Below are 57,671 nucleotides of genomic sequence, written 5' to 3'. Positions count from 1 at the left end.
GGCCGGGTCTTCGCGGTACACCCGGTTCAGGTCGCGCACCAGAGTCTGCAGGCCCTGGTGCAGGGGGTACTGCAGCACGTACCAGTCCAGCTCGCGATCCTCGGACCATTCGGGGCCCTGGCCGAACTCCTGGCCCATGAACAGCAGCTTCTTGCCGGGGTAGAGCCACTGCCAGCTGTAGAGCAGGCGCAGGTTGGCGTGCTGCTCCCACTCGTTGCCGGGCATGCGCCCGCGCAGGCTGCGTTTTCCGTGCACCACCTCGTCGTGCGAGAACGGCAGGACGAAGTTCTCGCTGTAGGCGTAGAGCTGGCCGAAGGTGAGCTGGCCATGGTGGTGGGTGCGGTAGATCGGGTCCATGCCGAAATAGGTCAGGGTGTCGTGCATCCAGCCCATGTTCCACTTCATGGTGAAGCCCAGCCCGCCCATGGACGGTGGGCGGCTGACACCCGGCCAGGCGGTCGATTCCTCGGCGATCATGGCGACGCCGGGGTGGCTGGTCTGGACGGTCTCGTTCAGGTGCCGCAGGAAGTCGATCGCCTCGAGGTTCTCGTTGCCGCCGTGGATGTTGGGCAGCCAGTCCTCGCCTTCGCGGTCGTAGTCGCGGTAGAGCATGGAGGCCACGGCGTCCACGCGCAGGCCGTCGAGGTGGAAGTCCTCGACCCAGCACAGGGCGCTGGAGAGCAGGAAGTTGCGGACCTCGGGGCGCGAGTAGTTGAAGATTAGCGTGCCCCAACCCCGGTGTTCGCCAATTCGCGGATCGGCGTGTTCGTACAGCGCGGTGCCGTCGAAGCGCGCCAGCGCGAACTCGTCGCGCGGGAAGTGGCCGGGGACCCAGTCGAGGATCACGCCCAGTCCGGCCTGGTGGGCCTGGTCGACGAAGTAGCGAAAGTCGTCCGCGTTGCCGAAGCGCGAGGTGGGGGCGAAAAACCCCGTGCTCTGGTAGCCCCAGGAGCCGTCGAACGGGTGCTCGGTGATCGGCAGCAGCTCGAGGTGGGTGAAGCCCAGGTCGCGCGCGTAGGGCACCAGCCGCTCGGCCAGGTCGCGGTAGTTGGGCCATTCGCCCTCGGGGCTGCGCTGCCAGGATCCCAGGTGCACCTCGTAGATGCTCATGGGCCGGTGCTTCCAGGCCTCGGGGTCGCGATTGCGCATCCAGTGGTCGTCGTCCCAGGCGTAGCGGCTGGGGGGCTGGATCCGCGAGGCGGTCTCGGGGCGGAGCTGGTAGGCGCGGGCGTAGGGATCGGCCTTCAGGTGCAGACTGCCCTGGTCGCGGTTGCGGATCTCGAACTTGTACAGCGTCTCCGTGGCCAGGTCCGGGATAAAGAGCTCCCATATGCCGCTGCCGGGGTGGACGGTCATTGGGTGGCAGCGGCCGTCCCAGCGGTTGAAGTCACCGACCACCGAGACGCGCTCGGCGTTCGGCGCCCAGACGGCAAAGCGCACGCCTTCGATGCCGTTGCGGGTGAGCGGATGGGCACCCAGCATGCGGTGGGCATGCCAGTGGCGGCCTTCGGCGAACAGGTGGCGGTCGAATTCGGGGATATCCGGGGCGAAGGCCCAGGGATCGACCTGCTGCAATGTTGTCGTGCCACCCTCGGGCTGCCAGTCCAGTTGCGGGTGCGCGGGGAGGTCGTCCGCCGATCCCTGCCAGAGGAACAGCCCCGGGAACCCGGCAGCCGGTTCCAGCGTCGCGAGACGACCGTCACAAAGTGTGATGGACGCCGCGCTCGCATGTGGCAGCCAGGCCCGGTAGCAGATGGTTTTTTGATCCAGCGCATGGCGCCCGAGGAGGCTGTGGGGATCATGTAGCCGTGCCTCGGTCAGACGTCGTAACGAATCGGCGACGGAACGGGTGCATTTGTCGGGGGCTGTTGCCATACTCGGATCAAACTCGCGTTTCGGATGTGGAACAGCAGGGTTCGGGCTGGATCAGCCGAACACGTGGGTAACACTTTACTAGGCAAGGATGGATGCATGACTCCGCAACCGCAACGTTACGTTAGCCGCCTGACCCGGGAGACCCTCGCCCTGATCCTGGCCGGCGGACGTGGTTCGCGACTGAAACAATTGACACTGTGGCGGGCCAAGCCGGCCGTGCCCTTTGGCGGCAAGTTCCGCATCATCGACTTCCCCCTGTCCAACTGCATCAACTCCGGGATTCGCCAGGTGGCGGTGGTCACCCAGTACAAGGCACATTCGCTGATCCAGCACATGCAGCGGGGCTGGAGCTTCCTGCGCGGGGAGTTTGGCGAGTTCATCGAGCTGCTGCCGGCACAACAGCGCATCGAGACCTCCTGGTATGCGGGAACCGCCGATGCGGTCTACCAGAACATCGATATCATCCGGCAGCACAACCCGCGCTATGTGCTGATCCTGGCCGGCGACCATATCTACAAGATGGACTACGGCCAGATGATCGCCTTCCACGTGGAGAGCGGGGCCGACATGACGGTGGGCTGCCTGGAGGTGGAGCAGGAGCGCGCGAAGGCCTTCGGGGTGATGGGCGTGGATGCCGCCAGCCGCATTACCTCGTTTGCCGAGAAGCCGGAGGACCCGGCGCTGATCCCCGGTAGCAAGACCCACTCGCTGGCCTCCATGGGGATCTACGTGATCAATACCGACTTCCTGTTCGAGCAGCTGATCAAGGATGCCGACGACACCTTTTCCAGCCATGACTTCGGCAAGGACATCATCCCCGGCATCATCGAGCGAAACCAGGTGATGGCCTACCCGTTCCGCGACGAGCAGGGCGTGCGCCAGGGCTACTGGCGTGATGTGGGGACCATCGACTCGTACTGGCAGGCCAACCTGGAGCTGATCGGCGTGACCCCGGAACTGAACCTGTACGATTCGGAATGGCCGATCTGGACCTACCAGGAACAGCTGCCGCCGGCCAAGTTCGTGTTTGACGACGAGGACCGGCGCGGCATGGCGATCGACTCCATGGTCTCCGGCGGCTGCATCATTTCCGGCAGTACCGTGCGCCACTCGCTGCTGTTCTCCAACGTGCAGGTGAACGCCTGCGCCACGGTCGAGGACTCGGTGATTCTGCCGAGCGTGACCATTGGCGAAAACTGCGTGATCCGCAATGCGGTGATCGACAAGGGGTGCAAGGTCCCGGACGGGACCGAGATCGGGGTGGACGACGAGGCCGATGCCCGCGACTACTTCGTCTCTCCGGGCGGAGTGCGCGTGGTCACGCCCGAAATGCTGGGCCAGGCCACTCATCATGTCCGCTGAATCCGGCAGTACCACCGCGCTCGCCACCCAGCCACCGCAGCTCGATGTGGTGTTGTGCTGGCACATGCATCAGCCGCAATACTACGACTCGGGCGCGGGTGAGTACGTGCTGCCGTGGACCTACCTGCACGCATTGAAGGACTACACCGACATGGCCGCGCACCTGGAGGCCTGCCCCCAGGCGCGCGCGGTGGTGAACTTCGCCCCGATCCTGCTGGAGCAGATCGCCGATTACGGCGAGCGGCTGGAGGCCGGTATTGGCGACCGCTCGAGCTTTGGCGATCCGGTGCTGGATCTGCTGCAGATGGATATCGTGCCGGCGGACCCGGTGCAGCGGCGCGAGATCCTGCGCGTCTGCCTGCGAGCGCACGCGCCGCGGATGATCGAGCCGTTCCCGCTGTTCGAGCGTCTGGCGGCGCTGGCGCGTCAGGCGCTGGAGGACCCGGTGCTGCTGGCGCACCTGGACACCCGCTACTTCCAGGACCTGGCGACCTGTTACCACCTGGCCTGGCTGGGGGAGACGGTGCGTCGGGCGTATCCGGAGGTGCAGGGCTGGCTGAAGGCGGACACGGGGTTCAATCGCGATGTCCGCGGACGGTTGCTGAAACTGATCCGGGACGAGGTCAAGGCGATCCTTCCGCGCTACCGTGCGCTGGCGGAGCAGGATCGGGTGGAGCTGTCGTTCACGCCGTATGCCCACCCGATCATGCCGCTGCTACTGGACCTGCAGTCAGCGCGCGAGGCCATGCCCGACGTCGAGCTTCCGCAGGCCCCCGTCTATCCGGACGGCGAGGCACGCGTGCGCTGGCATATCGAGCGCGGGCTGGAGGTGTTCGAGCAGTATTTCGGGTTTCGTCCACGCGGCTGCTGGCCGTCGGAGGGCAGCCTCAGCGAGGCGACCGTGCGCCTGCTGGATGACTACGGGATCTGCTGGACGGCCAGTGGCCAGACGGTGCTGGGCAACAGCCTGGCCGCGGCCGGACAGACGGCCGAGTCGCATACCGGGTCGGCGGAACAGGAGGGCTGGCTGCATCGGCCCTATTGCCTGGAGGGCGCCAGGACCGAGCTGTTCTTCCGCGATGACGGCTTGTCCGATGCCATCGGATTTCGCTACGCCGACTGGCATGCGGACGATGCGGTCGGCGATTTCGTCCATCACCTGGAGAACATTGCCGCGGTCTCGCCCGAGGGTGGCGTGGTGGCGGTGATCCTGGATGGCGAGAACGCCTGGGAATACTACCCGGACAACGGCTTCCATTTCCTGCGGGCGTTGTATGAGCGCCTGGCGGAAAACCCGCGACTGAACCTGTGCACCTTCTCCGACGTGTGCCAGCGCAGCGGGCCGCGCGCGGATCGCGGCGAGCTGCCGGGCATGGTGGCCGGGTCCTGGGTCTACGGGACCTTCTCCACCTGGATCGGTGATCCCGACAAGAACCTCGGCTGGGACCGCCTGATCGAGGCCTGGACGGCCGTGGATCAGGCGATCGCGCAGCGCCCTGCGTTGGATACGCCGCAACTGCGCAAGCAGTTGGCGGTGTGCGAGGGCTCCGACTGGTGCTGGTGGTTCGGGGAGTACAACCCGGCCGGGTCGGTCAGCGACTTCGAACAGCTCTACCGGCGCCATCTGGCGCGGCTGTACCAGCTGGCGGACCTTGAAGTGCCCGAGTCACTGGGCGAGGTGCTTTCGGTCGGTGGTGGTGATCCCGCCGCCGGCGGCACCATGCGCAAGGGACAATAGTCCATGGAGGCGGGTGAAGAGCACTGTAATCCGCTGATGCAGCGCCGCCGGGCCGGCATTTTGCTGCATCCGGTCTCACTGCCGGGCCCGGGCCCGGTGGGGACGCTCGGGCAGGAGGCCTTCCGGTTTCTGGACTGGGCGCGGGATGCCGGATTCAGCCTGTGGCAGATCCTGCCGTTGCATCCGCCGCAGGAGGACGGTTCGCCCTACGCCAGTATCTCGGCCTTCGCCGGAGATGTGCGCCTGATCGACCCGCAACGGTTGGCTGAACGGGCGGGCCTGGATGCGGACGACGAGCCGGTCGGAACGCTGCTGGAACAGGCGCGGGAGCGGCTGGACCAGGCGGGCGAGGGCTGGGCGCAGGCCTACCAGGCCTTCGTTGATGCCCAGGGTCCGGTCTGGCTGGATGATTTTGCCCGTTTCGTGGTCATCTGCGGCCGCGAGGACGGCCGCCCCTGGTGGGAATGGCCGGCCGCATTGCGCGATCGCGATCGGGCCGCCCTGGCGGCCGTGGAGGCCGAAGCGGCCCAGGCCCTGGAGGCCGTGCGCTTCGCCCAGTTCGTCCTGTTCGACCAGTGGCAGGATGTACGCGAGCATGCACGCAAGCAGGACATCCTGATCCTCGGCGACATGCCGATCTTCGTGGCCCACGACTCGGCCGAGGTCTGGGCCCACCGCGACCTGTTCGACCTGGACGCCACGGGGCATCCGCAGACCGTGGCCGGCGTGCCGCCGGATTACTTCTCCGCGACCGGGCAGCGCTGGGGCAATCCGCATTACCGCTGGGATCGTCTTGCCGAGCGCGGATACGACTGGTGGGTGGAGCGCATGCGCTGGACGCTGGAGACAGTGGATGCCGTGCGCATCGACCACTTCCGCGGCTTCGAGGCGAGCTGGGCGGTCCCGGCAAGCGAGCCGGATGCGACTCAGGGCCACTGGGTGCCGGGGCCGGGCGCCGACTTCTTCGAGCAATTGCAGGCTCGTTTGGGTGTGTTGCCGCTGCTTGCGGAGGACCTGGGCGTGATCACGCCGGAGGTCACCGAACTGCGCCTGCGTTTCGATCTGCCGGGCATGCGCATCCTGCAGTTCGCCTTCGAAGGAGGGGAGGACAACCCCTATCTGCCGGCGAACCACGATGAACTGAGTGCGGTGTATACCGGGACCCATGACAACGACACCACGCTGGGCTGGTTTCACGCCCTGGAGCCGGCCATGCAGGAGCATGTGATCGGGACACTGGATGAGGGCCCGGCCGAGGAGATGCCCTGGCCGCTGATTCGTGCGGCCTGTCGTTCACCGGCCCAGCTTGCGATCCTGCCGATGCAGGACGCCCTGCACCTGGGATCGGAGGCGCGCATGAACACCCCCGGCACAGTCGGTAACGGCAACTGGAGCTGGCGCTTTGGCTGGAACCAGCTGCCCGATGGACAGACCGAGGCGCTGCGTGCGCTGGCGCAGGAGACGGGTCGCCTCGACTGACGGTCCGGCCCGGACATGAAAAAAGCCCGGTCCCTTTGCAGGGGCCGGGCTTTCTTTGTTAGCGGGCTAGTTGCGCGATTAGCGCATCATGCCGCCCTGACCACCTTGTTGCTGCTGCATCTGTTGCTGCATTTGCTGCATGCGCTCGATCACGTCGTCGATATCGGCGTTTTCCTGGCGCATGGCGGCCATCAGGTCTTCACGCAGGGATTCCTGCGCCTGACGAATTTCCTGGTCTTCCGCGACGGCCTGCTGTGCTTCCTGCAAGTTCATCTGCGCCTGCTGCACGTCTTCGGACTGAATGACTTCCTGACGTTGCTCCGCGCTCAGATCGGGGTCGCGCAGCTGCTCTTCGGCGGATTCGAGGGTCTCCAGATCCCGGCGCGGCTGGTAGCCGGCGGCCTCCATCTTGTCCAGCACCAGGTTCTCCAGTTCTTCACCCTTCTGTTCCAACTGGGGGTTGTTCTCGATGGCCTGCTGCTGGGTCTCGGCGAGGGTCTGCTGGAGCTGCTGCATCTCCATCTGCGGGTTGCCGCCCTGGCCACCCTGCATGCCCATGCCGCCCTGACCTTGCCCCTGACCCATGCCCTGGGCGATGGCGAGTGGGCTGGCCAGCGCGAGCGCGGCGGCGGCAATCAGTCCGGCGAGGGACTGGGAACGAATCTTCATAAAGTTTCTCCTTGTGAATACACGTATATCGTAGTCAATGGCACTTAACCCCAGCTTAACAAGCGTGGCCGAATCATGCGGGCCCGCCCGGGTGCCAGCTCACCCGGTCGCCGACGCGCAGGATCCCGGAATGCGCGACTTCAAGGCAAATCCCGCTGTCGAGGCCGAGGGCTCGTGCGAGGTTGTCGCCCACTAACTGGTTGAGATACCCACAGGGCGGGCGTGGCCGTCCGATCTTCAGGATCGCCTCTCCGATCCGAAGAAAGCCACTCTGGCGGGGTATGCGGTACCAGTCGGAGACCACGAGGTTGCGGCGATGTTCCCCGGGGGCGATCGGGCGGCCGCGGCGCTGTGATGCCCGTTGCAGTTCCGGGGCCGTGATCAGTGTGACCGGGCAGCTCTCGACCGCATGCCAGTGCCCGCGATGGGTGGCGTAGCGATCGCCCCGGAGTCCACTGCCGGCGATGGCTTCGATGGACTCGATCGAATCCATCGGGTCGCCAGCCGCGGCACAGACGTGGATTGCCTGCAGGTGCGCGACGGGCAGACCGAACCACTCCGGGCGCCAGGCACGCAGTCGGTGGATCATTGCGGGAGGTCTCCTGTGCGGCTGAACAGGGCGATATCGGGGGCAGGCAGGTCCAGTGTGCATCCCAGGCGGGTGGCAATCCACTGGAGTGTGGCCGGGCCGTAGAAGGCGACATGGGTGGGGTCGCGGCGATAGTGCCAGCGACGAAAGCCGGCCGCCGCAGGGGGCCATTCGGTCATCATGGCCAGGACTCCGCCGGGGCGCAGTCCCGCGACCATGGTTCCCAGCGTGTTCAGGGGCGTGTGCAGGTGTTCCAGGACCTCGGTGCAGGTAAGGATGTCCCAGCCGTCGCCGGGCGGATCGGGTTGTGCGGGGGCAAAGGCCGGGTCCCAGAACGCCATCGTGTAGCCCCGGTCTTGGAGCAACCCGGCGAGCACGGGTTGCGGACCACAACCCCAGTCGAGTCCGTAGGCCGGGGGTGGCCGCGCCTTGACCAATGGTTCGATCAGTCGCTGCAGATGGGCGCGGTAGCCGGGATCATCCGGCCGGTTCTCGTGGGTCTGGTAGTACGCCCGCTCCACCTCGCGGCGGGGCCAGGCGTTGCATTCCAGCGCGATCACGCCGCAGTGCTGACAGCGTCGATAGTCTCCGGGCGAGGCGTCGCCGATGCCGCGGTGGTGAAACGGCCGGGTGGGCTGCCCGCACAACGGGCAGGCGTCCGGGGCGGGAACGGTCATCGGCGCAGGTACCGGAACCACGAGGCGATGTTCAGCAGGCTCATCAGCGACTGTGACAGGTAGGTATAGGCTGCGGCCCTCAGGATGCGTTCGGCATGCGGGTAGTCAGGCGGGTGCAGGTAGTTGCCGTCGCGCAGCATCGGCATGGCACGGCGGAAGCTGGCGTCGAACTCGGTGGGCAGGGTGATGAAGTGGACCAGGGCGGCCAGGCCCATGGACAGCACCCCGGCCAGGAAGAACAGGATCCCCGGCGCCGGGTGCCGCGCCAGCAGCGTTATGAACGGAATGGCGATCAGCAGCCAGGCGCCGATTTGCTGGCCGTAGCGCGTCATTCCGACCAGCGTGCTGCGCATGCGCAGTGGAGCATACCCCTGGGCGTGCTGTACGGCGTGGCCGACCTCGTGGGCGGCCACGGTAATCGCCGTCAGCGAGTGGCCGTCGTGGTTCTCCGGTGACAGGCGCACGGTGCGCGAGGCCGGGTCGTAGTGATCGCCGTCCTTTGTGGTTTCCACCTGGACCTTGTGCAGTCCGTGGCGGTCCAGCAGCTCGCGCGCCAGCTCTGCACCGGTGCCATCGTAGCGGTCCGCCGGGCGGTGGTATTTCTTCATGGTGTGGCGGACCCACCAGCCCGGTGCCCAGGCAACGAGCAGGAGCAGAGGCACAAGCAGGATCAGTAGGCGCATACGCTCATGATCTCCCGAAGCCCGAGCCGTCGGAAAGAGCCAGCGTCTCCCTGGGGCCTTGGGAGCGGGGTCGCCCGCGAAGCCCCTGCCCGGGAGCTGCCGCGGCAGGGGGGATTCGAGTGCGAGCCCCGCTCACGGGCAAGGGCTTCAGTCGTCGGCCTCGTCGTAGTCGCCCTTGTGCTTCGGATTCGGGCGCGCCCGCCGGTCATCCGAGTAGTCGTCGCCATCCTGCTCGTTGGCCGGTTTGTCCTGCAGAAGCCGCAGATTGGCTGCCGGGGCGCCGCCGTCCTTCTCCTGACCGAAGTAGATGGTCTGGTGCGGGAACGGGATCTCGATGCCGGCGGCGTCGAAGTGACGCTTGACCAGGCGGTTGAACGCGCGGCCCAGGCCGAACTGGGTGCCGGGCAGGGCCTTGATGCGGATGCGCACGTTGACCGAGCTGTCCGCCAGCGCGGTGACACCGTGCACCTCCATCTCGTCGAGGATGTTCGGCCCCTGAACCGGATCGGCCTTGAGTTCCTCGAAGGCCTCGCGCAGGCGCACGATGACCTCGTCGATGTCCTCGCGATAGGCGACGCCGTATTCGCCGACGTGATAGCCGTATTCGCGCATGTAATTAGCCACCGCATCCACCGACGAGAATGGGATCAGGTGATAGGTTCCGGAGAGGTCGCGGACGCCCAGCGAGCGGATGGTCAGGCGCTCGACCGTACCGGTGGTGCCGGCCACGGTGACCACATCGCCGACGTTGATTGCGTTCTCCAGCTGAATGAATACGCCGGTGATTACATCCTGCACCAGTTTCTGTGCGCCGAAGCCGACCGCCAGGCCGAGGACACCGGCACCGGCCAGTAGCGGGCCGATGTTCACGCCGATTTCGGCGAGCACGATCATGGTGGTCATCACGATCAGCACGATGGCCATCGCATTGCGGAAGATCGTCAGCAGCGTGGCCTCGCGGGCGGTCGGCTGCCCCCCCCCGGTATTCGGATTCATGCGGTGCTCGATCCAGCTGGCGAAGACCAGCCAGATGGCCAGAACGCCGAGCAGGATCAATGCTACAGAGATCGCGGTACCCAGCACCGCCATGCCCATGTCCGAGGCCAGCCATGTGGTCAGGCTGAATGCACCCCAGGCATCCGCGACCACGGCCAGCACGATCAGCAGGATCACCAGGCGCATCACCTTGAGCGCGTTGGGGATGTAGGAGTTCAGGCGCAGCTCCAGCGACGGAAACTTCTCCCGCGTCTCTTCGGGGACCCGAATCCGGCGGCCGATCAACTGGGTCAGGAGGTTCGCGACGAAGATGCCCACGAAGATGGCGAGCAGCGTCTGTCCGGTCGCCTTGGCCATGAAGGGGAGCGCATCTTCCGGCCGGGTGATGCTGACCACGGCCAGGGCCAGGAAGTAGATCAGGGCGATCCAGTGCCAGAAGTTCGCCAGCATCGAGACTAGGATGCGGGTGAAGGTGAACTGGGTCCTGTTCGCCAACGCCATCAGGCGGTCATGCACCCGCGTCCGGTTTTGCAGGATGATCACGGCGGCGTAGAGGAAAGCCGTCAGCATCACGATCAGGCCCAGGGAGCGCCCGGCCTCGGACGAGATCTGGTTGTTGGCGATCGGCACCAGTAGCAACAGGCCGTAGCCGATATACCCCACGATGCGGGCCAGCCAGGCGTTCCAGTAGGCCGCTTCGTCCCCGGCCATCGGCAGCAGGCGCAGGCCGTGGTAGCGCGTGGCGAAGATCAGGCGCAGGGCCGCCTTGGTCACTTCGATCAGCAGGAATGCGTTCAGGAACAGCGAATGACGCGTGTTCATCTCGCCGGTATCGCCCAGCACGAACAGCGCCAGGGCATAGCCGGCCAGCCAGGCGAGGATGACGACAAGGAAGTCGATGGCGGCCGCCAGGAACACGGCGGGCAGCGCCCGCATCAGGCGCATGTGCTCCGCGGCATTCAGCGCCCAGCGGTCGAGCGCCGTGAACAGCGGCGCACCCATCCGGCGTAGCACCAGGAACACGGCCACGGTGAACACGATGATGATGGCGAGATCGAGCACGGCCACCCCGAACACGGTTGGCTCGATCGCGCGGACGCGCTCGGCGATGTCCGTGGCGATATCGCTCAGGGCGCGGACCTCGGCCACGGTGCCCTCGGCTAGCGACTGGGTGAGCTGGGCAATCTGGCGCGCCACGGATTCGCTGTCGCCGGTTTCGACCGGGAGGTCATCTGTGGCGGCGTCCTTCGCGCTGGAGCCGTCGCCGGAGCGCAGGGCCTCGAGCAAGTCTTCGCGGGCCTCCTCGTTCTCCAGCGCGTCGATGAGCATCTGGCGCAGATCGCTGCCGGAATCCTGCTGACCGGTGTCCTGTGCGGACGCGGCCCCGAGGGGCAGGATCAGTAGGAGGGCGACAAGCACCAGCAGGCGGGAGAAGTCGATACGCGGCGCGCGCAGATGGGTCACGGAAAACCTCCATGTCTGGGAGGGACATCCTTGCGAGCCCCCGGTACGGTCAGTCAGTCCGAGGCAGTCTAAAGGCTGGAAGTTCCGTGCCACAATTTCGGTGGCCTGCGCACAGGCTTTATTCCAGCAGCATCGGATCCAGCCATGCGATGCCCAATTGGGCCATCTGCTGCTCGACCCAGACGATCCGTCGGTCAAGGTTGGGCCCCGGGCGGACCGGGTTCATGCGCCCGGGGCTGGGCAGGATGGCGGCCAGGCGCGCGGACTGGTGGCGATCGAGCTCGGTGGCGGAGATCCCGAAGTAGTGTTGGGCGGCGTTCTCGATGCCGTAAATGCCGGGACCCCATTCGGCCAGATTGAGGTAGATCTCGAGGATGCGCCGCTTCGGCCAGAGGGTCTCCATGCCGAAGGTGAACCCGGCCTCCAGCGTCTTGCGTGCCCAGGAGCGGCCGTGCCACAGGAAGAGGTTTTTCGCGGTTTGCTGGCTGATGGTGCTGGCGCCGCGCAGGCGCCCGCCGCGTGCGTGATCGCTGAGCGCCTGGCGCACCGAGCCCCAGTCGAAGCCGCGGTGGTTGGGGAAGTGCTGGTCCTCGGCCGCGATTACCGCCAGCATCAGATGGCGGGGCAGATCGTCCAGGCGTTGCCAGTCCGGGCGCCGGTTGGAGGCGGTTTGCCAGTCGGTTGCCACCACCATGGCCATGCCGTAGGGCGGGTCGACCCGGGCGAAGAGCACCACCAGGGCGAGCATTGCCCCGATTCCCAGCGCCAGGACGAATGCGGCCAGTCCGCCCGTCCAGTAGAGCAACCGGCGGAGCGGACGGCGCTTGCGGCGCGTGGCCACTACGGTCTCGCCTCTGGGTGGTGGGCGTGCGGATGGATGACTGTCCGGAGACGGGGGTTCATGGGCTGAAAGGATAACCCCTGCGCTCGCCGGGCGGGATGGGGCGTGCCCTTTCTTCTCTTCTGGAAGCACGCGCGGCGAACTGTTTTGCCGTTTCGTGGCCCAATGGCGAAGGGGTGAGGAGGACGACCCCGGAATTTGCCTTAGCAAGCCAACCGTTCGCGAAGGAGAGAGCCATGGACGTATTGCCCTATCGCTATGTCACCCCGAGCGGCGAGGCCGTGTCCTTCGACTTCCGTCTGCACCCCGAGACCGGCTCGGCGGTGCGGGTACAACAGTTGCTGGATCGCTTGACTGACACGCTGGACAGCGAGATCGGCGTGCTGGGCGATACCTGCAATGGCGACGTACTGCAAGCGCTGGCAATGGCCCTGGCCGTGCGCACGGAGATGATCCCGGCCAACCCCGAGATGACCCAGGATCTGGCGCGTGATGTGGTCGAGCGGGCGCTCAGATCCCTCGATGGCGCCCGGCACCAGCAGACCGGGCCGGTGGGGCATGCCTGAAAACCACCAGCACCAATACCCCGAGGCCCCGGGACGACCGGTGGTGTTCTTCGACGGTGGCTGTCCGCTTTGCCGGCGCGAGATCGGCCACTACCAGCGGCTCGACACCGCGGGCGCGATCGATTGGCGTGATATCCATGCCGATGCCACACCGCTCGACGCCTGGGGAATCACCTGGGATCGTGCGATGCAGCGCATGCATGCCGTAAGCGCCGACGGGCGCATTCGCAGCGGTGCCTGGGCCTTCGTGCTGGTCTGGCGGCACCTGCCGTATTACCGCTGGCTTGGCGGAGTGCTGCATCGCCTGCCGCCAATCGTCTGGCTGATGGATCGCGTCTACAACGTGATTGCGCGTTATCGCTGGCGCTCGCGCTGCGACGATGGGGTCTGTCACCCGGACCGTTAAGGAGACGCTGATTTAATCGCACGTCCGCGTTGGTACCCCCTGTTTTCCGAGACAAGGCGCGTCGTGCAGCGGGTAGTGGTTCTACCCGCAAGCGGCGCAACGCAGGATCGGGGAACAGGGGGCACCAACCCCACAAGCCATTGAAAGCAGGGGCTCGGCCGCTTTTGCGTGGGAACTGCGTTGCGGTTCCCTTGTGCAGAATGACTGCACGGCAGTCACCGCGCCTTGTTCGCACGCAAAAGCGACTCGAGCGCGGACGCGCGATTAAATCAGCGTCTCCTTAAGGTGGCCCACGCCAAGCCGCATTTGCCGGAGAAGACCTGTGCGGTATGCGGCCGCCCATTCGCCTGGCGGCGCAAATGGGCCCGGTGCTGGGATGAGGTTCGCTACTGTTCGGGCGCCTGCCGGCGTCGCCGTTCGGGGAAGATCGCGTGACAAAGCGCTTTGTCGTTCTGGTGTTCTGGATCGCCGCGCTGGCGGTGCCTCTGCCCCTGGTGGCGGGCGATCTGGCGGATGAACGCGCGATCGTCGCGCAATTACAGGAGCCCCACCGCATCCTGCTGCTGCGCCATGCCCTGGCGCCCGGCATCGGTGACCCGTCGGGCTTCGATGTCGATGACTGCGCCACGCAGCGCAACCTGTCGGCTGAAGGACGCGCGCAGGCGCGCGTCAGTGGGGAGCGGCTGCGCGCGGCGGGCCTGGAGTCGATCCGGGTATTCGCGGGCCCGTGGTGCCGCAATGTCGATACCGCGGCGCTCCTGGGCTTTGGTGAGCCCGTGGTGCTGGAGGCAATGGGCTCGGTGTTTCGCACCAATGCCCCGCATCGCGAGCGGCGCATGCGCGCGTGGCGCGAACACCTGGCGGACGAATACCGGCAGGCGGCGGGGCCGGCGGTCTACGTGACCCACCGGGCCAATATCATGGAGCTGAGCGGCCGCAGCCTTGGCGCCGGGGCAATGCTGGTCGTCGAGATCGACGCGCAGGGCAATGCCCGGCCGGTGGATCAATAGCCGCGCGAACCGAAGGCGCCGGGTCGTGTGCAAGCCGGCTTACAGACGGATATCCACGCGTTCGGCGCCGGGGGCGTCGATGCCGCGATGGAGCAGCAGGGTGCCGCTGGCGTTCAGCAGTTCGGTGGTGAGTTGACGGAAGCGCACGACCGTCTCGGTCAGGTTCAGGCGGCTCTCCAGCAGGTCGCGCTGGGCCTGGGAAACGGCCAGCGCGGTCCCGGCACCGACGCGAAACCGCGTCTGTTCCACCCGCAGCAGCTCTTCCTGCAACTCGACGGTTTCCTTCTGTGCCTGAATTTGTTCGCGGATGCGGGCCGCATCGAACCAGGTGCCGCGCACGTCCTCGATGGCGAGTTGTTCCAGGTTGGCCAGGGTTTCCTGGATCTGCTGGCGGGTCAGCCGGGCCCGGGTGTGTTCGGCCTCGGCGGCGCGGTTGCCGATCGGCATCTCGAAGCGCAGGCCGGCCGCCAGGTCGTAGCCGTCGCCCTGGCGGTCGCGCCAGGTGCGGCTGAAGCTGTCCGCGTAGCCCGACTGGCCCAGGGTCACGAAGAAATCCAGGCGCGGCAGCAGGCCGTTGCGGGTGCGCACGACCTCCAGCTGGTCGCGCTGGACCCGCAGTCGCGTTTCGTTGAGATCGGCGCGATGGTCGCGGGCCAGCGCCACGTAGACATTCAGGGGTTCCAGCGTGTAGCGTTCCAGGCCCGGCTCGGAGCTCGCCTCGAGCCGGGTATCCCACAGGCCGCCGTCGCCCTGGAGCAGTCGCGCGAGGCCGTCCTGCGCGCGGGCGCGTTCGGCGCGGGCGTCGATCAGGCCCTGACGGCGCAGCGCCACCTCGGCACGGGCCGACACGGCCTCGGTCTCGGGGCGGTCGCCGGCGGCGATGCGCCGCTCGGTCTGGTCGAGCTGCTCGCGGGCCACGGCCAGGGCCTCCTCGAAGATGGCGATCCGTTCGTCGGCCAGCACCAGATCCCAGTAGCGTCCCTCGACGTCGGTGATCAGCTGTTCGACGAAGCCGCGGACCTCGTACTCCGAGGCCTCCACGTCGAGGCCGGCCTGACGCAGGCGCACCAGGTTGGACTCGATACGCCCGCCGCGGAGCAGGGCCTGGGTCAGGCTCAGGCCCGCGCGGGTGGTGAATTGGGGTGCCTCCACGCGCGAGCTGGAACTGCGCGAGCTGCGTACGGAGACCGTCAGGTCCGTGCCGGTTGGCAACGACTGGCTGAGGCCCGCCTCGCCAAAGCGCCGGGTAGTGGTTACTTCATCGGTTTCTCCGATCTGTTCCAGCTGGCGCACGCTCTGGTCGCGGCTGATCTCCAGCTCGGCGAACAGCTCGGGGTCGAACACCGCGCGTTCCTGCGCCTCGAAGGTGCCCTGGATCGCGGTTTGCAGGCGCTCGGCGCGCAGGCCGCGGTTGCCTTCCAGCGCGCGGGCGACGGCCTCCTCCAGGGACAGGGTCTCTTCCGCCACCGCCTCGCGTTCGAACGGCCGGGCGTCGGTCAGTGCCTCCGCGGGCAGGGACAGGCGCAGCCCGTCGGAGGCATCCGGCGCTTCAGAGGCGTGGGCCGAGAGGGCCAGCGCGAGCGCGACGAGGAAGGGCAGGGGAGTCCTAGGCATGATCCGTGGCGACTCGGTAGACGGGTTGCGGGTGCTCGCCCCGGCGGTGGAACAGCAGGTAGAGCGTCGGGATCAGCACCAGGGTGATCAGGGTAGACGAGAGCAGCCCGCCGATCACGACCCGGGCCATCGGGGCCTGGGCCTCGCCGCCGTCGCCCATGCCGATGGCCAGCGGCGACAGCGCCAGGATGGTGGTCAGCGTGGTCATCAGGATCGGGCGCAGGCGCTCGCCCGCGGCGGCCACGATGGCCGCTTGCAGTTCCATGCCGTCTTCGCGGTGGCGCCGCGCCATGCGGTCCACCAGCAGGATCGCGTTGTTCACCACGATCCCGACCAGCAGAAGGATGCCGATCAGCGACTGCACGTTGAGCGTGGTGTCGGTGATCAGCAGCGCGCCGGTTACACCAATGATCGCCAGCGGGATGGAGAACATCACGATCAGCGGGTCGCGCAGGGACTCGTACAGGCTGGCCATCACCATGTAGACCAGCAACGTCGCGAGCAGGGTGCCCAGCAGCAGTTCGGAGAACGCCGCTTCCTGCTCCTCGATGTCGCCGGTGACCGAGAAGTCGATCTCCTCCGGCAGCGGGATATCGGCCAGCGCCGCACGCACGTCGGCGGCGACCTCGCCCAGCGAGCGGTCGCCGATGTTCACGAACAAGGTGCTGATGCGCGCCTGTTCGCGGCGCTGGATGCTGTCCGGGCCGATCGCCGTATCGAACGTGACCAGGCTGCGCAATGCCACGCGTTCGCCGTCCTCGCTGCGCACGGTCAGGTTGAGGAGGTCGTCCAGCGAGCTCCGGTCGGCGTCGCGTAGTTGGACCCAGATGCGCGTCTCGTCGCCGCCCGCGCGCAGCTGGCCGGCGCCGGAGCCGCCCAGGGCGGTTTCCAGGGTCTGGGCGATGGTGCGCACGTCCACGCCGAGGTCGGCGGCGCGGTCGCGGTGGATGCGGGTGGCGAATTCCGGCTGCCCGCCGTCGGAGCCGACGCGGGTGTCGGTGACGCCGGGGACGTCCGCCAGCGCGGTCTCGAAGCGCTCGATGACGGCGTTCATCGTGGGCAGTTCGAAGCCGCGGACCTCGATGGAGAGGCTTTCCTCGTCGGCGCCGCGCCCGAAGCCGCGGAAGAAGATCCCGCTGGAGGCGCGCACGCGGATCTCGACCCCCGGCGGGCTGCCCAGCGCGTCGCGCAGGGCCGCGGCGATCTCTTCGGAGGAGCGGCTGCGGCTGTCGCGCGAGCCGACCATCACGCGCATGTTGCCGGAGGCGGGCGAGGAGGCCCGGAACGCCGAGGCGCCGGAGCTGGAGACCAGGTTTTGCAGTTCCGGGACCTCGTCGTGGATGATCGCCTCGAGGCCGGACATGGTGGCGTAGAGCTCTTCCAGGGGCGTGCCGGGCTCCATGGCGACATGCACGCGCAACTCGCCTTCGTCGGTGGCGGGCAGGAATTCCGTGCCCACGCCGCGCAGCCCCGCCAGGGCGATCATCAGCAGCAGGAGGCTGATGCCGATGACCATCCATGGCTGGGTCAGGGTGCGCCGCAGCACCCCCTGGTAGCGTTGCTCCATGCGCGCGAGGGCACTGGTGTCACGCTTCGGCATCGGGGCGCGGGCCATCAGCATCGGGACCAGGGTCAGCGCGACGATCAGCGAGCCTGCCAGGGCAAAGGCGACCACCGCCGCCAGCGGCTTGAACAGCTGGCCGGCCAGTTCCTCGGCGAAGAACAGCGGCAGGAAGATCGCCACGGTGGTCAGGGTGCTGGCGACGATGGCGGGCGCGACGCGCCCGGTGCCGCTGATGGCGGCCTCGGCGGCGGTCTGCTCGGCATGTTCCTCGCGCCGTCGGGCGATGCTCTCGATCACCACGATGGCGTTGTCCACCATCAGCCCCACGCCCAGCGCGATCCCGCCGAGTGTCATCAGGTTCAGCGAGTAGCCGCCGAAGTAGACCAGGCCGAAGGTGGCGATCACCGCCAGCGGGATCGCGGTGGCCGCCACCAGCGTGTAGCGGATGTTGCGCAGGAACACGAGCAGCACCAGCACGGCCAGTGCACTGCCGTAGAGGATCGAACGACCGACGTTGGTGATGGAGTTGCGGATAAAACCGGCCTCGTCGGTGACGGCGCGGATGTCGATCTGGGGAAAGTCGCGGTTCAGGCGCACCAGTTCGGCGTGGACCGCCTCGGAGACCTCTACGGTGTTGGCGTCGGCCAGCTTGCGCACGGCGAGCTGCACGCCTTCCTCCTGGTTGACCCGAAACCGGCGGGTAACGCGCTGGTGGGTGTCGCGCACGTCGGCCACCTGGTGCAGGTAGGTCACACCGTCCTCGCTGCGCTGCACGATGGTGTCGCGGACCTCGTCCACCGAGCGGAACTCGGCCGGCGTGCGCAGGCGGTATTCGCGGCGCCCGTCCATGATCGGGCCGCCGGGGGTGATCACGTTGGCGTTTCGAATGCGATCACGCAGGTCGTCCAGGCCGAGGTCGATGGCCTCGATGCGTTCCGGGTCCACCTCCACGCGGACCTCGCGCTCCAGGCCGCCGAAGGTATCCACAGCTGCCACGCCGGGGATGCGTTCCAGACGCGGGGCGATACGGTTGTCGATCAGGGTGCGCAGGTGGATGGCGTCCAGTTGCGAGCCGATGCCCAGACGCATGATGGGCGAGTCCTGGGTGTCGAACTGGCGTACCAGCGGGCGATCGGCGTCATCGGGCAGGCGGTCCTCGATGCGCGCCAGGCGATCGCGCAGGTCGTCCACCGCCTGGCGGATGTCCGTGCCCCAGGCAAAGTTGATGCGGACGTTGCTGTTGCCCTCGGCGGAGGTCGAGCGGATCTCCTGGGCACCGGTAATGGCGGCCGCGGCCTGCTCCACCTGGCGCGTGACGAGTTGTTCGACTTCCTCGGCCCCGGCATTGGGGTAGGACGTCATCACCGTGACCACCGGGTAGGTGATATTCGGCAGCAGATCCACCGGCAGGCGGGTCAGCGCGGTCAGGCCGAGGATCACCACGATCAGGGCCACCATGCTCGTCAGCACGGGGCGGTGGACCGTTACGCGGGCCGGATTCACGGGGTGTCCGACTCGGGTGTGTCGTTTCCACCCGGCACGTTGCGCGGGTCGGTCAGGCGCAGCGGGGTGCCGTCCGCGAGCAGGTGCTGGCCGAGCACGACGACCTCGGTGCCTTCCGGCAGCTCGGGTTCCAGCAGTTCGACCCAGTCGCCGTCACGCACGCCGGTAACCGCCTGATGGCGGCGGGCCAGCGGGCGCTCGCCGCTGCGGTCCACGCTGAACAGGGTCGGCCCGACCTCGCGCTGGATGATCGCGTCGCGTGGGATCGCCAGGACGGCGTTGCGTTCCCCGAGGGTAATGGCGGCCTCCACGAACATGCCCGGGCGCAGCTGGTCGCGTTCGTTGGGGATCTCCACCTCGACCCGCGCCTGACGCGACCCGGGCCGGAATTCCGGGGCGATGCGGGCGATGGTGCCGGCAAAGCCGGCGTCCGGATAGGCGGCGGTGTAGACCTGTGCCCCCTGGCTCGGCGACAGCCGGCCGTAGTCGGCCTCGGTCACGGCCAGGATGGCGCGCACCGGCTGCAGCCGGACCAGTGCCAGTGCGGTGTCGTTGGCGCTGATGACCGTGCCGGGATCCACGTGGCGTTCGGCGACCCAGCGGGTACTGTCGGCCGTACCCGCCTCGATGCGGGTGTAGCTCAACTGGATCTCGCGGGTGCGTAGCGCGGAACGCCGCTGGCGGATCTGCGATTCGGCCAGGGTGACGCGCGTCTGTGCCAGGGCGAGTTCGGTTTCCGCGGCCTCCAGCTCCGAGCGCGAGGCGATGCCCTGGTCGCGCAGCTCGCGGGTGCGCTGCAGTTCGCGCCGGGTCGCATCACGGCTGGCCAGGGCCTCGGCCAGGCTGGCCTCGGCGACTTCCAGCTCCGCCGCGGCTTGTGCCACATCCTGCTCGAATTCCTCGGTATCCAGTTGCAGCAGCGGATCACCGGGCTCCACGCGGTCGCCCAGATTGACGAATACCTCGGCAACCCGCCCGCCCACGCGAGGGGTGATCTCGATCCGGTCGGCGCCCTCGATGCTGCCGGTGAAGCGCCGCCGTTCGACCAGGTCGCGGGTCTCGATGCCGGCGATGGCGACCGCGACCGGGCGGGTCTCGCCACCGCCCGGACGACCGGAAGAGGCCGCGTCGTCTTCCGGGCCCAGCAGCATCCAGGCGAGGATGCCAGCGGCCAGGAGAAACAGGAGCGCGGTGATCAGTGTGGCGGGGCGGGGCATTGCAACTCGCTTGTTTGCGGGGTGGTCAGGTTAGAGTGTCGCGTGGTTGACTGAATCGTGCATGAATTCCGTTCGGAATTCGGCGGCGATTCGATCAAGACCGGACTAGGACCCCCGAGTACAAGGAGAATTCCGTGACGACACCCGATTCGGCCCGTTCCCCGCGCCCGCAGCGGCGCTCCTTTGCCACGGACATGCTCGGGCTCCTGGGCTGGATGGTGCTGGTGTTTGCCGTGGCCGGGCTGGGTGGCTGGGCAACCAGTCTCTCGGTGGGCGACTGGTATCCGACACTGGCGCGTCCACCACTGAATCCGCCGGATGCGGTATTCGGCCCGGTCTGGAGTGTGCTGTTCGGCCTGATGGGTCTCGCCGCCTGGCATGTCTGGCGGCGCGTCGGCCTGACCGGCGCCCCGATTGCGCTGGGGTTTTTCCTGGCCCAGCTCGCGCTCAATCTCGGCTGGTCGGTGCTGTTCTTCGGCATCCAACGCCCGGATCTGGCGCTCGCCGAGATCCTGATCCTGTGGCCGCTGATCCTGGCCACTCTGATCGCCTTCTGGCGCATTGACCGTATCGCCGGCGCGCTGCTGGTGCCGTACCTGCTGTGGGTCGCCTTCGCCATCTACCTCAACGCCGGGATCGTCTGGCTCAACTGACGAGCCGGGTTTCAGCGCTCGGGCGTCATGCGTTTGTCATTTGGGCGGGGTATGCTGACGCGATTTTTCGCGGGAGGGGCTCCATGGCGGTGCGCGTCGGTATAAACGGTATGGGGCGGATCGGTCGGTTGGCCCTGCGCGCGGCATGGGGCCGGGACGACATCGAGGTCGTGCATCTGAACGAGGCCGCCGCGGACGGGACCGTTACCGGGCATCTGCTGGAGTTTGATTCCGTTCACGGGCGCTGGGGCCGCGAGCCCGAGGCCCAAGCGGACCGGATCCGGATCGACGGGCGCGAGCTGCGCCACACGAGCCTGGCCGAGCCGGGGCAAGTGCCGTGGGGCGAGTCGGACGTGGACATCGTGATCGACGCCACTGGCGCCTTCCGCACCATGGTCACGCTGGAGCCGCATTTCACCCGGGGCGCGAAGCGCGTGGTGGTCGCGGCGCCGGTGAAGGACGAGCGCGCGCTGAACGTGGTGATGGGTGTGAACGACGCCGCTTACGATCCCGCGAAGCACCACGTCGTGACGGCTGCCTCTTGCACCACCAACTGCCTGGCGCCGCTGGTCAAGGTGCTGCACCCGGCGCTGTCGATCCGCCACGGGACCATTCTGACCGTGCACGATATGACCGCCACCCAGTCGCCGGTGGACCTGCCGCGCGACAACCTGCGCCGGGCCCGTGCAGCCGGGCTGAACCTGATCCCGACCACTACCGGCTCGGCGAAGGCGATTGGCGACATCTTTCCCGAACTGAACGGGCGTCTGAACGGCCATGCGGTGCGCGTGCCGTTGATGAACGCGTCGCTGACCGATTTCACCTTCGAGGCCGCGCGCGAGACCACGGCGGAGGAGGTCAACGGCCTGCTGCGCGAGGCCGCGAACGGCGATCTGAACGGCATCCTCGGCTACGAGGAGCGCCCGCTGGTGTCCAGCGATTTCCGCACCGACCCGCGCTCGTCCATCGTGGATGCCCAGTCGACCATGGTGGTCGATGGCACGCAGGTGAAGGTGCTGGCCTGGTACGACAACGAATGGGGCTACGCGAACCGGCTGGTCGAGCTGGTCGCACGCGTCGCCAAGCTCGGGGTTTGAGGCCGTTGTGAGCGGCACGGCCGACCAGCCAAACTCCGGCGGGCCGCCTACCCTGGGGCTGGGTGCCTACGCGCGGATCACCGCGAACTACTGGGCGTTCACCGTCACCGACGGCGCGATCCGCATGCTGGTCGTGCTGTTCTTCCACCAGCTGGGCTACAGCCCGCTGGAGATCGCCTTCCTGTTCCTGTTCTACGAGCTGTTCGGGGTCATCACCAATCTGACCGGCGGCTGGCTGGCCGCGCGGCTGGGGGTGAACACCACCATGATCGGCGGGACGCTGCTGCAGGTGGCGGCGCTGCTGATGCTCACGGTGCCCGAGGCCTGGCTTGGCGTGGCCTACGTGATGTTCGCCCAGGCCCTGTCCGGGATCGCCAAGGACCTGAACAAGATGAGCGCGAAGTCCGGCGTAAAGCTGGTCGCCGGCGACGGAGAGGGGAGGCTGTTTCGCTGGGTGGCGGTGCTCACCGGCTCCAAGAATGCGCTGAAGGGGGTCGGCTTCTTCGTCGGCGGGGCGCTGCTCTACAGCGTGGGCTTCCAGATGGCGCTGGTGATCCTGGCTGGGATGCTCGCCGTGGTGATGCTGTTCTCGGTGGTGGGCCTGCCGCGGGGTCTGGGCAAGGTCGGTGGCAAGCCGAAGTTCACCCAGATGTTCTCCAACTCCGCCGCCATCAACGTGCTCTCGGCCGCACGCTTCTTCCTGTTCGGCGCACGCGATGTCTGGTTCGTGGTCGCGCTGCCGGTGTTCCTCAGCGCCACGCTGGACTGGAACCACATGCAGGTCGGCGCGTTCCTCGCGCTGTGGGTGATCGGTTACGGCGTCGTGCAGGCCTCCGTGCCGCGCCTCTTGGGTAAGGGCGGGGTGCATCCGACCGGGCTCACCGCGCGCCTGTGGGCCTTCATCCTGATGCTGCTGCCGATCGCCATCGTGATCGGGCTGGAGGTGGGCCTGGACCCGGCCTGGGTATTGATGGTCGGGCTGGGCGTGTTCGGCGTGGTGTTCGCGATCAACTCCGCCGTCCACTCCTTCCTGGTCCTCGACTACGCCGACGCCGACCGCGTCGCGATGAAAGTCGGTTTCTACTACATGGCGAACGCCGGCGGCCGGCTGGTCGGCACCGTCGCCTCCGGCGCCATCTTCATGGTCTGGGGCCTGGAAGGCGCCCTGATCGCTTCCACCTTCTTCATCTTCGCCACCTGGATGATCTCGTCCCTCCTCCCCCGCGAAGCCGCCCGCGCCTGACCGCGCGGCTGCCGGCCTGGAAGGGGGCGGCCATCCGGTTACTGCGGCGGCTGTAACGTCTCGATGACAGCCTCCAGGGTGCGGGAGCGGTAGCGCTCGGCATGGCGGACCCAGCCGAGCTGGCGGGCGACGGGCGCGCCGGACCAGTCGAGCACGGCGAGGTCGTCGGTGGCCATGGTGCGGGGGAGGAAGCCAATGCCGAGGCCGGCCGCGATCATCATGCGGATGACTTCCAGGTAGGGGCTTTCCTGGGCGGCGGTGGGGTGCAGGCCCTGTGCGGCCAGGGCCTGGTCGATCTGGCGGCGGGTGGTGGAATCCGCGGGCGGCAGGATGGCCGGCCAGTCGTGCAGGCGCCGCAGGGTATCCAGCGGGGTATCGTCAGCGCGGTTGCGGGCGACCATGGGGACGAGGTCGTCGGTCCATACCGTGTGCGCCTCGGCGCCCTTCGGCAGATCCTCGGGCAGGGTGGCCAGGGCCAGGTCGGCGTCGCCGTGCATGACGGCCTCGATGCCGGCCTCGGAATCCATGAATGCCAGTTCCAGTTCCAGCTCCGGGTAGCGCTCGCGCAGGGCCGACAGTGGCGTGGGCAGGCGGTGCAGGGCGATGTGGTGCGAGGTGGCCAGGCGGATGCGGCCGCGCACTACCTGGTCGAGGTCGGCGACCTGCTGCTCGATGGCGCGCAGGCGGGCGAGGATTTCCCGGGCCTCGGGCAGCAGGCGTTCGGCGACCTCCGTCGGCCGAACGCGGCGGCCCTGGCGCTCGAACAGCGGACGCTCCAGCGTGGCCTCCAGGGACTGGATGCGCTTGCTGATCGCGGGCTGCGTCAGGTGCAGCCGCTCGGCGGCGGCGGAGAAGGCGCCGGTGTCGACGACCGCGACGAAGGCTTGCAGGGATTCGACACTCAGTTGTTCCGGGCGCATCCGTGTCTCTCCAATCCCTGCGTGAGATAATGGTCCGTTCGATGGTCGGGCTCTGCATGACCCGGCACCTATATAACCGTATGGAATGATACGGATAAGAAATCGGATTTGAAAGAATACCGGGCTGGCCGCAGACTCCTTTAAACGGTCGTCCTGAAATGAAGTCATTGCGAGGAGCCGAAGGCGACGCGGCAACCTCCTGAGGCTGGCAGAGCGCCAGTACCGGGATCCGGTGGTTCCGGACGGAGGTTGCCACGGCCCCTGCGGGGCCTCGCAATGACGGTGCATTTGGCAATGCCGTGCAAGGGCGGGCCTGTATAGCGCCGGCGGATTGCTGGCGGTGGGACGCAAGAACGACAGAACGCGGCACGGCCGCGGGAGTAGGTAATGGCTGGCAAGACCCTGTATGACAAGTTGTGGGAGGCGCATGGGGTGCGCGAGGAGCCGGATGGCTCGACGCTGCTCTACATCGACCGCCACCTGGTGCACGAGGTGACCAGTCCGCAGGCCTTCGAGGGGCTGCGGCTGGCCGGGCGCAAGCCATGGCGCGGCGATTCCGTGCTGGCGGTGCCGGATCACAACGTGCCCACGGAGAACCGCGACCAGGGGATTGCGGATCCGGTCTCGCGCATCCAGGTGGAAACACTGGAGAGCAACGTCACGAGCCTGGGGCTGAAATTCTTCCCGATGGCGGACGTGCGCCAGGGCATCGTGCACGTGATCGGCCCGGAGCAGGGCGCGACCTTGCCGGGCATGACCGTAGTCTGCGGCGACTCGCATACCTCCACGCATGGCGCGCTGGGCGCGCTGGCCTTTGGTATTGGCACCTCCGAGGTGGAGCATGTGCTGGCCACGCAATGCCTGTGGCAAAAGAAGACCAAGGCCATGCAGATCCGTGTGGAAGGCGCGCTGCGCCCGGGCGTCACCGCCAAGGACGTGGTGCTGGCCATCATCGGCCGCATCGGCACCGCTGGCGGTACCGGCTACGCGATCGAGTTTGCCGGCTCCGCGATCCGCAGCCTGTCGATCGAAGGCCGTATGAGCGTCTGCAACATGTCGATCGAGGCCGGGGCCCGTGCGGGCATGGTCGCGGTGGACGAGAAGACCATCGAATACGTGCGCGGCAAGCCGCAGGCGCCGACCGGCGAGATGTTCGAGCGGGCGGCCGAGTACTGGCGCACGCTGGTCTCCGACCCGGATGCCGAGTTCGACGCGGTGGTGGAGATGGATGCCGCCGAGATCGCCCCGCAGGTCAGCTGGGGCACCTCGCCGGAGATGGTCGCGCCGATCGACGGGCGGGTGCCGGACCCGGCGGCCGAGTCCGATCCGGTGCGCGCCGAGGGCATGCAGCGGGCGCTGGAGTACATGGACCTGAAGGCGAATACCCCGATGACGGAGATCCGCCCGGACAAGGTGTTCATCGGGTCCTGCACGAATTCCCGGATTGAGGACCTGCGCGCCGCCGCCGAGGTGGTGAAGGGCCGCAAGAAGGCCGACAACATCAAGCTGGCGATGGTGGTGCCGGGCTCCGGGCTGGTGAAGCAGCAGGCGGAGCAGGAGGGGCTGGACCGCATCTTCCTGGATGCCGGCTTCGAGTGGCGCGAGCCGGGCTGCTCGATGTGCCTGGCGATGAACGCCGACCGCCTGGAGCCGGGCGAGCGCTGCGCCTCCACCTCGAACCGCAATTTCGAGGGCCGCCAGGGGCAGGGTGGGCGCACGCATCTGGTCAGCCCGTCGCTGGCCGCCGCGGCGGCCGTCGCCGGGCATTTCATCGAACCGTCGAAGCTGGAGGGCTGAGCGATGCAGGCCTTTACCGTACACAAGGGGATCGTCGCGCCGCTGGACCGCTCCAACGTGGATACCGACGCGATCATCCCCAAGCAGTACCTGAAGTCGGTCAAGCGCACGGGCTTCGGTCCCAATGCCTTCGACGACTGGCGCTACCTGGACCCGGGCGAGCCGGGTAAAGATGGCTCGAAGCGCCGGCCGAACCCGGACTTTGTCCTCAACCAGGCGCCGTTTGACCAGGCGACCATCCTGCTGGCGCGCAAGAACTTCGGCTGTGGCTCCTCGCGGGAACACGCGGTGTGGGCGCTGACGGACTTCGGTTTTCGTGCGGTGATCGCGCCGTCGTTCGCGGACATCTTCTTCTCCAACAGCTGCAAGAACGGGCTGCTGCCGGTCGTGCTGGCCGAAGACGAGGTGCAAAGCCTGTTCGACCAAGTGGAGGCGAACCCCGGTGCCCAGGTCGAGGTGAACCTAGAAGAGATGACCGTGACCGCGCCGGACGGTACCGTATTCGACTTTACGCTGGACGAGGACCGCCGCCACCGCCTGCTGAATGGGCTGGACGATATCGCCCTGACGCTGCAGTTCGCGGACGATATTCGGGCCTTCGAGGAGCGCCAGCGCCGCGAATGGCCGTGGATGGCGGAACAACAACGGTAGACGGCGCGTCTGGCACGGCCTGGATCCGGGCACCGTCATTGCAAGGAGGGAAGCGACGAAGCAACCCCCGTCCGTAACCACCAGATCCCCGTACCGGCGCTCTGCCAGCTTTGGGAGGTTGCCACGGCCCCTGGCGGGGCCTCCCAATGACGGGGGCAGGGAGCACCGTCATCGCGAGGAGCGAAGCGACGTGGCGATCTCCGTGGGTGGCCCGACGCTGGTCCCGGCAAACGTCGGGGGGCGTCCGGGGATTGCCACGGCCCCTGGCGGGGCCTCGCAATGACGGGGGGCAGGAAGCACCGTCATCGCGAGGAGCGCAGCGACGTGGCGATCTCCCAGGGCAGCCCCGGCGCTGGTCCCGGCAAACGTCGGGGGGCGTCCGGGGATTGCCACGGCCCCTGGCGGGGCCTCGCAATGACGGGGGCAGGGAGCACCGTCATTGCGAGGAGCGAAGCGACGTGGCGATCTCGCAGGGCAGCTCCGGCGCTGGCTCAGGTAAACGTCGGGGCGCCCACGGAGGTTGCCACGTCGCCTGCGGCTCCTCGCAATGACGTTGCCACTGGGAATGTATAGGTAAAGAATAATAGTTACTTGGGAGAGGTTTGTGAGCCGAATTCTGGTATTGCCCGGGGACGGGATTGGGCCCGAGATCGTGGCCGAGGCGCTGAAGGTGCTGGAGCGCGTGGGCGAGATCGGCGGTCTGGATCTGGAGATCGAGCAGGGCCTGATCGGGGGCGCGGCGCATGACGCGGCCGGGCACCCCTATCCGGAGGCCACCCGCGAGGCGGCGCGTCGTGCAGACGCGATCCTGTTGGGGGCGGTGGGTGGCCCGCAGTACGAGTCGCTGGAGCGCGACCTGCGCCCCGAGCGTGGGCTGCTGGGCATCCGCTCGGATCTCGGCCTGTTCGCGAACCTGCGCCCGGCGATCCTGTATCCGCAGCTGGCCTCGGCTTCCACGCTGAAGCCAGAAGTCGTAAGCGGGCTGGACATCCTGATCGTGCGCGAGCTGACCGGGGGGATCTACTTCGGCCAGCCACGCGGGATCGAGGAACGCAATGGCGAGCGGGTCGGCTTCAATACGCTGGTCTATAGCGAATCGGAGATTGAGCGGATCGCCCGGGTCGGCTTCGAGGCGGCGATGAAACGGGGCAAGCGTCTGTGCTCGGTGGACAAGGCCAACGTGCTGGAGGTCTCGGAGCTGTGGCGCGAGGTAGTCGAGCGTGTCGGGAAGGAATTCCCCGAGGTCGAGCTGTCTCACATGTATGTGGACAACGCCGCGATGCAGCTGGTGCGTGACCCGAAGCAGTTCGACGTGATGGTGACCGGCAATATGTTCGGCGACATCCTGTCCGATGCAGCGGCGATGCTGACCGGCTCCATCGGCATGCTGCCGTCCGCCTCGCTGAACAGCGAGGGCGTGGGCCTGTACGAGCCGATCCACGGTTCGGCACCGGATATTGCGGGGCAGGGCAAGGCCAACCCGATGGCGACGGTGCTGTCGGTCGCGATGCTGCTCCGTCATAGTCTGAACCGCAACGACCTGGCCGAACGCATCGAGGCGGCTGTGGGTCGGGTACTGGATCAGGCCTTGCGTACCCCAGACATCTTCGGTGAAGGCATGAAGCTGGTCGGTACGCAGGGGATGGGGGATGCCCTGGTGGCTGCGTTGGACGATTGAGGCGGCCTCACGAACGGGGCTTGTATCACGCGCAAGTGTAGGATGCGTTGAGCGCAGCGAAACGCATCATTGCCTCCGCTGGGGAAGAGATTGATGCGATTCGCTGCGCTCGTCGCATCCTACGGTTCAATAGAACTATCAATAGCTTGAAGATCAAAATTAAACCGGGAATTAACGATGAGTGACCGCAAATTTGACGTGGCCGTGGTCGGGGCAACGGGCGCCGTTGGCGAGGCCCTGCTGTCCATCCTGGCCGAGCGCGACCTGCCGATCGGGCGCGTGCATGCCCTGGCCAGCTCGCGGTCGGTGGGCAAGACGGTGGACTACGGCCGGCGCGAGTTGGAGGTCGAGGACCTGGCGACTTTTGATTTTTCCACGGTGCAGATCGGGCTGTTCTCGCCGGGCGCCTCGGTGTCCGCGGAATATGCGCCCAAGGCGGCGGCGGCCGGCTGCGTCGTGATCGACAATACCTCCCAGTTCCGCTACGACCCGGAAATCCCGCTCGTGATTCCGGAGGTGAACCCGGACGCGGTGGGCGATTACACGAAACACGGGATTATCGCGAATCCGAATTGCTCCACCATTCAGATGCTGGTGGCGCTGAAGCCGCTGCACGATGCGGTGGGCATTGAACGGATCAACGTGGCGACCTACCAGGCCGTGTCCGGAACCGGCAAGGAGGCGATCGAGGAGCTGGCGCACCAGACGGCGGCGTTGCTGAATGGCCGTCCGGTGGAGTGCAACGTGTATCCCAAGCAGATCGCGTTCAATGCCCTGCCGCACATCGACGTCTTCCAGGACAATGGCTACACCAAGGAAGAGATGAAGATGGTCTGGGAGACCCGGAAGATCATGGGCGACGAGTCCATCCTGGTGAACCCGACCGCGGTGCGCATTCCGGTGTTCTACGGGCATTCCGAGGCCCTGCATATCGAGACGCGCGAGAAGATCAGTGCGGAGAAGGCGCGCGAAATCCTCTCCGGCGCACCGGGGATCACGGTGCTGGACAAGCACGAGGACGGGGGCTATCCAACTGCGGTGACCGAGGGCTCCGGCAAGGATGCGGTGTTCGTCGGCCGCATCCGCGAGGACATTTCCCACCCCCGCGGACTGAACCTTTGGGTGGTCTCGGACAACGTGCGCAAGGGGGCCGCGTTGAACACGATTCAGATCGCGGAGGTTTTGATCCGCGATTACCTGTGATTTAATCCGGGAAAACGCCGGGGACACTACCCGGTACATCCGTGGCCAGGGGGTCATCGGCCGTGTCGGCCGAGGCAGTACGGCCACGTGGCATTTTCAGGGGGAATTCGTGCGCAAGTTTTTGGTTGGGTTTTTGTTCTTGCTGCTGGTGGCCCCGGCGTCCTCGAGTTCCGTGGGCTTCGGCGAAATCAATCTTCAATCCTTCCTGAATCAGCCCTTGCGGGCGGAGATTCCCTTGCGGGGAGCGGCAGCTGCCGGCGACTCCCTGCGAATTCGCCAGGCTTCCGAGGAGGCATACCGCCGCGCCGGTCTGAACCGTGGCGGTGTTCCGGGGGACCTGAACATCCAGGTCGAGGGTGACCGCATCATCCTGACCACACGCCGGCCGGTGCGCGAGCCCTATGTGGGCATGCTGCTGGAGGCGCGCTGGGATGGCGGGCGCGCCATGCGCGAGGTCTCGTTGTTGCTGGATCCGCCCGGCACGATGCCTTCCGGAACTTCTGCGCCGGCCGTGAGCGGGGACCCCGGCGCGGCGCCGCGTGCGACCCGCGAAGGCGAAACCATCCGGGTGCGTAGTGGCGACACCCTCTACGCGGTCGTGCGCCGCAGCGGTGTCTCGGGATACAGCGACGAGCAGGCCATGCTCGCGTTCCTCGACGCCAATCCGCAGGCCTTCATGGGTAACAACATCAATTCGCTGCGCGCGGACGCGGAATTGCGTACGCCGTCCCGCGATCAGTTGGACGCGCGTAGTACCGCCGAGGCGCGGGCCGAGGTTGCCGACCAGACGCGCGCCTGGCAGGAATCCACTCGCGTCGCCCGCGAAGAGCCGGCTCCGGCCGCGGCTGAGGAGGGTGTCGAGGGCGAGGCGCTGGCCGAGGACGAAGAAGCGGCTGCTACAGAGGACGCTGCCGCGGCGGTTGAGGACGACGAATCCGCGCTGGCCGAATCGGACTCGGCCGTGACCGAGGACGAAACGGCGGTGGGCGACGAGGCCGCGACCGAGGAGGTGGCGGCCGAGGATCGCCTGGAGATCGTCGCCGATCTGCTGCCGGAAGAAGCCGAAGCCGGGGCAACCCAGGGCAGTTCCGAAGAGCTGCTGCAGGAAGCCCTGCTGTCCCAGCGCGCCGAAATGGACGGAATGCGCGACGAGCTCTCCGAATTGCGCGAGGAGCTGGGCGAGCGCGGGCGTCTGGCCGAGATCTCCAGCGAGAACATGGCTGGGCTCGAGGAACAGCTGAGCCAGCTGCGCGCCGAGCGCGAACAGCTGCGCACGCGTCTGGATCGTGCGGACGCCGAACGCAATGCCCCGCTGCACGAACGCATTGTGAACGATCCGTTGCTGCTGATGATGGCGATTGCGCTGGTCATTCTGCTGCTACTGGTGTTGCTGGCTTTTGCCCGCGGCGGCCGCCGCGAGGTGATGGTCGACGAACACGGTTCCGGCCTGAAGCCGCGGGCCGACAACAGCGGGGTGCAGGCGTCGACCGTGGGTGCCACGGGGTACGAGGCGCGTGAAGTCCAGGGCGGCGAGCGAGGCGCGGGTTCCGGGGTGTCCGGGGCCGCGACCGCGGCTGCGGCCGGAACCATTGTGGGAACGGCCGCTTCGCGCTCCGACGAGTCTGCAGAGACCGTGCAGGAAGAATCCGCGCATCCACCGGCCCAACCCGAAGAAGAGGTGGGCGAAGTGGTGGTCTCCAGCACCAGCGAGGGTGCGGCGGGCATGGACGACGTGCTGGCCGAGGTGGATGTCTGCCTGGCCTATGGCATGAATGACCAGGCGGTCGAGACGCTGAACGCAGCCCTGAAGGAGAACCCGGACAACAATCAGTACCGGCTCAAGCTGGTCGAGGCCCATGTGGCGCTTGAGGACGAAGCGGGCGCACGCGAGGCGGCGACGGCCCTGCGCGATCGCCTGGGTGCGGACGACGATGCCCTGCGCGATCGCCTCTCGGAGCTGGAGTCGAAGTTGGGCGGTGCCTCCGGGGCGGCCGGCCTGGCCAGCGCCGATTCCCTTGACGAGCCGGCTTCGGTGGACCCCGGGGCCGCGGGGGGCGACGCTGACAGCAACGAGATCGATTTCTCCGATCTGGAGCTGCCGGATTCCGACGATGCGGTGCCGCGTGCCGATGCGCAACAGCCGGGTACGGCAGAGGATCAGGGGCTTTCGTTTGATATCGACGACAACCTGGAACAGGACCTCGCCAGTGCGGCCGAAGCGACTGCGGAAGAAGGCCAGACAGACGATGACCTGAACAACCTGTCCTTCGACCTCGAGGAGAACGAGCTTCCGGACCTTGATGCGCCCGCCAGTGGCGGTGACAGTGGCGAAGGCCAGGAGACCGGACTGGAAATGGACGAGGATCTGCCAGCCTCGGGCGAGGCATTCGCCGCGCCGGAATCGGCCGATGCCGGGGGAGGTGCGGATGGGGCCGGCGATGACGAGAACGTGACGCGGCTGAGTCTGGCCCAGGCCTATGCGGACATGGGCGATGCGGAGGGTGCCCAGGAGCTCATCGACGAGGTTCTGGCCTCCGGTACCGACGAACAGAAGCGCGAGGCCGAGGCGATCCGGGATCAGATTCAGGGAAGCTGATTGCTGGAGCCGGGTCGTGTCGGGCTGGTGATGCCGGCGCCGTGAACCGATCATGGCTACGATGTGCGGCCCCGCCCGGGGGGATCTCTCGGGCGGGGCCTTTTGGTTTCGAGGATGGGGATGGGCGCTGAGTGGCGATGAGCGCGGAAGAGCCGATGAGGTCGGCCCCCGCTGAGGGCGATGCCGGAGCCGCGGCAGCGGCGCTGCTGGGTGTGCTGGGCGTTTCTGCGGCGCTAGTGCCGGCCGAGCCGCTGGTGGTGGCCGTCGCGGGTGTAGTGGCCGGAGGGCTGGCCTTGACCGGTCTGGACTGGGGCCGTGCGGGCCGGCTGGTGCTGCGTTTGAAATGGTTTTATCTCTCGCTCGTGGTGTTCTACGGGGTGTGGCCGACCGGGGGCGGAGACTGGGGCACGGGACTGCAGGTGGCCGGATGGCGTATTGCTGCACTGATGCTCGTGGTGGTGCTGGTGGTCTGGATGACCGGACGCTTCCCGCGGCCGGCCCTGGTGCGTGCCCTTGGGGGCATTCTGGGCGGCCCACGCCAGGTGCTGGGGGGCTGGGGCGAGCGCTTCGCGCGACGTCTGTTTCTGGCACTGGCCATGTTCGAGGGTGAACGGGTCGCACTGGAGCAACGCCGGGCGGGCCTGCGCGGAGTGCGCGGAGTGCGCTTGGCACAGGTCCGGGAATGGCTTGTCCTGCGCCTGGATCAGGCCCTCGCAGGGGGTGGCGCTGTCACGGCAGAGCTCCCGGCGGAATCCGCGATGATCTCGGGCTGGCGAATCCCCAAGGCTGCGCTGGCCTGGCTGTGGGCGGGCGTGGCGGCGGTCTGGTGGATGGTGCTGGGGGCAGGGTTTTGAATAGCGACCAGATGTCGGTGTCATCCGGGGGTGGAACGGGGCCGGCCACGCGCCAGCGCTGGGCGCTGGGTGTCGAATACGATGGCCGCGGGCTGCTGGGCTGGCAACGGCAAAAGGATGGTCCGAGCGTCCAGGGCCACCTGGAGGCGGCGCTGGGCTTCGTGGCGAATCACCCGGTGGAGCTGAACTGTGCCGGGCGTACCGATGCGGGCGTCCATGCCACCGCCCAGGTGGTGCACTTTGACACCCCGGCACAACGTGAACCACGCGCCTGGATCCTGGGAAGCAACAGTCGTCTGCCGGGTGCGATTGCGCTGACCTGGGCGCAGCCGGTACCCGATACCTTCCACGCCCGGTTCGGCGCGTTCGGGAGGCGCTACCGCTATGTGATCGCGAATCGCGAGATCCGTCCGGCGCTGGAGGCCGGGCGGGTATCGTGGTGGCGACGGCCGTTGGATGCCCGGCGCATGCATCGGGCCGGTCAGGCCTTCGTGGGGGAGCACGATTTCAGCAGCCTGCGAGCGGCGGCGTGCCAGGCCAAGTCGCCCGTGCGCCGGGTGCATTCGCTGTCGGTGCGCCGGCGCGGCTCCTACGTCATTCTGGATATCCACGCGAATGCCTTTCTGCACCACATGGTGCGCAACATCGCCGGCGTTCTGCTGGCGGTGGGGGATGGTCGGGCCGAAGTGGGCTGGCCGATGGAGGTTCTGGCGGCGCGGGATCGGCGCGCGTCGGGGATCACCGCGCCGGCCGGCGGGCTCTATTTCGTGCATGTGGATTATCCGGTGGAGTTCGAGCTGCCGATCACCGCGGGGCCGGTCCTCGATGGCGTCCCGGGGAATGCGCCGGGGTGATTGCGGGAAAGCCGGATCGCGTGCCGGGTTCTGGTAGGCTTTGCGACCGGATAGAGGAGGCCGGCGGGCGCATGCGTTATCGGGTGAAGATCTGCGGAGTGACGAGCCCGGCACAGGCACGTGCCGCGGCGGCGGCTGGGGCCGATGCCATCGGGCTGGTGTTTCATGCAGCGAGTCGGCGGGCGGTAGAGCCGGCGCAGGCCGCGGCCATCGCGGCCGCGCTGCCCCCGTTCGTGACCACGGTGGGATTGTTTGTGGACCCGGATCCGTCACGCGTCGAAACGGTATTGCAGACGGTAGGGCTGGATTGCCTGCAGTTTCACGGGCACGAGACGGCGCCGTTTTGCGCGCGCTTCGGGCGGCCTTATCTGAAGGCCATCGCCATGGGCGAAGGGCAGGATCCACGCCCGGTGATGGAGCAGCACCCGGATGCCCAGGGGTTTCTCCTGGACAGTCATGGCGGGGGGTGCAGCGGCGGATCGGGGCATCGCTTCGATTGGCAGCGGGTCCCCGACGCACTGGAACGGCCCTGGCTGCTGGCCGGGGGACTGGATTCGGACTCGGTGCGCGCTGCGCTGGAACACCTGCGTCCGTACGGGGTCGATGTGAGTTCTGGGGTGGAATCCGCGCCCGGAATCAAGGATGCACGACGCATGCGGGCCTTCGTGCAGGCGGTGCGTCAATGCGAGGTAGAGACTGATGAACAAGATTGACTGGGCGGCTTTCCCGGATGCCCGTGGGCATTTCGGGCCGTATGGCGGGCGCTTCGTGTCCGAGACCCTGATGGGGGCGCTGGACGAGCTGCAGGCGGTATACGAGCAGTACATGCAGGATCCCGACTTCTTGGCGGAGCTGGATCATGACCTGAAGCAGTTCGTTGGGCGGCCGAACCCGCTCTACCACGCCGAGCGCATGTCGCGGGAACTGGGTGGGGCGCAGGTCTACCTCAAGCGCGAGGATCTGAATCACACCGGCGCGCACAAGGTAAACAACACGATCGGCCAGGCCCTGCTGGCCAAGCGCCTGGGCAAGAAGCGAATCATCGCCGAGACCGGTGCCGGACAGCACGGCGTCGCGACGGCCACCGTGGCCGCGCGGCTGGGGCTGGAATGCGTGGTCTACATGGGCGAAGAGGACACCCGGCGCCAGACACAGAACGTCTATCGCATGCGCCTTCTGGGCGCCGAGGTGGTGGCGGTGAAATCCGGGACCCGCACCCTGAAGGACGCGTTGAACGAGGCGATGCGCGACTGGGTGACCAACGTCGACGACACCTTCTACATCATTGGGACCGTGGCAGGGCCGCACCCGTATCCGGCGATGGTCCGGGACTTCCAGGCGGTGATCGGCCGCGAGGCGCGCGAGCAGCACCTGGAGATGACTGGCCGCCTGCCGGATACCCTGGTCGCTTGTGTTGGCGGCGGGTCCAATGCCATCGGGCTGTTCCATCCGTTCCTTGGCGATGAGTCGGTGGAAATGGTCGGGGTCGAGGCCGGGGGCGACGGGGTCGAGACCGGGCGCCACTCTGCGCCGCTGTGCGCCGGGCAGCCGGGCGTTCTGCACGGCAACCGGACGTACCTGATGGAAGACGAGAATGGCCAGATCATCGGCACGCACTCGGTCTCGGCGGGCCTGGACTACCCGGGCGTCGGGCCGGAGCATGCGTGGCTGAAGGACATCGGCCGGGTGAACTACGTGTCGGTAACGGATGACCAGGCGCTGGCCGGCTTCCACCGCATGACCCGCACCGAGGGCATCATCCCGGCGCTGGAGACCAGTCATGCGATTGCCCATGTGCTGGACCTGGCCCCGCAGATGCGTCCCGATCAAAGCATCATCATCAATCTGTCCGGGCGCGGCGACAAGGACCTGAACACCGTGGCCGAACGCGAGGGGATTACGCTATGAGTCGCATCGAGCAGCGTTTTGCCGAACTGCGCGAACAGAATCGCGCGGCGTTGATCCCGTACGTGACGGCGGGCGACCCGGAGCCGGGGGCCACCGTACCCCTGATGCATGCATTGGTGGAGGCCGGGGCCGACCTGATCGAGCTGGGCGTCCCGTTTTCCGACCCGATGGCCGATGGCCCGGTGATCCAGAAGGCCTGCGAGCGGGCCCTGCGTTTTGGCACCGGGTTGCGCGACGTGCTGGCGATGGTGGCGGAGTTCCGCAAAACCGACACCACCACGCCGGTGGTCCTGATGGGCTACCTGAATCCGGTCGAGCGCATGGGGTACGAGACCTTTGCCCAGACCGCGAAGGCGGCCGGGCTGGATGGGCTGCTGACGGTGGACCTGCCGCCGGAGGAGAGCGAGGACGTGGTTGGACTGCTGGAGCAGGCCGGCATCGATCCCATCTTCCTGATCGCGCCCACGACCTCGGAGGCACGTATCGATCATGTGGCCCGGGCGGCGCGCGGCTTCGTTTACTACGTATCGCTGAAGGGCGTGACCGGTTCGCAGACCCTGGATACCTCGGCACTGGCCGCGCGCCTGGAAGGTCTGCGTCGCCACACCGGGCTGCCGTTGGGCGTGGGCTTCGGCATTCGCGATGCCGAGACCGCAGGGAGGGTCGCGCAGGTGGCCGATGCCGTGGTGGTGGGCAGCGCGATCGTGCGCCTGGCCGAGGAGCACGACGGCGATGCCGACGGCTTCGCCCGTGCGGCGGCGGCGGTGGTCAGTGAGATGCGTCATGCCATGGATGCGGCGCGCTCCCCGGGCGCGGCAGCCACGGTGTAGAATGCGCGGCGCCGATTCGAATTACGGGGAGACGGCATGAGCTGGTTCGAGAAGTTGATGCCTTCGCGCATCCGCACCGACAATGCGACCAAGCGGGGGGTCCCGGAGGGCCTGTGGGTCCGTTGCGAGGGCTGTGACGCGACGCTTTATCGCCCCGAGGTGGAACGCAACCTCGATGTCTGCCCGAAATGCAGTCATCACCGCCGCATGAGCGCACGCCGGCGCCTGGAGACCTTCCTGGATGCCGAGGGCCGCGAGGAGATCGCGGCGGATATCGAATCCTCCGATGTCCTGAAATTCCGCGATTCCAAGAAGTACAAGGATCGCCTGGTGGCGGCCCAGCGGGCCACCGGCGAGCGCGATGCTCTGATCGTGATGCAGGGCCAGCTTCTGGGGCGCCCCTTGGTGGCGTCTGCCTTCGACTTCCGCTTCATGGGCGGTTCCATGGGCTCCGCGGTGGGCGAGCGCTTCGTGCGCGGGGCCAACCGCTCGCTGGAACAGGGCATCCCGCTAGTGTGCTTCAGTGCCTCCGGTGGTGCGCGCATGCAGGAGGCGTTGTTTTCGCTGTTGCAGATGGCCAAGACCAGCGCGGTGCTGGCGCGCATGCAGGAAGAACGCATCCCGTTCATCTCGGTGATGACCGATCCGACCATGGGGGGTGTGTCCGCGAGCCTGGCCATGCTGGGTGATCTGAACGTGGCCGAGCCGAATGCCCTGATTGGCTTTGCCGGGCCGCGCGTGATCCAGCAGACCGTGCGCGAGACCCTTCCCGAGGGCTTCCAGCGTTCGGAGTTTCTGCTCGAGCATGGCGCGATCGACATGATCGTCGATCGCCGTGACATGCGCAGCCGTCTGGCTGCGGTGCTGGGCGTGCTGACCCACGCCCCGGCGCCGGGCGCCGACCCAACCGCAGATGAGGCGGAGGGTGAGGGGTCCGTCGAGGTTATCAGTCCCGAAAACGGGGCGGACGGCGAGCGCGTCGACGCGCCGCGCCCCGCCTGAGGCAGCCGGTGCGCTTCACGACCCTGGCGCAGTGGCTCGCCTTCCAGGAGCAACTGCATCCCGTGGGAATGGATCTGACCCTGGAGCGCATTGCCCTGGTGGCCGACCGCCTGGGGCTGCGTGGGGCCGGCAGACCGCCCACCGTGATCGTGGCCGGGACCAACGGCAAGGGGACGGTGGCGACGCGCACCGCGGCCCTGCTGCAGGCGCAGGGGCTGAAGGTCGGCCTGTTCACCTCGCCGCACCTGCTGCGCTACAACGAACGCATCCGCATCGACGGCGAGCCCGTCTCCGATGCCGCCCTGTGCCGTGCCTTCGAGGCGATCGACCAGGCTCGCGGCGAGGATTCCCTGACCTATTTCGAATTCGGTGCACTGGCCGCGGTCTGGCTGTTCCGCGAGCAGGGAGTCGCGGTACAGGTGCTGGAGGTAGGGCTGGGCGGGCGCCTGGACGCCGTCAACATCTGGGATGCCGACGTCGCTGCGATCACCGCGGTGGACCTCGATCATCAGACCTGGCTGGGCGACAGTCGCGAGGCGATCGGCCGCGAGAAGGCCGGTATCATGCGCCCCAATCGCCCGGTAGTGCTGGGCGAGCCCGAACCGCCGGCCAGCGTGCTGGAGCATGCCGCACAACTGGGGGCGCAGGTCCTGCGCAGCGGGCGTGATTTCGCCCTGACGCGTGACGCGACGACGCTACGATGGCGGTGGCAGGGGACGGCGCGCGAATGGCGGGTCGAGGGCGCAGCCGCCCGGATTGATGGTGCGGCGCTCCTGAACACGGCTACGGCCCTCGCTGTGGTCGAATCACTGGGACTGGCCCGGGGGCTCGACGATGGTGTCGTCAGTCGGGCCCTGGCGATCTCGGCGCCGGGGCGTCTGCAGCGGCTGCACGGCGAGCCGGAATGGCTGCTGGATGTTGCCCACAACGTGCATGCGGTCAACGAACTCGCGCGCTGGCTGGAGGCGCATCCCGCCCCGGGTGCGGTGGTGGCCCTGGTCGCCGTCATGGCGGACAAGGAGCGGGCCGCTATGTGGAGTCGTCTGGATGGCCTCGTCGATGCCTGGGTGCCGGTCCCGCTGGACCTGCCGCGGGCATTGCCCGCCGCGGCGCTGGCCACCGAGTTGGAGGCGAGCGGACAACGCCGGGTGTCCCGCGTGGATGACGTCGCGGCGGCCCTCGCAGAAGCAACGCGTTGCGCCGGACCTTGCGGCCGGGTGGTGGTGTTCGGTTCGTTCTACACCGTGGCGGCGGTACTGGAGCAGTCGCAGGCCCTGGCCGAGCTGGCACTGTCCGGGCAGGCCGAGGCGCTTGGTGCTGCGGGCGAGGTTGTGCATGCCCTTTGAGCGTCAGGAGCGTCATGCCCGACGGCTTGCGACGCCGGCGCGAGCGAGCGTACTGTCACAGGCGTGTCGTGTTTCCTTAACTGGCCCTGGCGCCGCCCTCGGATGACCGCATGACCAGCAGCGACAATCCCATCCGCTTTCGCCTGGTTGGCGCGGTCATCCTGATCGTGCTGGCGGTCATCTTTTTGCCCTGGTTGTTCGACGGGGCAGGTTACGAGTACATGAGCGGGATCGATGACCCGGTGCCCGCGGCGCCCACCTTTGCCGAGCCCGATATCGCCCTGCCATCGGAGCGCCCGGCTGCACGGCGGGACACGGCACCCGCCGCGCCGGCGGCGGAACGCGACGGGCCGGTTGCCGAGTTGCACAGCCTGGAGAATGGCGAGGGCGCGCGGGCGGCCGCGGGGGAGCAGGGAGGGTCCGCGGCCCGCCAGGATGCGCCGGTGCGCTCGATCGAGCCAGACGAGCCGGTGCAGGCCGGGTGGGCGGTGCAGGTCGGGAGCTTCCGCGGCGAGGACAACGCGCGCGAGCAGGCGGCCCGCTTGCGCGACACGGGCTGGCCGGCCTTCATCGATGACTCCATGGCCGATGGCCGCCCGATTTACCGGGTGAAGGTCGGTCCGCTGGCGCAGCGCGAGGAGGCCGTGAAGCTGGGCGAACGGCTGCAGGACGAGCTGGAGTTGTCCGGTATCGTGGTGGCACACCCCTGATGGCCATGACGACCGGGGCACCCTGCGAGGAACCGATGGCTGGGGTAAACTACGCGCCCTTTCAGCACGCGATGCCGGCCCCGTGAACTGGATCGACCTCATCATCATCGCCCTGATCGTTGCGTCAGGGCTGATCAGCCTTTTCCGTGGCTTCGTGCGCGAGTCCTTTTCGCTCGCCACGTGGATCGTGGGCGTGTGGCTGGGTATCCGCTATGCGGCCGAGGTGGCGGAACAAATCCCCCAGGCGGTTTCGGATGCCACCCTGCGCCTGGGCATTGGCTTCGCCCTGATCTTTATTGGCGTCCTGATTGTGGGCGGCATCCTCGGAGTAGTGGCCAACCGCCTGGTGAAGGGAACCGGGCTGACCGGTACCGACCGCTCGCTGGGCGTGATCTTCGGGCTGCTGCGCGGCGTGCTGCTGGTGGCGGTACTGATCTTCCTTGCCTCGCTGACCTTGATGCCGGACGAGTCCTGGTGGGAAAACAGCCGCCTGATCCCGGAGTTCGAGCGCCTGGTGGATTGGCTGATTGCCCAATTGCCGGAAGGCTGGCAGGAACAGATCCATGATCTGCTGGCGAGTGACGAGCCGGTCGAAGAAGTAATCCCCGACGCCGACGAGCCGGCGACGCCCTAGAAGCGAGCTGCAAACGGCATTGGCAGCGCAATGTGTGCTGACAGGCCGTGAACGGCTTTGGTCAGCGTTTGCAAAACCCTGGAGCCTGAAACCGTATGTGTGGAGTTGTCGGAATCGTCGGGCGCAGCCCGGTGAACCAGCCCCTTTATGACGCCCTGCTGGTCTTGCAGCACCGGGGCCAGGATGCCGCAGGCATTGTGACCTGTGACGATGACGGGCGGCTGCATCTGCGCAAGGACAACGGTCTGGTGCGCGATGTGTTCAACAACCAGCACATGCAGAGCCTGACGGGCCATATGGGTATCGGCCACGTGCGCTACCCGACGGCCGGTTCGTCGAGCTCGGCCGAGGCGCAGCCGTTCTACGTGAACTCGCCATTCGGGATTACGCTGGGGCACAACGGCAACCTGACGAACGCGCGCGAGCTCAAGCAGGCGCTGTACGCCACGGATCGGCGGCACATCAATACCGATTCGGACTCCGAGATCCTCCTGAACGTCTTTGCCCAGGAGCTGCTGCGCTTCCTCGACAACGGGCTGACGCCGGATTCCGTGTTCGATGCGGTGGAACGCGTGCATCAGCGGGCGGAAGGCGCCTACGCGGTGGTCGCGATGATCGCCGGGGGCGGTTTGCTGGCGTTCCGCGATCCGCACGGCATTCGACCCATTGTTTATGGCTCGCGCGAGGCCGAAGAGGGCGGGCGCGAATGGATGGTCGCCTCGGAAAGTGCCGCGCTGGAGTCCCAGGGCTTTGATCTGGAGCGGGACCTGGCGCCGGGCGAGGCGGTGTTCATCACGCCGGACGGCGAGGTCAGCACGCGCGTGTGTGCCGAGGGGACCCGCCTGAACCCGTGCATCTTCGAGCACGTCTACTTCGCGCGCCCGGACTCGGTGATCGACAACGTGTTCGTCCACCGCGCGCGCATGCGCATGGGGACCGCATTGGGTGAAAAGATCCGGCGTATCTGGCCGGATCACGACATCGACGTGATCGTGCCGATCCCCGACACCGGGCGTACCGTGGCGCTGGAGATGGCGCACGAACTGAACATCAAGTACCGCGAGGGGTTCATCAAGAACCGCTACATCGGGCGTACGTTCATCATGCCGGGCCAGACCAAGCGGCGGAAATCCGTGCGCCAGAAGCTCAACGCGATCTCGCTGGAGTTCCGCGGCAAGAACGTGATGCTCGTGGACGACTCCATCGTGCGCGGCACGACCTCGCGCGAGATCGTGATGATGGCGCGCGAGGCCGGGGCGAAGAAGGTCTATTTCGCCTCGGCCGCGCCGCCGGTGCGCTATCCCAACGTGTACGGGATCGACATGCCGGCCGCCGACGAGCTGATTGCCCACGGTCGGGACGAGGCCCAGGTGTGCGAGGCGATTGCCGCCGACCGCTTGATCTACCAGGACCTTGAAGACCTGCAAAAGGCCGTGCGCCGCGGCAACCGGAACATCCAGGAGTTCGACTGCTCGGTCTTCACCGGGGAGTACGTGACTGGACTGCCTCCGGACTACCTGGAACACCTAGCAGCGCTGCGCGGTGACGGGCTGGTGAACACGCCGGTCGCCGGCGAGGTGCTGGATCTGGCCAACAAGAAGTAGACGCGAGGTGCTCTTGCCCAGTCTCCAATGGATCGAACCCGTCGTCCGGGATGCCCGCGAACGAGCCCCCAATGCGGATGATGTCCCGGTGGTGGTGGTCCGGGTGGACCAGCAGCGGCTGTACGTCTGGGAGGCCGGGCGGGTGACGGAGATCTTCGATGTATCGACCTCGGCGCGCGGGGTAGGTTTCGAGGAGGGCACCTTCAAGACACCGCTGGGCCTGCATCGGATTGCCGAGCGCTTCGGTGACAGCGCGCCGCGGGGCACGATCTTCCGTGCCCGTGGCAACACCGGCCAGATTGCGGAAATCCTGACCGAGCCGGGCGCGCAAAGCCCGCGCGACAACATCACCTCGCGGATCCTCTGGCTGGAAGGGCTGGAGCCGGGCATCAATCGGGGCGGCAATGTGGATTCGCTGCGCCGGTACATCTACATTCACGGGACCGACGAGGAGGGACGCATTGGCGAACCGGCCTCGGAGGGCTGTGTGCGCATGCGCAACGATGAAGTGATCGAGCTGTTCCCGCGCCTGCCGGTCGGGACGCTGGTGATGATCCTCGAGGGTCCGGCCGTGCCGGAGCTCAGTCGGTCGTCCGGCTGACAAGCCAAGTGCCCGGACGGGCACGTCCGTCATCTCCGGTACCCATCGGAAAAGCGCGTCTCCGCTCGGGCATATCGTCTCTTCGTCCTTCCTCCCCCCTGCCTTCTGCCAAGGCTGGCCCGTTGCCGATTGGCTCTTGTGCCGGGGAACTCCGTTGCATGGAACGGTTCTGAATACCTACGTTAGCATTCCGTGATCTTTCTTCATTCGCCTGCTAGAATGAGGGAATTATTCCCGACTACCATTGTCAGGTAAATAAGGAATTATTCTTGACAGGCGTTGTCAGGAATTAAGAATGGATGCCAGCCTGCGAACGGATGTCGAGCAGGACACATACTCAAGGTTATTCGGAGGCAACAAGCATGAAACTCTCAACCAAGGGCCGCTATGCAGTGACGGCCATGATGGATCTCGCGATTCACGACCGGATCGGGCCCGTGACGCTTGCCGACATCTCGCAGTGCCAGGGCATTTCGCTGTCCTACCTCGAGCAGCTGTTTGCCAAGCTGCGCAAGGCCGATCTGGTGGAAGGCGTGCGGGGCCCGGGTGGCGGTTATCGCCTGGCCAAGCGTGCGGACCAGATCAGCATTGCCAACATCATTACGGCGGTCGATGAAACAGTCGACGTGACGCGCTGCAAGGGCCACAAGGACTGCCAGGACGGCGATCGCTGCCTGACCCACGAGCTGTGGGACGACCTGAGCCAGCAGCTCTACGACTTCCTCGACGGGATTACCCTGGCGCAGTTTGCCAACCGTCCCGAGGTGCAGAAGGTCGCGCGGCGTCAGGACGAGCGGCGTGGTGCCCGGCACCACTTCATCTTCCGTAACGACGCGGCATAAGGCGTTATTCGGGGCGATTCGCTCACGCGGATCGTGGACAGAAAACGGGGCCGTCCGGGTCAGACAGACCGGGCGGCCCCGAGTCGTTTTGGGGCGCCGGAAACACGGGCGCGCACTACGCGTGGGCAGGGTCCGGTCGGGGCGCGGGTGGCTTCCCGCGCGGTACCGCGTACAGCAGGCCGCGCAGGTGACGCAAATCCTCCCGGCGTTGTTCGGGCGTCAACGGGGCGAAACGCTGGCGGTTGTAGGTCTCTGCGAAGGCCTTCAAGGATTCCCTCAGATCCGGGCGCGCCCGTGCGACGCGGCGGGACCAGGCATCCACAGGCTCGTGGGCCTGGCGCTCCAGGCGGCGGTCGTGGCGCGCGATGCGGCGCGATAGTTGTTGCAGTACGCGATCGGCGGGCGCGTGCCGCTGGCGCGGCCGGCGCAGCCCTACCCAGGTCAGGGCGATCAGCGCCAGGCTGCCGAACCCAACCCCCAGCGCGATCAGGACCGAGCGCCAGTCCTGCGAATCCAGCCCGAGGCGAGCGAAGAGCTCGCGCTGGCGTTCGGGGTCGAAGGCCAGCACCCAGCTTTCCCAGCGAAAGCGTACGAAGTCGCCCCAGTCGTCCATCCCGAAGCGCGCCCGCTGCAGCCAGGAGAGCCCCTCCCCGCGGCGAAGAAAGCCGGGTATCTCCTCGCCGGTGTCGCTGGCCAGCCCGGGCAGCCCCTGCTCGATGCGTTCGGGTGCGATGGCGGCGGTGGGGTCGACCCGGATCCAGCCTTCGCCATCCAGCCAGACCTCGTTCCAGGCGTGGGCATCGGCGTTGCGCAGGCGCAGGTATTCGCCACGGGCCTGCCATGCTCCGCCCTGGTAGCCGGTGACGACGCGGGTCGGGATATCGGCCGCGCGCATCAGCACTGCAAACGCGGAGGCATAATGCTCGCAGTAACCGGCCTGGGTCTCGAACAGGAAGGTGTCGGTGGTGTCGTCTTCGAGGCGTGGCGGCTGGAGAGTGTAGCGGTATGGCTCGGCGCTGAAGCGTTGCAGGGCCGCCTGGATGATGGCGCGATCGTCGTCTCCGTGGGTGGCGCGCCACAGGGCAACCTCGGCCCGCGACCGGGGCGCGGCGGAAGTCGGCAGGTGCAGTGCGCGGGTACGCTCCTGTGGATCCAGTGTGGGTTCGCCCGCTCCGGGTGGGGGGGTCAGGGCGGCCTCGGCGCTGTACTGGATGCGGCTGGTCACGGGGCGATCGCGCAGGACTTGGTAGTTCGCGCGCAGCTCGGCATCCTCGGGCAGGGCGCTTGGGTAATCCAGCATCGGCAGATAGCGCGCTCGGGTGGGCTCCAGGGTGGCGGTGTAGCGGATGACGTTGTCGGTGTCGGCGGCCGTGGGCTGGATCACCGAGCGATTTTCGTCTGCGGACCAGCGCCGGCCATCGAAGTCCGTCATGACCAGGGCGCGCCAGTATTGCGCCCGCAGGGGCGGCACTTGGCGGTCGAATTCGACCCGCAGCGCGGTCGATTCGTCCTGCAGCAGGTTGGCGATATCGCCGGGATTGAGCTCGCCGGACAACCCGGTGCGCGCGGTCTGCTCGCGTTGTGGGTCGCCCCACAGCGGACCCTCGACGCGCGGAAAGACGAAGAACAGGATCAGCATGAAGGGCAGGGCATGCAGCAGCATGGCGCCCGCCTGCCGCGCGAGGCGCGGGCGGGGGATCACGCGTCCGGCATGCACCTGGATCAGCGCGGCGGTGAGCAGCCAGGTGGCCAGGAGCGAATAGGCCGCGATCAGGATGGATTGGTCGAAGAAATAGGTGGTGACCACCACGAAGTAGCCGAGGAACAGTGCGATCACGATGTCGCGGCGGTTGCGGGTCTCCAGCAACTTGAAGGCGATCATCACCAGCAGCAGCGCGGTGCCGGCCTCCTGGCCGAATACGGTGCCAAACTGCGCGAAGGTCAGGCCACCGGCGATCACGGCCAGTACGCTCATCACGCCCAGCGAAGGCGCGGGGCGGCCCGTGCCCAGCAGCCACGCCCGCGCGGCGATCGCGAGCACGACCAGCGCGGTGATCCACGGTGGCTGATGCCAGACGTGTGGCAGGGCGGCGACCGGCAGGGCGACCAGGGCCAGCTCCAATCCGCGCAGATCCGTGTGGTCTGCAGGCCTGGCGGTCTTGTCTCTCATGGGCCCGGCTCCGGGTTCATTTCGACCGGGGTGCTGCGGAACCGCGCAAGGGCATGCAGGCAGTGATCGCGGTGAACGACCCCCTGGGCCGGCTCCAGGGCCTGGTCGGGCAGGCGCAGGCCGAAGACGCGGCCCTCCGCGTGGGCCGCGAGTACCTGATGGCACAGCATGGACAGGCGGGTCTCGGTATCGGAGGCGGGCATGGCCCCCCATTCCAGCCACAGACGATCACCCTGGCCGCTGGCGAATTCACGGACATGCAGCTTGCCGCTGCGGGCGAAGGCCTTCCAGACGATGCGACCGGGTGGATCGCCTGTGCGGTAGGGGCGGATCTGGTCGGGCGCATCACCCTCGCGCCGGTCGTGCGCCCCTGCGGCTTCTTCGCCATCGTCCCCGGCGGTGTGTCCCGGATCGATCGGCGCCGGGTAGACCACGATCTCCGGTGCCAGGGTCAGCCAGCTCCAGACCTGCAGGATGCCCAGCGGGTAGCGTGTGTCCAGCCGCTGGCGTGGCAGGCGGTAGACGCCGCGTGCGAGTCCGGGCAGCTCCAGCTGTGCGGTATGGGTCCCCTGTGCCGGGACCGGGAAGGGGGCGCTGGTGTGCGTCCCGATGCGCAGGACCAGGGCCTCGCGGGCCCGTCCAGCGGTTTCGCTCAGGCGTAGCGGGAGGGTCAGCGGTTGACCGGCAAATACCGCAGGGACGGGCAGGGTGGAGACCTGCAAACCCAGCAGGTTGCGATGGGTGTACCACATGGCGTTATGGCCGATGCCCACCAGCAGGAAGGTCAGCAGGAACGCCATGTTGTTGGAGTAGTTGATCGATCCCAGGAGCATCACCAGGATGATGCCGAACAGGGTGTACCCGGCACGCGTGGGCAGGATGTAGATGCGGTCGCGCCCGAGGTGCGCCTGGTCGCCATCGTGTGCGTGGCGCCGGGTGATCCAGCGGATGGCATCGTCGCGCAGGCGGGCCATGCGGCCGCGCGAGCGAGCGGGGCCGGTCATGGAGTCGGGACGCATTCCATCAGGCGCGCGACCGTGCGTTCGGGGGCCTCCGGCTCGCGTGCGCGCACCCGATGCCCGGCAACGGCTGGCAACACGTGGGCGATATCGTCGGGTGTCGTGTAGTCACGGCCCTCCAGGAAGGCGTGGGCCCGGGCCGCACGCAGCAGCCCCAGCCCGGCACGCGGTGACAGGCCGTGGGCGAAGCGCGCTCGGTCGCGGCTGGCACTGATCAGGCCCTGGAGATAGTCGAGGACCTCAGCGCCGGCATGGACCTCGGCCACCCGGTCCTGCCACTCCCGCAACTGGTGCGGGGCCACCAGGCGGGGCGGGGTGGGGTGGCTCTCCGCCACCGGTGCGGCCGCGGGGGCGGGCCCGCTGCGTTCCAGCAGGGCCCGTTCGGCGCCGGCGTCCGGGTAGCCAAGCTGGATGCGCATAAGGAACCGGTCGAGCTGGGATTCCGGCAGCGGGTGAGTGCCGACCTGCTCCTCCGGATTCTGGGTGGCGATGACGAAAAACGGCACCGGCAATTCGCGGGTGGCGCCCTCCACGCTGGCCTGGCGCTCTTCCATTGCTTCCAGCAGGGCACTCTGGGTCTTCGGGGGCGCGCGGTTGATCTCGTCGGCGAGCAGGACCTGGGTGAAGATCGGCCCGGGGTGGAAGCGGAACTGGCCGCTGGCCTGCTCGAAGATGGAGACGCCGAGGACATCGCCGGGCAGCAGGTCACTGGTGAACTGCACGCGCTGGTACTCGAGGTTCATCGCCCGGGCCAGGGCGTGGGCCAGGGTGGTCTTGCCCACCCCGGGCACGTCCTCGATCAACAGGTGCCCATTGGCCAGCAGGCAGGCCAGCGCCAGGCGGACCGGCTCGGGTTTGCCAAGGAGGACCTCGTTCAGTGCGTGTTCTACCTGTTGCAGGGCGTCCTTGGCCGATGACATTCGAGCCTCGTTGTTGGTTGCGGCGGATGGATTGGCAGTCTGCCTTGAAGAGTTCTTCACCGGCGAATGGTTCCAGGTGCCAGGATGCGGCTACCATGAAGGCTCGTTTTCCGCGAGTCACGCGATGGATTCCACGGCCGCCAGTGCGGAACCCCCGTTCGAATATGATGCCACAGTCGATCCCGCGCCCCGGCTGCGCCTGTCGGGGCGGCTGGATGTGCATGCCGTAGAGCAACACTGGGGCTCGCTGCGGCGCCGTGCCCGCGATCTGGGGCAGCAGGCGGCGGGTGCGGTGCTGGTGGACCTGCGGGGCGTCGAGTATTGCGACGGGGCGGGGGCGGCGTTGCTGCATGCGCTGGAGCAAGACTTTGCGCGCGCAGATGCGGAGGTCCGGTTCGAGGGTATGGGCCGGATGGTCGAGGAGCAGCTTGCCCCGTACCGCGAGCTGGATGCGGTCGAGCCGGCTCGCGCCGCCGATGGACGTGGCTGGTGGCAGGGCTGGATGGACGGCGTGGACCGGGTAGGGCGTGCGGCACACTCGCAGTTCAGCTTTGTCGGCGAGTTGACCCGAGCCGTGGGCAGTGCCCTGCGCCACCCGCGCCAGGTGCGGTGGGGCGATACCCTGCGGGTGGCGGAGGCGGCGGGCTTCCAGGCCTTGCCGATTGTTTCGCTGATTGCCTTCCTGCTGGGCGTGATCCTGGCCTTTCAGTCGGCGATCGCGATGCGCCAGTTCGGGGGCGAGATCTTCGTGGCCAACCTGGTCGCGGTCTCGCTGTTCCGCGAACTGGGGCCGTTGATGATGGCGATCCTGCTGGCGGGCCGCTCGGGGGCCGCCTTCGCGGCCGAGATCGGCACGATGAAGGTGAACGAAGAGGTCAACGCCCTGAAGACAATGGGGCTGGATCCGGTGCGTTTTCTTGTGTTGCCGAAGGTGCTCGCGGGGTTGCTGGTTGCGCCGTTACTGGCCCTGTACGCGAACATGATCGGGCTGATCGGCGCTGCGGTGGTGATGCAGGGCTTCGGCATTCCCTGGGTGGCGTTCTTCAATCAGGTGACGTCCGCGCTGTCACTTTCGGACCTGTTTTCCGGGCTGGTCAAGGCGGTGGTGTTCGGCCTGGTGGTCGCCGGGGTAGGCTGTCTGCGCGGATTGCAGACCGGTAGCGGGGCTGCCTCGGTCGGGCTTTCCACCACCAGCGCGGTAGTGACATCCATCATTCTCATTGTGGTGCTGGACGGCGTGTTCGCCGTGCTGTTCTACCATCTGGGGGTCTGAGGCATGACCGACGCGGGCATGACCGTCCCGGATGGCACGCAAGGCGAAGTGGTTATCCGTGTTCGCGGGCTGACCATGGGTTTCGATGACCTTGTGCTGATGCGCGATCTGAACTTCGATGTTCGCCGGGGCGAGATCTTCGTCATCCTGGGAGGCTCCGGTAGTGGCAAGAGCACGCTTCTCAAGCACATGATCGGGCTTAACCGGCCGCAGGCCGGGCATATCTGGGTAGCCGGGTCGGATATCGCCGAAGCGGAGGGCGCGCAGCGCGAGGCGATTCTGCGGCGGGTCGGCGTTATGTACCAGATGGGCGCATTATTCGGGTCGATGACCCTGCTGGAAAACGTGCGTCTGCCACTGGAGGTGCATACGAAATTGCCGCGCCAGGCCATGGACGCCATCGCACGCGCCCGTCTGCAGCTGGTGGGGTTGGGGGCGTTTGCCGATTTCATGCCCTCGGAGATCAGCGGTGGCATGCAGAAACGCGCGGCCATCGCGCGGGCCATGGTGCTGGACCCGGAGGTCCTGTTCCTGGACGAGCCCTCGGCCGGCCTGGATCCCATCACCTCGGCGGACCTGGATCGGCTGATCCAGCGCCTGGCGCGGACCCTGGGCATGACCATGGTGATTGTCAGCCACGAACTGGCCAGCATTTTTGCGATTGCCGACCGGGTGATTATGCTCGACAAGGAAAGCCAGGGGATTGCGGCCGAGGGCGACCCGGCGACCCTGCGTGACACATCGAATCATCCGTGGGTGCAGCGGTTCCTGCGGCGGACAGATTCCGACGAAGAGAGGCCCGCATGAGTGCCCGACATCATTTCCGGCTGGGGTTGTTCATCCTCGGCGGGCTGGCGGCCCTGGTGGCGGCATTGCTGATTCTGACGGCGGGTAACCTGCTGCGTCCGTCCATCCAGATCGAGACATACATGGATTCCTCGGTGCAGGGCCTGGAGGTGGGCGCGCCGGTGAAGTTTCGCGGCGTGAACATCGGGGAGGTCACTGATTTGACGTTTACCTCGGTGGTGTACGAATCCGACGTGCGCCCGCGTGATCGCCGGCGCTACGTGATGGTGCGGGCGCGGCTGTATCCGGACCGTTTCGCCGCCAGTGCACAGGAAGGCGAGTTCGAGAACCGTATTCTCGAGAGCCTGATCGACGCGGGTCTGCGCGTGCGCATGGCGGCGCAGGGGATCACCGGCATGAACTACCTGGAGACGGATTTCTCCGACCCGGAGAATCATCCCCCATTGGCGCATGACTGGGAGCCGCATTCGATCTATGTCCCGTCGGCGCCCAGTACCGCAATGCAGTTCCTCGAATATGCAGAAAGCCTGCTCAAGCGCATCGACGAGCTGGATATCGAGGGCGTCGTGGATAACCTGACCAGCCTGCTGATCACGGTGGACACCGCGCTCAGCGAACTGGATACCGGGCGCCTGGCGGAACAGGCGGATGAAATGATCGAAGAGCTGAAGACCACGACCCGCACGGCGAACCGGGTGATGGAGTCGGTGGAGCGTCTGGTCGAACACCCGGATACCCAGGCCCTGCCCAGCGAGACCCGCGCCGCGCTGCGCGAGCTGCGCGAGACCGCCGAGGCCGCCGATGTCGGACGTCTGGTGGACCGGATGGATTCGATGGTGGAGCGCCTGAATCGTGGAATGGACGTGAGCGAGGGCAAGTTGCTGGAAACCCTCGACGAACTGCAGGCCGCGATGGGTGGATTGCGTAGTCTGTCGGACGATGTTCGCCGTAATCCGGGCGGTGCACTGTTTGGTGCGCCGCCGCCGCGCAGCACGATGGACGAGGAGTAACTGATGATCCGATGGACCTTACCCGCCGTACTGCTGACGGCCTGGCTTCTGGGCGGTTGCACGTTGATTCCCGAGCGCGATGCGGTGGACCGGTCATGGTTCCTGCTGGAGTTGCCGGCCGAACCGGCCCCTCTGCAGGCCGAAACGGATCGTCCCCTGGCGGTCGAACTGGGCTCGGTGCGCGTGGCGCCGGCCTACTCCGGCAAGGGGTTGGTCTACCGCCTGGGCGACCATCGTTACGAATCCGACTACTACAACGAATGGTTTCTGACCCCGGGCGAACAGATCGAGCAGCTGTTGCGCGAGCGCTGGACGCGGGAGGGTGCGGCCGTCGAACTGGTCGGCAGCGCGGCCGACGTCCGGGCCGAGGGGCGACCCGCAGTGGAGCTTCACCTGCTGGTGACGGCCCTCTATGGCGATCTCGACGCCGCGAACCTGGACACGCTTCCAGCGGCGGATGCCGAACAACCTGTGCGGGGAATGGGCCGCGTTGGCCTGCGTACCCAGTTGCGCACGGCGGAGCGTTCCCGCCTGGTCCACATGGAGGCACAACACACCATCGACCGGCGTTCGGCGGCGCGCCTGGTCTCCGCGTTGTCGCAGGCGACCGCTGATGTCCTCGCGGAGCTGGAGCACGAACTGCTGCGCGAAGCCGAAGGGGAGGCCCGCGAATGAGCGACGTTTTCGACTTTTCCGCGCCGTTGCCGGAGGGAGGCGAGCAGCCGTTGGCGGACTGGCGGGGTGATGTCCTGCTCATCGTGAACGTCGCGAGCGAGTGCGGTTTTACCCCCCAGTACGAGGGCCTGCAGACCCTGCATGATCGCTACGCCGAACAAGGGTTCCGGGTGCTGGGATTTCCCTGCAACCAGTTTGGCGGGCAGGAACCGGGTGATGCGGACCAAATTCGGGCCTGCGGGGTGAGATTCGGGGCCTCGTTCCCGGTATTCGCCAGGATCGAAGTGAACGGGGACGGTGCGCATCCGCTCTACCGGCACCTCAAGGCACAGGCGCCGGGTGCCCTGGGCACGCAGGGCATCAAGTGGAACTTCACCAAGTTCCTGGTCGGCCGCGACGGCCGCGTGATCGACCGGTTCGCCCCGCAGAAAAAGCCGGCCGACCTGGCGAACGCGATCGAGTCGGCGCTGGCCAAGCCCGGACCGCAGGCCGATGGCGGACGCTAGTCCGGCGCCCGCCGGGGCTGATGGACCTCGGCCGGAGCAACCGGAGGCCCACGACTTCTGGATGGCCCGGGCCCTGGAAGAGGCCGGACGTGCCGCCGAATTGGGCGAGGTCCCGGTCGGGGCGGTGCTGGTGGCCGCCGATGGAACCTGTTTGGCGTCCTGTCACAACGCCCCGATCGCGCAGCACGACCCGACCTCCCACGCCGAGGTCCGGGTGTTGCGTGCGGCCGGCGAAAGACTGCGGAACTACCGGCTTCCGGGTACCACGCTCTATGTGACTCTGGAGCCATGCAGTATGTGTGCCGGAGCCATGATTCACGCAAGGGTGGCGCGGCTGGTTTTCGGCGCAGTCGACCCCCGCACAGGCGCTGTTGGCGGTGCCCTGGACCTGATTCACCATCCCTCTCATAACCACCATATCGAGGTATTGCGCGGTGTTCGGGGAGACGAGGCGGGCGATCAGCTGCGTCGTTTCTTCCGCGCCCGCCGGCGCGTTAATTCGACGTTAGTCGATGGGTAGTGATCGCCTTGTGCTGGCAGGGTCGCCCGAGGCAAAGTTGTGACGCAATCGACATAACGGGGGGCGTTGATGGATCGGGCACCCGCCCCCGCTTTGAAGCTGCCTTCTGAGGGATACCTATCAACCGCCACGATGCCGATGAACCGGACGATACCGCGAGGTCGAAACCGGACGAACAAGAGGCCGCAGCAGGGCCTGTGGGCGATGCGACGGCCGCCACGGAATCTCTCCCGGTTTTGGATGCAAGCGATCGTCCCGATCCCCTTCTGGGCGGGCTGATCCTCATAGCGCGTACCCATGGCCTGAACCTGACGGCGGATTCGGCCCGTGCCGGCCTTCCGTTGGAAGACGGGCGTCTCAGCCCGGGCCTGGTGGATCGTGCCGCGCGGCGCGCGGGGATGACCACGCGCACGGTGACCCGCGAGCCGCGGGCGCTGAAAGAGGAGCTCCTGCCGGCCCTGCTGCTGCTCGACAACCACGAGGCCTGGGTCCTGGTGGGCTGGAACGAGGACAAGAGCGTGGCCCGCGTCGTCGACCCGGAGGTGGGTGACGCGGTGATCGAAGTCCCGCTCGATCGTCTGAAGGCACGCTATCTGGGCCGCGCGATCTACGTTCGCCCCGAGTTCCGCCTGGACGCGCGGGCACCACGCGTGTCGAAGGAAGACAAGGGACACTGGTTCTGGCGGGTCATTCGCGAGAATCGGCCGTTGTACCGCGACGTGCTCGTGGCGGCGGTCATGATCAACCTCTTTGCCCTGGCGATGCCGCTGTTCGTGCTGAACGTGTACGACCGCGTCGTCCCCAACCACGCGACGGAAACACTCTTCATGTTCGCCGCGGGCGTGGTGATCGTGCTGATCGCCGATCTGGTCTTGCGCACCATGCGCAGTCATTTTGTGGACAAGGCCGCGATGCGGGCGGACGTAAAGCTGTCCTCGCACATCATGGAGCGGGTGCTGGGGCTGCGCATGGAGCATCGGCCGGCATCGGTGGGCTCGTTCGCGTCCAATATCGGCGCGTTCGAGTCGGTGCGCAGCTTCATCTCTTCGGCGACGATCATCGCTTTTGTCGATCTGCCGTTTGCGCTGTTGTTCATTGCGATCATCGCGCTGATCGCCTGGCCGCTGGCGGTACCGGTGGTGATCGGTGCGCTGGTGTTGTTGCTGTACGCGACGGCGATCCACCGCAAGCTGCATGCGCTGGCGGAGGAGAGCTACCGCGTCGCAGCGCAGCGTAACTCCACGCTGGTGGAAAGCCTTGCCGGTGCGGAGACCCTGAAGGCGCTGAGCGCCGAGGGGCGAGTCCAGGCGACCTGGGAGCGTTCGACGGCGCATCTGGCCCGCACCAGTGCGCAGAATCGCCTGCTCACGGCGAGCGTTACCCATACCGCGCTATGGGCGCAGCACACCGTCGGGGTGGCCATTATTGTCCTTGGCGTGTTTCTGCTGATGGAGGGCGATCTGTCGATGGGCGGCCTGATTGCCGCCTACCTGATTTCCTCCCGGGCGATGGCGCCGATCAGCCAGACCGCGGGGCTGTTGATGCAATATCACCAGGCTTCCACCGCGCTGGGCTCCCTTAACGAGATCATGACACTGCCGGTGGAGCGGCCACCGGAATCGAATTTCCTCAGCCGCGATCGCTTCGAGGGGGCGATCGAGTTCCGCAATGTGGACTTTGCCTACCCCGAGCAGCCCAACCCGGCATTGCGCAACGTCTCGTTGCGCATCCAGCCGGGGGAGCATGTGGCGATCCTGGGGCGGGTCGGTTCCGGCAAGAGCACACTGGCCAAGCTGATCATGGGCCTGTACCAGCCAACCGGCGGCGCGGTGATGGTCGACGGCATCGACGTGCGTCAGCTCGACCCGGCGGAGCTGCGGCGTTCCTTGGGGTATGTGGGTCAGGAGGTGACGCTGTTCTACGGCAGCCTCCGGGAAAACCTGGTCGCCAGTGATCCGCTGGCTTCGGATGAGGCGATTCGCAAGGCGATCGGTATATCCGGTATCGAGGACCTGATCAACACCCATCCGCAGGGCATCGACATGCAGGTCGGGGAGCGTGGCGGGCGCCTGTCGGGAGGCCAGAAACAGAGTGTCGGGGTGGCCCGCGCGGTGCTACACGAGCCGAACATGCTCCTGCTGGACGAACCCACCAGCTCCATGGACAACTCGACCGAGCAGGCGATGAAGCGTCGTCTGGCCGAATTCATGGAGGGCCGCACGGCGGTGATCGTGACCCATCGCACCTCGCTGCTGGAGCTGGTGGACCGCATCATTGTGCTGGATCAGGGCCGCGTGGTGGCGGACGGGCCGAAAGACCAGGTGGTCCAGGCCCTGCGGGAAGGCCGCGTCGGGAAGGCACAGGTGTGAGCAAGCGAAAGGAAGGACAGGGGTTCGAAGACCTCGGGCGCGGGATGGATCGCGCCGGCAAGGTCGGCGCACCCATGGTGGACCGGATCTTTCGGCCCTGGCTGACCAAGGAGGGCGCGGACCACCGGAACTGGGCTTCGGATGCCGACTGGACCCAGATTCAGGAAAAGCCGTTGCGTGCCCGTGCGCTGCTGTACGGGATTCTGGTGACGCTCGCCTTGCTCGTGTACTGGGCCTCGGTGGCGGAGATCGACGAGGTCGCGCGTGGCGATGGGCGCGTGATCCCCTCGCAGAACCTTCAGGTGCTGCAATCAATGGATGGGGGCGTCGTCTCGGACATCCTCGTGCGCGAGGGCGATGTCGTTGAACGCGGCGATGTCATGGTCCGTATTGATCCCACACGCTTTCTTTCTGATCTGGGCGAGGCCCGCGCCAGCGAGTTTTCGCTGCGGGCCCGGCAGGCGCGCCTGATCGCGTTGCTTTCGGATACGCCCTTCCTGGTGACACCGGAGTTGCAACAGGGCCCGCCCGCCATCGTCGAGCAGGAACAGCAACTGTATGAAGAAAGCCTGGCGGAACTGAACTCGCGCATCCGGATTGCCGAGGAACAGATGCGCCAGCGCCAGGAGGAGTTGAACGAGGTACGGGCGCGCCGCACCCAGGCTGTGCGGGCACTGGAACTGGCCAGCCGGGAACTGGACGTTACCGAGCCGCTGGTTCAAAGCGGGGCGGTTTCAGAGGTGGAAGTGCTCCGCCTGCAGCGGGAGGTGTCCAACGCGCGTGGGGATCGCGACCAGGCCACGGCGCAGATCGCCCGCCTGAATGCCGCCATCGAGGAGGCGGAAGAGAAGATCCGCGAGGTGCGGCTCAATTTCCGCAACCAGTGGCGCGCCGAGCTGGCCGACACGCTTGGACGCCTGCAGGAGCTGGCCGAGGGGACCGAAGGGCTCGAGGACCGTGTGCGCCTGTCCGAGGTGCGCTCCCCGATGACCGGGATTGTGCAGAGGATGTTCGTGACCACTCGGGGCGGCGTGATCTCGCCCGGGCGCGAGGTGGCGGAGGTGGTCCCGCTGGAGGACGAACTCCTGATCGAGGCCCGAGTATCGCCACAGGATATCGCCTATCTACGGCCGGGCCTGCAGGCGCGGGTGAAGTTCACGGCGTATGACTTCGCGATCTATGGCGGGCTGGAGGCGACGGTCGAACACATCAGCCCGGACACAATCACGGACGACGATGGCAACACCTTCTACAAGGTCCGCGTGCGGACCGAAGAGACCGGCTTCGACGAGGAGCACCAGATCATGACCGGGATGGTGGCCCAGGTGGACATCATCACCGGGCGACGAACTATCCTGCAGTACCTGCTGAAGCCGATCCTCCGCGCGGGCGATCTGGCCTTTACGGAGCGCTGAGAGACATGCAGATCTTCCTGATCGATCAAGATTCGCGGCCGTCGCCGCGCTGGGAGGCGGCGTTTCCGGATGCGCAGGTGCTCCGGCCGCCGTTTCCCGCGGCGTTGCCCGAGGGCGCCGAGGCGTGCTGGGTGGGAACGGATGTCACCGACTGGGAACAGCAGGTCAGGCAGCGCACGCGGGTGCACCGCGTGATCGTGCACTCCCGCCACCCGAACGACGAGGAAGGTATCCGTGCCTTCGACGCCGGCGCGCACGGCTACTGCCATACCCTGGCGAACGTTGCCCAGCTGCGAACGATTGCAAGCACAGTCACCGGGGGCGGTCTGTGGGTGGGCCCCGATTTGATGACCCGCATGATCCGCACGGTGCGCAGCGCGCAACCGCAGGATCCGGAAACACCGCCCGAGGGCTTCGAGGACCTGACCCCGCGCGAACGACAGGTCGCCCTGGCCGTGACCACCGGCGCGCACAACAAGGAAATCGCACGCCAGCTCGGCATGACCGAGCGCACGGTCAAGATGCACCTTGGGTCGGTCTTCAAGAAGCTCGACGTCGACGATCGCGTCCAGCTCGTCCTGCACCTTACGCGTCTGCGCGAGTCCCGGCCCACGGCCTGATCCGACCCAGGCGATCCTTCTGGTTGTCGGCCAGGGGGGGCGACCCTCATTAGCACCCTTCGGGCGGGCTGCCTGACGGATGGATCGCCTTCGGGGCTCCGAGTCGCAGGAGTCGAGGAGCGCGGAGAATCGCATCAATCTCCTGCTCGAAACCGCCTCCACATCCTCGCGATTTCGTCGGTCTTCCCCGGTTGAGCCCCAGTACGCTTCTCCTGCCCCCTGTACTTCAGTACAGCTGTCGCGCCGGCGACCGCTCTCCTAGGATCGTACCCATCAAAAATTGTGAACCATTACCGTCTCCGAGGGGATCGTCATGTCCGAAGTCGTCGTAGCGACCGTTGAATCCATTGTCGGCACCGTCATTGCGCGTGACGAGGACGGCAACACCCGCGTCCTGCAGCCGGGCGACCAAATCTTCCATGGCGAAGAAGTGATCGCCGAAGACGGCGCCTTCATCGAAATGGCCTTCGAGGACGGTTCCACCATGACGCTGGCCGGCAATGAGTCGGCCACCATCACCCCGGACCTTGCCGAATCCGCCGAACCCGAACCCCAGGACGCCGAGGTGGCCGACGCCACCGTTGAGGAGATCATTGCGGCTCTGGATCGGGGCGAAGACATCACCGATCTGATCGAGGCCCCGGCCGCTGGTCTGGACGGCGGTGTCGCCGGTGAGGGCGGTAGCTTCGTCCGTATCGCTCGCGGCTCCGAGGAAGTGGGTGAGGTCACCTACGCCTATGACTCCAACGCCCTCGGGGGGAGCGAGGCGATTGAAGGCGAGACGCTGGCGACGGCCGACGCCGACGCCGCGCTCGATGCAGACCTGAGCGTCACGGCGGCCGACTCCGACGACGGCCTGCTGGACATCAGCGGTACCAGCACCGACGTGGCTGAAAACGGTGAGGTGAGCATCACCATCACCGACCAGTTCGGTGAGACCGTCACGGCCACGGCCACCGTCAATGCGGATGGCAACTACAGCCTGACCGATGTGGACGTCAGCAGCCTGACCGATGGCGAACTGACCATCGATGCGACGGCGACGGACAACAACGGCAACACCATCACGGCCCAGGACACTGCGGAGCTGG

General features: G+C 67.0%; 51 protein-coding genes (1 of these 51 running past the window's edge). 37 read left to right on the top strand and 14 right to left on the bottom strand.

The window, feature by feature from the left end; translation table 11 throughout:
* Positions 1 to 1,875 carry the 5' portion of a 1,4-alpha-glucan branching protein GlgB gene (gene glgB, locus G333_RS0109060; RefSeq protein WP_081624524.1) on the bottom strand. 339 nt of this gene lie to the left of the window's left edge, so only the first 1,875 of its 2,214 coding nucleotides appear in the window; the start codon lies at positions 1,873 to 1,875; its stop codon lies off the left edge, out of view.
* 96 nt (positions 1,876 to 1,971) lie between these two features.
* Between glgB and glgC the strand changes: the two genes are divergently transcribed.
* The 3 genes from glgC to malQ are packed head-to-tail and all read left to right on the top strand — an operon-like array spanning position 1,972 to position 6,454.
* On the top strand, positions 1,972 to 3,237 hold the full coding sequence (gene glgC, locus G333_RS0109055) for a glucose-1-phosphate adenylyltransferase (protein WP_019628264.1): 1,266 nt from the start codon (positions 1,972 to 1,974) through the stop codon (positions 3,235 to 3,237).
* Positions 3,227 to 4,975 carry a glycoside hydrolase family 57 protein gene (locus tag G333_RS0109050; RefSeq protein ID WP_019628263.1) on the top strand — a complete coding sequence of 583 codons (1,749 nt, stop codon included), beginning with the start codon at positions 3,227 to 3,229 and terminating at the stop codon, positions 4,973 to 4,975. The genes glgC and G333_RS0109050 overlap by 11 nt, the downstream gene beginning before the upstream one ends.
* Positions 4,976 to 4,978: 3 nt before the next feature.
* Complete coding sequence (malQ, locus tag G333_RS0109045) at positions 4,979 to 6,454, top strand: 4-alpha-glucanotransferase (RefSeq protein WP_019628262.1); 1,476 nt, start codon at positions 4,979 to 4,981, stop codon at positions 6,452 to 6,454.
* Between the two features lie 78 nt (positions 6,455 to 6,532).
* On the opposite strand, the gene G333_RS0109040 is transcribed toward malQ, so the two are convergent.
* The 6 genes from G333_RS0109040 to mtgA all read right to left on the bottom strand — a co-directional run bounded on the left by G333_RS0109040 (position 6,533) and on the right by mtgA (position 12,373).
* The gene (locus G333_RS0109040) at positions 6,533 to 7,123 is read right to left on the bottom strand and encodes a hypothetical protein (protein ID WP_018169586.1); all 591 of its coding nucleotides are present in this window, start codon (positions 7,121 to 7,123) and stop codon (positions 6,533 to 6,535) included.
* A gap of 73 nt (positions 7,124 to 7,196) precedes the next feature.
* Complete coding sequence (locus tag G333_RS0109035; RefSeq protein WP_019628261.1) at positions 7,197 to 7,712, bottom strand: MOSC domain-containing protein; 516 nt, start codon at positions 7,710 to 7,712, stop codon at positions 7,197 to 7,199.
* Positions 7,709 to 8,359, bottom strand: coding sequence for a class I SAM-dependent methyltransferase (locus tag G333_RS0109030; protein WP_026340934.1), 651 nt, complete (start codon positions 8,357 to 8,359; stop codon positions 7,709 to 7,711). The genes G333_RS0109035 and G333_RS0109030 overlap by 4 nt, the downstream gene beginning before the upstream one ends.
* Positions 8,360 to 8,385: 26 nt before the next feature.
* Positions 8,386 to 9,072: a zinc metallopeptidase gene (locus tag G333_RS0109025; RefSeq protein ID WP_018951768.1), complete on the bottom strand. Its 687-nt coding sequence runs from the start codon at positions 9,070 to 9,072 to the stop codon at positions 8,386 to 8,388.
* A 147-nt stretch (positions 9,073 to 9,219) separates the two neighbouring features.
* Positions 9,220 to 11,532: a mechanosensitive ion channel domain-containing protein gene (locus tag G333_RS0109020; RefSeq protein ID WP_019628259.1), complete on the bottom strand. Its 2,313-nt coding sequence runs from the start codon at positions 11,530 to 11,532 to the stop codon at positions 9,220 to 9,222.
* 118 nt (positions 11,533 to 11,650) lie between these two features.
* Complete coding sequence (gene mtgA / locus G333_RS0109015) at positions 11,651 to 12,373, bottom strand: monofunctional biosynthetic peptidoglycan transglycosylase (RefSeq protein WP_018951766.1); 723 nt, start codon at positions 12,371 to 12,373, stop codon at positions 11,651 to 11,653.
* A 236-nt stretch (positions 12,374 to 12,609) separates the two neighbouring features.
* Between mtgA and G333_RS0109010 the strand changes: the two genes are divergently transcribed.
* The 4 genes from G333_RS0109010 to G333_RS0109000 all read left to right on the top strand — a co-directional run bounded on the left by G333_RS0109010 (position 12,610) and on the right by G333_RS0109000 (position 14,355).
* Complete coding sequence (locus G333_RS0109010) at positions 12,610 to 12,939, top strand: hypothetical protein (RefSeq protein WP_018650250.1); 330 nt, start codon at positions 12,610 to 12,612, stop codon at positions 12,937 to 12,939.
* A complete protein-coding gene (locus G333_RS0109005; RefSeq protein ID WP_019628258.1) occupies positions 12,932 to 13,345 on the top strand; it encodes a thiol-disulfide oxidoreductase DCC family protein in 414 nt (137 codons plus the stop codon). Before G333_RS0109010 ends, G333_RS0109005 begins: the two co-directional genes overlap by 8 nt.
* A gap of 285 nt (positions 13,346 to 13,630) precedes the next feature.
* Positions 13,631 to 13,780: a DUF2256 domain-containing protein gene (locus G333_RS15375; protein WP_081624523.1), complete on the top strand. Its 150-nt coding sequence runs from the start codon at positions 13,631 to 13,633 to the stop codon at positions 13,778 to 13,780.
* Positions 13,777 to 14,355 (top strand): histidine phosphatase family protein, encoded by a 579-nt coding sequence (locus tag G333_RS0109000; protein ID WP_019628257.1) that lies wholly within the window; start codon positions 13,777 to 13,779, stop codon positions 14,353 to 14,355. Before G333_RS15375 ends, G333_RS0109000 begins: the two co-directional genes overlap by 4 nt.
* A gap of 39 nt (positions 14,356 to 14,394) precedes the next feature.
* Here the strand turns inward: G333_RS0109000 and G333_RS0108995 are convergent, their stop codons facing one another.
* The 3 genes from G333_RS0108995 to G333_RS0108985 are packed head-to-tail and all read right to left on the bottom strand — an operon-like array spanning position 14,395 to position 20,253.
* Positions 14,395 to 15,969 (bottom strand): TolC family protein, encoded by a 1,575-nt coding sequence (locus tag G333_RS0108995; protein ID WP_019628256.1) that lies wholly within the window; start codon positions 15,967 to 15,969, stop codon positions 14,395 to 14,397.
* On the bottom strand, positions 15,962 to 19,036 hold the full coding sequence (locus G333_RS0108990; RefSeq protein WP_019628255.1) for an efflux RND transporter permease subunit: 3,075 nt from the start codon (positions 19,034 to 19,036) through the stop codon (positions 15,962 to 15,964). Before G333_RS0108990 ends, G333_RS0108995 begins: the two co-directional genes overlap by 8 nt.
* Entirely contained in the window at positions 19,033 to 20,253 is a 1,221-nt protein-coding gene (locus G333_RS0108985; RefSeq protein ID WP_018951762.1) for an efflux RND transporter periplasmic adaptor subunit, read from the bottom strand. The genes G333_RS0108990 and G333_RS0108985 overlap by 4 nt, the downstream gene beginning before the upstream one ends.
* 194 nt (positions 20,254 to 20,447) lie before the next feature.
* On the opposite strand from G333_RS0108985, the gene G333_RS0108980 reads away from it, so the two are divergent.
* From G333_RS0108980 to arsJ, 3 genes are all read left to right on the top strand, one after another.
* Positions 20,448 to 20,906 (top strand): TspO/MBR family protein, encoded by a 459-nt coding sequence (locus tag G333_RS0108980; protein WP_038038270.1) that lies wholly within the window; start codon positions 20,448 to 20,450, stop codon positions 20,904 to 20,906.
* A gap of 83 nt (positions 20,907 to 20,989) precedes the next feature.
* On the top strand, positions 20,990 to 22,003 hold the full coding sequence (locus G333_RS0108975) for an ArsJ-associated glyceraldehyde-3-phosphate dehydrogenase (protein ID WP_019628253.1): 1,014 nt from the start codon (positions 20,990 to 20,992) through the stop codon (positions 22,001 to 22,003).
* A 7-nt stretch (positions 22,004 to 22,010) separates the two neighbouring features.
* Entirely contained in the window at positions 22,011 to 23,246 is a 1,236-nt protein-coding gene (arsJ, locus tag G333_RS0108970; protein ID WP_019628252.1) for an organoarsenical effux MFS transporter ArsJ, read from the top strand.
* A 38-nt stretch (positions 23,247 to 23,284) separates the two neighbouring features.
* Here arsJ and G333_RS0108965 read toward each other — a convergent pair whose 3' ends face one another.
* Positions 23,285 to 24,166, bottom strand: a complete 882-nt coding sequence (locus G333_RS0108965) for a LysR family transcriptional regulator (RefSeq protein WP_019628251.1) — start codon at positions 24,164 to 24,166, stop codon at positions 23,285 to 23,287.
* A 387-nt stretch (positions 24,167 to 24,553) separates the two neighbouring features.
* Between G333_RS0108965 and leuC the strand changes: the two genes are divergently transcribed.
* From leuC to iscR, 17 genes are all read left to right on the top strand, one after another.
* Positions 24,554 to 25,963 (top strand): 3-isopropylmalate dehydratase large subunit, encoded by a 1,410-nt coding sequence (gene leuC / locus G333_RS0108960; RefSeq protein WP_019628250.1) that lies wholly within the window; start codon positions 24,554 to 24,556, stop codon positions 25,961 to 25,963.
* Between the two features lie 3 nt (positions 25,964 to 25,966).
* A complete protein-coding gene (leuD, locus tag G333_RS0108955; RefSeq protein WP_019628249.1) occupies positions 25,967 to 26,614 on the top strand; it encodes a 3-isopropylmalate dehydratase small subunit in 648 nt (215 codons plus the stop codon).
* A 604-nt stretch (positions 26,615 to 27,218) separates the two neighbouring features.
* On the top strand, positions 27,219 to 28,292 hold the full coding sequence (leuB, locus tag G333_RS0108950) for a 3-isopropylmalate dehydrogenase (protein ID WP_018937754.1): 1,074 nt from the start codon (positions 27,219 to 27,221) through the stop codon (positions 28,290 to 28,292).
* 177 nt (positions 28,293 to 28,469) lie between these two features.
* The gene (locus G333_RS0108945) at positions 28,470 to 29,495 is read left to right on the top strand and encodes an aspartate-semialdehyde dehydrogenase (protein WP_018145859.1); all 1,026 of its coding nucleotides are present in this window, start codon (positions 28,470 to 28,472) and stop codon (positions 29,493 to 29,495) included.
* A gap of 109 nt (positions 29,496 to 29,604) precedes the next feature.
* Complete coding sequence (locus G333_RS0108940) at positions 29,605 to 32,091, top strand: FimV/HubP family polar landmark protein (RefSeq protein ID WP_019628248.1); 2,487 nt, start codon at positions 29,605 to 29,607, stop codon at positions 32,089 to 32,091.
* A 137-nt stretch (positions 32,092 to 32,228) separates the two neighbouring features.
* Positions 32,229 to 32,945, top strand: a complete 717-nt coding sequence (locus G333_RS0108935; protein WP_019628247.1) for a hypothetical protein — start codon at positions 32,229 to 32,231, stop codon at positions 32,943 to 32,945.
* A gap of 11 nt (positions 32,946 to 32,956) precedes the next feature.
* Positions 32,957 to 33,799, top strand: a complete 843-nt coding sequence (truA, locus tag G333_RS0108930) for a tRNA pseudouridine(38-40) synthase TruA (RefSeq protein WP_018937750.1) — start codon at positions 32,957 to 32,959, stop codon at positions 33,797 to 33,799.
* A 71-nt stretch (positions 33,800 to 33,870) separates the two neighbouring features.
* A complete protein-coding gene (locus G333_RS0108925; RefSeq protein ID WP_019628246.1) occupies positions 33,871 to 34,512 on the top strand; it encodes a phosphoribosylanthranilate isomerase in 642 nt (213 codons plus the stop codon).
* Positions 34,499 to 35,707 carry a tryptophan synthase subunit beta gene (gene trpB, locus G333_RS0108920; protein WP_019628245.1) on the top strand — a complete coding sequence of 403 codons (1,209 nt, stop codon included), beginning with the start codon at positions 34,499 to 34,501 and terminating at the stop codon, positions 35,705 to 35,707. The genes G333_RS0108925 and trpB overlap by 14 nt, the downstream gene beginning before the upstream one ends.
* Entirely contained in the window at positions 35,704 to 36,537 is an 834-nt protein-coding gene (gene trpA / locus G333_RS0108915) for a tryptophan synthase subunit alpha (RefSeq protein ID WP_018650236.1), read from the top strand. The genes trpB and trpA overlap by 4 nt, the downstream gene beginning before the upstream one ends.
* 36 nt (positions 36,538 to 36,573) lie before the next feature.
* Positions 36,574 to 37,539 carry an acetyl-CoA carboxylase, carboxyltransferase subunit beta gene (accD, locus tag G333_RS0108910; RefSeq protein ID WP_019628244.1) on the top strand — a complete coding sequence of 322 codons (966 nt, stop codon included), beginning with the start codon at positions 36,574 to 36,576 and terminating at the stop codon, positions 37,537 to 37,539.
* A gap of 8 nt (positions 37,540 to 37,547) precedes the next feature.
* Complete coding sequence (folC, locus tag G333_RS0108905; RefSeq protein ID WP_019628243.1) at positions 37,548 to 38,885, top strand: bifunctional tetrahydrofolate synthase/dihydrofolate synthase; 1,338 nt, start codon at positions 37,548 to 37,550, stop codon at positions 38,883 to 38,885.
* A 110-nt stretch (positions 38,886 to 38,995) separates the two neighbouring features.
* Positions 38,996 to 39,595, top strand: coding sequence for an SPOR domain-containing protein (locus G333_RS0108900; RefSeq protein WP_019628242.1), 600 nt, complete (start codon positions 38,996 to 38,998; stop codon positions 39,593 to 39,595).
* Between the two features lie 82 nt (positions 39,596 to 39,677).
* Complete coding sequence (locus tag G333_RS0108895) at positions 39,678 to 40,229, top strand: CvpA family protein (protein WP_019628241.1); 552 nt, start codon at positions 39,678 to 39,680, stop codon at positions 40,227 to 40,229.
* A 95-nt stretch (positions 40,230 to 40,324) separates the two neighbouring features.
* On the top strand, positions 40,325 to 41,833 hold the full coding sequence (gene purF / locus G333_RS0108890) for an amidophosphoribosyltransferase (protein WP_018169616.1): 1,509 nt from the start codon (positions 40,325 to 40,327) through the stop codon (positions 41,831 to 41,833).
* 13 nt (positions 41,834 to 41,846) lie between these two features.
* Positions 41,847 to 42,434 (top strand): L,D-transpeptidase, encoded by a 588-nt coding sequence (locus G333_RS0108885; protein WP_019628240.1) that lies wholly within the window; start codon positions 41,847 to 41,849, stop codon positions 42,432 to 42,434.
* A 362-nt stretch (positions 42,435 to 42,796) separates the two neighbouring features.
* Complete coding sequence (iscR, locus tag G333_RS0108880; protein ID WP_018951746.1) at positions 42,797 to 43,276, top strand: Fe-S cluster assembly transcriptional regulator IscR; 480 nt, start codon at positions 42,797 to 42,799, stop codon at positions 43,274 to 43,276.
* 115 nt (positions 43,277 to 43,391) lie between these two features.
* Here the strand turns inward: iscR and G333_RS0108875 are convergent, their stop codons facing one another.
* From G333_RS0108875 to G333_RS0108865, 3 genes are read right to left on the bottom strand one after another with little or no spacing between them, the layout of a single operon-like run.
* Positions 43,392 to 45,398, bottom strand: a complete 2,007-nt coding sequence (locus tag G333_RS0108875; RefSeq protein WP_019628239.1) for a transglutaminaseTgpA domain-containing protein — start codon at positions 45,396 to 45,398, stop codon at positions 43,392 to 43,394.
* 44 nt (positions 45,399 to 45,442) lie between these two features.
* On the bottom strand, positions 45,443 to 46,465 hold the full coding sequence (locus tag G333_RS0108870) for a DUF58 domain-containing protein (protein ID WP_026340933.1): 1,023 nt from the start codon (positions 46,463 to 46,465) through the stop codon (positions 45,443 to 45,445).
* Entirely contained in the window at positions 46,447 to 47,385 is a 939-nt protein-coding gene (locus tag G333_RS0108865) for a MoxR family ATPase (RefSeq protein ID WP_018951743.1), read from the bottom strand. Before G333_RS0108865 ends, G333_RS0108870 begins: the two co-directional genes overlap by 19 nt.
* 124 nt (positions 47,386 to 47,509) lie before the next feature.
* Here G333_RS0108865 and G333_RS0108860 point away from each other — a divergent pair, with 124 nt between their 5' ends.
* The 10 genes from G333_RS0108860 to G333_RS15265 all read left to right on the top strand — a co-directional run.
* Entirely contained in the window at positions 47,510 to 48,658 is a 1,149-nt protein-coding gene (locus G333_RS0108860) for an MlaE family lipid ABC transporter permease subunit (RefSeq protein WP_018937739.1), read from the top strand.
* Between the two features lie 3 nt (positions 48,659 to 48,661).
* A complete protein-coding gene (locus G333_RS0108855; protein ID WP_019628237.1) occupies positions 48,662 to 49,465 on the top strand; it encodes an ABC transporter ATP-binding protein in 804 nt (267 codons plus the stop codon).
* Entirely contained in the window at positions 49,462 to 50,475 is a 1,014-nt protein-coding gene (locus tag G333_RS0108850) for an MlaD family protein (protein ID WP_019594098.1), read from the top strand. Before G333_RS0108855 ends, G333_RS0108850 begins: the two co-directional genes overlap by 4 nt.
* A gap of 3 nt (positions 50,476 to 50,478) precedes the next feature.
* The gene (locus G333_RS0108845) at positions 50,479 to 51,150 is read left to right on the top strand and encodes a membrane integrity-associated transporter subunit PqiC (protein ID WP_019628236.1); all 672 of its coding nucleotides are present in this window, start codon (positions 50,479 to 50,481) and stop codon (positions 51,148 to 51,150) included.
* On the top strand, positions 51,147 to 51,656 hold the full coding sequence (locus G333_RS0108840) for a glutathione peroxidase (protein ID WP_019628235.1): 510 nt from the start codon (positions 51,147 to 51,149) through the stop codon (positions 51,654 to 51,656). The genes G333_RS0108845 and G333_RS0108840 overlap by 4 nt, the downstream gene beginning before the upstream one ends.
* Positions 51,643 to 52,176, top strand: coding sequence for a tRNA adenosine(34) deaminase TadA (tadA, locus tag G333_RS0108835; protein WP_018937734.1), 534 nt, complete (start codon positions 51,643 to 51,645; stop codon positions 52,174 to 52,176). Before G333_RS0108840 ends, tadA begins: the two co-directional genes overlap by 14 nt.
* A gap of 236 nt (positions 52,177 to 52,412) precedes the next feature.
* Entirely contained in the window at positions 52,413 to 54,545 is a 2,133-nt protein-coding gene (locus G333_RS0108830) for a type I secretion system permease/ATPase (protein WP_019628234.1), read from the top strand.
* Positions 54,542 to 55,960 carry an HlyD family type I secretion periplasmic adaptor subunit gene (locus G333_RS0108825; RefSeq protein WP_018951738.1) on the top strand — a complete coding sequence of 473 codons (1,419 nt, stop codon included), beginning with the start codon at positions 54,542 to 54,544 and terminating at the stop codon, positions 55,958 to 55,960. The genes G333_RS0108830 and G333_RS0108825 overlap by 4 nt, the downstream gene beginning before the upstream one ends.
* Before the next feature lie 5 nt (positions 55,961 to 55,965).
* A complete protein-coding gene (locus G333_RS0108820) occupies positions 55,966 to 56,580 on the top strand; it encodes a response regulator transcription factor (protein ID WP_019628233.1) in 615 nt (204 codons plus the stop codon).
* Between the two features lie 313 nt (positions 56,581 to 56,893).
* The coding region (locus G333_RS15265; RefSeq protein ID WP_019628232.1) for a retention module-containing protein at positions 56,894 to 57,671 on the top strand (778 nt) is incomplete at its 3' end.

The organism is Thioalkalivibrio sp. AKL10 (assembly GCF_000381845.1).
In the GTDB taxonomy this organism is placed as follows: Bacteria; Pseudomonadota; Gammaproteobacteria; order Ectothiorhodospirales; family Ectothiorhodospiraceae; genus Thioalkalivibrio; species Thioalkalivibrio versutus.
Note: the sequence above shows the minus strand (reverse complement) of the source record. Positions and strands in the feature narration are given on the sequence as shown.

Excerpts from the sequence above, each read along its gene's own strand:
- glgC (WP_019628264.1), top strand. The coding sequence starts at position 1,972 with ATGACTCCGCAACCGCAACGTTACGTTAGCCGCCTGACCCGGGAGACC.
- G333_RS0109050 (WP_019628263.1), top strand. The coding sequence starts at position 3,227 with ATGTCCGCTGAATCCGGCAGTACCACCGCGCTCGCCACCCAGCCACCG.
- malQ (WP_019628262.1), top strand. The coding sequence starts at position 4,979 with ATGGAGGCGGGTGAAGAGCACTGTAATCCGCTGATGCAGCGCCGCCGG.
- G333_RS0109040 (WP_018169586.1), bottom strand. The coding sequence starts at position 7,123 with ATGAAGATTCGTTCCCAGTCCCTCGCCGGACTGATTGCCGCCGCCGCG.
- G333_RS0109035 (WP_019628261.1), bottom strand. The coding sequence starts at position 7,712 with ATGATCCACCGACTGCGTGCCTGGCGCCCGGAGTGGTTCGGTCTGCCC.
- G333_RS0109025 (WP_018951768.1), bottom strand. The coding sequence starts at position 9,072 with ATGCGCCTACTGATCCTGCTTGTGCCTCTGCTCCTGCTCGTTGCCTGG.
- G333_RS0109010 (WP_018650250.1), top strand. The coding sequence starts at position 12,610 with ATGGACGTATTGCCCTATCGCTATGTCACCCCGAGCGGCGAGGCCGTG.
- G333_RS0109005 (WP_019628258.1), top strand. The coding sequence starts at position 12,932 with ATGCCTGAAAACCACCAGCACCAATACCCCGAGGCCCCGGGACGACCG.
- G333_RS0108995 (WP_019628256.1), bottom strand. The coding sequence starts at position 15,969 with ATGCCTAGGACTCCCCTGCCCTTCCTCGTCGCGCTCGCGCTGGCCCTC.
- G333_RS0108985 (WP_018951762.1), bottom strand. The coding sequence starts at position 20,253 with ATGCCCCGCCCCGCCACACTGATCACCGCGCTCCTGTTTCTCCTGGCC.
- G333_RS0108980 (WP_038038270.1), top strand. The coding sequence starts at position 20,448 with ATGCTCGGGCTCCTGGGCTGGATGGTGCTGGTGTTTGCCGTGGCCGGG.
- G333_RS0108975 (WP_019628253.1), top strand. The coding sequence starts at position 20,990 with ATGGCGGTGCGCGTCGGTATAAACGGTATGGGGCGGATCGGTCGGTTG.
- G333_RS0108965 (WP_019628251.1), bottom strand. The coding sequence starts at position 24,166 with ATGCGCCCGGAACAACTGAGTGTCGAATCCCTGCAAGCCTTCGTCGCG.
- leuC (WP_019628250.1), top strand. The coding sequence starts at position 24,554 with ATGGCTGGCAAGACCCTGTATGACAAGTTGTGGGAGGCGCATGGGGTG.
- leuD (WP_019628249.1), top strand. The coding sequence starts at position 25,967 with ATGCAGGCCTTTACCGTACACAAGGGGATCGTCGCGCCGCTGGACCGC.
- G333_RS0108945 (WP_018145859.1), top strand. The coding sequence starts at position 28,470 with ATGAGTGACCGCAAATTTGACGTGGCCGTGGTCGGGGCAACGGGCGCC.
- G333_RS0108935 (WP_019628247.1), top strand. The coding sequence starts at position 32,229 with ATGAGCGCGGAAGAGCCGATGAGGTCGGCCCCCGCTGAGGGCGATGCC.
- truA (WP_018937750.1), top strand. The coding sequence starts at position 32,957 with ATGTCGGTGTCATCCGGGGGTGGAACGGGGCCGGCCACGCGCCAGCGC.
- G333_RS0108925 (WP_019628246.1), top strand. The coding sequence starts at position 33,871 with ATGCGTTATCGGGTGAAGATCTGCGGAGTGACGAGCCCGGCACAGGCA.
- trpB (WP_019628245.1), top strand. The coding sequence starts at position 34,499 with ATGAACAAGATTGACTGGGCGGCTTTCCCGGATGCCCGTGGGCATTTC.
- trpA (WP_018650236.1), top strand. The coding sequence starts at position 35,704 with ATGAGTCGCATCGAGCAGCGTTTTGCCGAACTGCGCGAACAGAATCGC.
- accD (WP_019628244.1), top strand. The coding sequence starts at position 36,574 with ATGAGCTGGTTCGAGAAGTTGATGCCTTCGCGCATCCGCACCGACAAT.
- G333_RS0108900 (WP_019628242.1), top strand. The coding sequence starts at position 38,996 with ATGACCAGCAGCGACAATCCCATCCGCTTTCGCCTGGTTGGCGCGGTC.
- purF (WP_018169616.1), top strand. The coding sequence starts at position 40,325 with ATGTGTGGAGTTGTCGGAATCGTCGGGCGCAGCCCGGTGAACCAGCCC.
- iscR (WP_018951746.1), top strand. The coding sequence starts at position 42,797 with ATGAAACTCTCAACCAAGGGCCGCTATGCAGTGACGGCCATGATGGAT.
- G333_RS0108870 (WP_026340933.1), bottom strand. The coding sequence starts at position 46,465 with ATGCGTCCCGACTCCATGACCGGCCCCGCTCGCTCGCGCGGCCGCATG.
- G333_RS0108865 (WP_018951743.1), bottom strand. The coding sequence starts at position 47,385 with ATGTCATCGGCCAAGGACGCCCTGCAACAGGTAGAACACGCACTGAAC.
- G333_RS0108860 (WP_018937739.1), top strand. The coding sequence starts at position 47,510 with ATGGATTCCACGGCCGCCAGTGCGGAACCCCCGTTCGAATATGATGCC.
- G333_RS0108855 (WP_019628237.1), top strand. The coding sequence starts at position 48,662 with ATGACCGACGCGGGCATGACCGTCCCGGATGGCACGCAAGGCGAAGTG.
- G333_RS0108850 (WP_019594098.1), top strand. The coding sequence starts at position 49,462 with ATGAGTGCCCGACATCATTTCCGGCTGGGGTTGTTCATCCTCGGCGGG.
- G333_RS0108845 (WP_019628236.1), top strand. The coding sequence starts at position 50,479 with ATGATCCGATGGACCTTACCCGCCGTACTGCTGACGGCCTGGCTTCTG.
- G333_RS0108840 (WP_019628235.1), top strand. The coding sequence starts at position 51,147 with ATGAGCGACGTTTTCGACTTTTCCGCGCCGTTGCCGGAGGGAGGCGAG.
- tadA (WP_018937734.1), top strand. The coding sequence starts at position 51,643 with ATGGCGGACGCTAGTCCGGCGCCCGCCGGGGCTGATGGACCTCGGCCG.
- G333_RS0108820 (WP_019628233.1), top strand. The coding sequence starts at position 55,966 with ATGCAGATCTTCCTGATCGATCAAGATTCGCGGCCGTCGCCGCGCTGG.